We start from the raw sequence: 57,671 nt of genomic DNA on the forward strand, positions 1-57,671 counted from the left end.
TTTTCAAGCAGAAGACGGCATACGAGATCTAGTACGGTCTCGTGGGCTCGGAGATGTGTATAAGAGACAGCCCCCAACCCCTCCCGCCTGCGGGAGGGGAGTAAGAAGAGCATTTGTTGGCCACGCGCCGCGCAAAGCTCCCCTCCCGCAGGCGGGAGGGGCCGGGGGAGGGAAAGGCCCCAAGCGACGTCGCTCGTGGATGCCCCCCATCCCCCTCCCGCCTGTGGGAGGGGGCGTGCCTAGAACAACCTTCCCCCTACCCTCACACCCCGCTACGCATCACGCATGATACGGCTCGGCTGGCTTGCCCTGGGATTCCTGTTCGTCGCGCTCGGCGTGATCGGGGCGATCCTGCCGCTGATGCCGACGACGATCTTCCTGATCCTGGCGGCGGGCTGTTTCGCGCGGTCCTCGCCCCGGCTGGAGGCATGGCTGCTCGACCATCCGCGCTTCGGCCCGACCTTGCGGGCCTGGCGCCAGCATAGCGCGATCGGGCGGCGAGGCAAGGCGATGGCGTGTGGCGGCATGACGCTGGGCTATGGCCTGTTCCTGCTGGGCGCCAGGCCGCATTGGCCGCTCGCGATGCTCGTCGCGATCGTTATGGCGGGATGCGCGGCGTTCGTGCTGACCCGGCCGACCGCCTGATCCGGCTTGCGCCTTCGATATACGGACCATATACGCTTCATATATGGGTATAGTAAAAATCGACGACCAGCTGCACGAAGAGATCCGCCGCGCCAGCACGGTCATGTGCCGCTCGATCAACGCGCAGGCCGAATTCTGGATGAAGATGGGCATGTTGGCCGAGGCCAATCCGACCCTGACCTTTCACGACATCGTCAAGGCGCAGATGGCCGCCGCCGACCTGGCCACGCCGCAACCCTTGGTCGCCTGACATGATGAAGACCCCTGAGGAACTGGCGCTGATGCGCGTCTCCGGGCGCTTGCTGGCGCAGGTGTTCGAGATGCTCGACGGGGTGGCGCTGGCCGGCCTGTCGACGCTGGCAATCAACGACCTGGTCGAGCGCTATATCACCCACGACCTGTCGGCACGGCCCGCGAGCAAGGGGCAATATGGCTTTGCCTATGTGCTCAACAGCTCGATCAACCAGGTCGTTTGCCACGGCGTGCCGAGCGCCGACGACGTGATCCGCGACGGCGACATCGTCAATCTCGACATCACGCTGGAAAAGAACGGCTTCATCGCCGACTCCAGCAAGACCTATATGGTCGGCGAGGTATCGCCCGGTGCGCGGCGGCTGGTCCGCGTGACGCAGGAGGCGATGTGGAAGGGCATCCGCCAGGTCCGCCCCGGCGCAAGGCTGGGCGATGTGGGCGCGGCGATCGAGAAGCACGCCAAGGCCAATGGCTATTCGGTGGTGCGCGATTATTGCGGCCACGGCATCGGGCGCGAGATGCATGAGGCGCCCGACGTGCTGCATTTCGGACGGCCGGGAACCGGCGCTCCTTTACGCGAGGGCATGACCTTCACCATCGAGCCGATGATCAACCAGGGCACGCGCAAGGTGTCGACCTCGGACGATGGCTGGACGGTGGTGACGGATGACGGAAAGCTGTCTGCGCAGTTCGAGCACACGGTCGCGGTGACGCGGACCGGGGTGGAGGTGCTGACGCTGAGGACGGGCGAGAAGGCGGGCTTATGAGAATTCCTCCCCTGCAAGGGGAGGTGGCATCGCATAGCGATGACGGAGGGGTGTCGCGCTCTCGATAGCGGGACACCCCTCCACCAGCTTCGCTGGTCCCCCTCCCCTTGCAGGGGAGGAATGACAAAAGCCTAACCCTCCACCCGCAACCGATACCCCACGCCCAGTTCGTTCGCGATGATGCTGCCGACCGGCTGCGGCGCCTCCAGCTTCTGGCGCAAATTGCGTACCACGATGCGCAGATAGTCGATACGCGGGTCCTCGTCCCCGCCCCAGGCGGCGTCGATGATCTTGTCATGCGTCACCACCCGGCCGGGATGGCGGGCGAGCACCGCCAGCACGTCATACTCCTTGCGGGTCAGATGCTGCTCCTCGCCCCCGCGAGTCACGACGCGCCGGTCGAGGTCGATCGCCAGATCGCCGGTCCGCACCACGCTCGGCGCTGCCTCGGCCGCCCGACGATGTCGCAAAGCCACCCGCAATCGCGCCAGCAGTTCCTCGCTGTCGAACGGCTTGGTCACATAATCGTCCGCGCCCAGGTCGAGCGCGGCGACCTTTTCTTCGGTCGCGTCGCGTGCCGAGACGACGAGCACCACCCGCGCAGGCCCGCGCAGCAGCGGGATCAGGCTCAGCCCGTCGCGGTCGGGCAGGCCCAGGTCGAGCAGCACCGCATCGGGATGCTCCGCCGCCGCATGGGCCAGCGCGTCGCGCCCGTCGCGCGCCTCGATCACCCGGTGCCCCGCCTGTTCCAGCGTGTTGCGCAGCAGGCGGCGGATCGCGACTTCGTCATCCACCACCAAGATCGTCGCGGGCATCAGGCCATTCCCTCCGGCGCGCCGTCGCGCATGATCAGGTCGCGGGGAAAGCACAGGGCAAAGGCCGCCCCCTCGCCATCCTCGCGATTACCCGCCTCTACGCTGAGGCCCATGGCTTCCGCAAAGGCCTTGACGATGGCGAGGCCAAGGCCCGTACCGCCCGCCACACGGTCCGATCCCTCCAGCCGTCGAAAGGTCTCGAACACCTCCGCCTCGCGCCCTGGCGGCAGGCCGGGACCGTGATCGAGTACCGAAAGGCGCAAACTGCCATGGCGATGCCGCCCCTCGATCACGATCTCGGTCCCCGGATCGCCGTACCGCCCGGCATTGTCGAGCAGGTTGAGCAGACAGTGATGCAGCAATTGCGGATCGGCGCGGACCATCGGCAGATCGGGCGGCACGTCCAGCCGCACCGCATGGCCCTCCAGCGCGCGGCGCGCGTCATGTGCCGCGCCCGTCACCGCGTCGCTCAGGTCAATCGCCTCGATCTTGAGCTTCAGCGCGCCCGCCTCGACCCGCGCCATGTCGAGCAGATTGGCGACGAAGCGGTTGAGCCGCGCCGCCTCTCCCTCAATGGTCGCGATCAGGTCGGGCGTCGTGCCCTGCCGCAGTTGCGCGGCGGCGGCCATCACGGCGGTCAGCGGCGTGCGCAAATCGTGGCTGACCGAGGACAGAAGCGCCGCGCGCAACCGGTCGCGCGTGCGCACCGCATCGACATCGCGCACCTCCGCCTCCAGCCGCAATCGCTCCAACACCAGCGCCGCCTGGTCGATCAATCCGGTCAGCAGCGGCAGGCGATCGGCGCGCACCGGCTCGCCGCCCGCCTCCTTGGCGAGGCCCAGGACGGCGAGCGTGCGGTTTCCGGCCTTGAGCGGCTGGAACAACCATTCGGACGCCGCCAGCGTCGCCGATCCCTTGCCCGCCGGCGTGCCCGTGTCGAAAGCCCAATGGGCGGCGGCCATTTCCATCGTCTCCAGCCGATAATCGGCCTTGGTCGCGGCCTGCACCGCCAGGCCTGCGGGCGACGGGATGAGCAGCACCGCCTGTACCTCGAACAGAAGCGCGATATCCTCGCAGATCACCCGCGCCGCCTCGGCCGGATCGTTGAGGCCGCTCAACCGGTGCAGGAACCCGGCCAAAGTCGCATTGTCGCGCGCGCTCGCCGCCGCCAGATCGGCCTGCGCGCGGACCCGCGAGGTCAGCTGGCTGGTCGCGACGGCGACGCCCAGCAGAACGAAGATCGAGATGACATTCTCGGGGTTGCTAACGCTCAGCGTGCCGACCGGGGGCAGGAAGAAGAAGTTATAGGCCAGGCTCGAAGCAAGCCCGGCGAACAGGCCCGTGCGCAGGCCATAGAGGCTCGCCGCCGCCATGACCGGCAGCAGGTAGAGAAGCGCAACATTGCCGAGATTGAGGATATGGAACAGCGCACTCGCCAGCGCCGTCACCACCGCCACCCCGGCCAGCGTCAGCCCATAGCCGATGGGCGAGCCCCATTGCCCACGCCGCCGGGTTCGCTCGCGTTCGACCGGTGCTTCGCCGACCGGCAGGACATGGACGGTGACACCCGGCGTCTCGCGAACCAACTGGTCGACCACCGAACCATGCCGCAGCTCGAACCAGCGCGACCGCTTGGCCTTGCCTACGACCAACTGGGTGGCGCGCGCATCGGTAAGGAAGGCCTGAATCCCCTCGACCACGCTGGGTGCGGGGACCGTCGCCACCGCTGCGCCAAGCTGCGTCGCCAGCGTCATGGTGGCGGCCAGCCGCCGATGCTGCGCCTCTCCCAAGGTCGCGGTACGCGGCGTGTCGATAAACAGCGCCGTCCAGGGTGCGCGGAGCGCATCGGCGGCGCGCTTGGCGGCGCGGACCAGTTCGTCGGCACCGGGCAGTTCGCTGACCGCAACCACCAGCCGCTCGCCCGCCGCCCACTGCCCGCCGACGCCCAGCGATCGGACATGGTCGAGCATCTGCGCATCGACCGCCTGTGCCGCCCGCCGGAGCGCCAGTTCACGCAAGGCCGACAGGTTGGACTTGGAAAAGAAATGCGACAGCGCCCGCGTCGCTTCCTGCGGCAGATAAACCTTGCCCGCCTTCAATCGCTCGATCAGCTCGTCGGGGGGTATGTCGACCACCTCGATCTCGGCGGCCTCCAGGATGCGGTCGGGCACCGTCTCGCGCACCCGGACGCGGGTGAAGCTGGCGACGACATCGTTCAAGCTCTCGACGTGCTGGATGTTGACGGTGGAATAGACGTCGATCCCCGCCGCCAGCAGCTCCTCGACATCCTGATAGCGCTTGGGGTGGCGGCTGCCCGGCGCATTGGTGTGCGCCAGTTCGTCGACTAGGGCGAGGCGCGGCGCGCGGGCGAGAACCGCATCGATGTCCATCTCGTGCAGCGTCCGCCCCTCATAGGGCACGGCGCGGCGGGGCATGACCTCCTGGCCGCGCACCAGTGCCTCGGTCTCGACCCGGCCGTGCGTCTCGACCACCGCGACGACGACATCGACACCATCACGGCGGCGCGCGGCCCCTTCGGACAGCATCTCGAACGTCTTGCCGACGCCGGGTGCCGCTCCGAGGAAGATTTTCAGGCGGCCGCGCCCCTCGCGCTCGGCGGCGCGCAGCAGGGCGTCGGGGTCGGGGCGCGGCTCGCCTGCCGTCATCGCTTGGTCAGGGCGTCCAGCGCGCGGTTGAGGGCGAGGACGTTGACGTGCGGGTCACCCAGAACGGACTCCTCGGTCTTGGCGACGACCAGCGCGCGGACCTGCTTGACGGGCAGGTTACGGACGCGGGCGATGCGGGCGGCCTGCGCCAGTGCGGCTTCGGGCGACAGATCGGGGTCGAGGCCCGAACCGCTGGTGGTGACGAGGTCGGCGGGCATGTCGCCCATCACGCCCTCGGCACGGCGCTTGGCGACGTCCGCCTTCACCCGGTCGGCGAGCGCCTGCGAAGTCGGCCCCAGATTCGAGCCCGACGAGGCGAGCCCGTCATAGCCCTTGCCCGCCGCCGAGGGGCGCGTCTGGAAATAGCGGTCGCTGACGAACGCCTGGCCGACGACCTCGGAGCCGATCACCCGGCCACCGACTTCGACCAGGCTGCCATTCGCCTGATGCGGGAAGAGGGCCTGCCCGATCCCGGTCATCGCCAGCGGATAGGCGATGCCCAGAAGCGCGGCGAACAGGATCGTTATCACGATCGCGGGCCGCAAGGCGGAGGTGAAATCCTTACCCATGATAGAGCTTCCTTATGCGAGGCCGAGGCCACCGACCACAAGGTCGATGATCTTGATGCCGACGAACGGCGCGATCAGGCCGCCCAGACCATAGATGGCGAGATTGCGCGCGAGCAGCGGCCCTGCCCCCATCGGCTTGTATGTCACGCCCTTCAGCGCCAGCGGCACGAGCAGCGGGATGATGAGCGCGTTGAAGATGATCGCCGACAGGATCGCAGACTGCGGCGTCGCCAGGCCCATGACGTTGAGCACGCCGAGGCCGGGGTAGAGCGCCACGAACATCGCCGGGATGATCGCGAAATATTTCGCCACGTCATTGGCGACCGAAAAGGTCGTCAGCGCGCCGCGCGTCATCAGCAACTGCTTGCCGAGGCCGACGACCTCGATCAGCTTGGTCGGATCGCTGTCGAGATCGACCATGTTGCCCGCTTCGCGCGCGGCCTGGGTGCCGGTGTTCATCGCGACGCCGACATCCGCCTGCGCCAGCGCGGGCGCATCGTTGGTGCCGTCGCCGCACATCGCGACCAGCTTTCCGCCCTGCTGTTCCTGGCGGATCAACGCCAACTTGTCCTCCGGCGTCGCCTGGGCGAGGAAGTCGTCCACGCCCGCCTCGGCGGCGATGGCGGCGGCGGTCAGGGGATTGTCGCCGGTGATCATCACCGTGCGGATGCCCATGCGGCGCAGCTCGCCGAAACGCTCGCGGATGCCCGCCTTGACCACGTCCTTCAGAAAGATGGCTCCGAGCAGACGACCATTTTCCGCCACCGCCAGCGGCGTGCCACCGGCGCGGGCGATCTCGTCGGTGATCCGGCGCAACTGGGTCGCCGCCGCCGTCTCGCCCAAGCCGGGATGCGCGCGCAGGATCGAGTCCACCGCGCCCTTCTGGATCAGGCGATCGCCGATCCGCACGCCCGAGATACGGGTCTGCGCGGTAAAGGGGATGATCTCCGCGTTCGCAGGCAGGCCGGGGATCGCAACCCCGAACTGGTCGCGCGCCAGCACGACGATCGAACGGCCCTCGGGCGTCTCGTCCGCGAGGCTTGCCATCAGCGCGGCGTCGGCCAGCGTATCGGCGTCCGCCCCACCGACGGCGCGGAACTCGCTTGCCTGACGATCACCGATGGTGATGGTGCCGGTCTTGTCGAGCAGCAGGACATCGACGTCGCCCGCCGCCTCGACCGCGCGGCCCGACTTGGCGAGCACGTTGAAGCGGACCAGCCGGTCCATGCCCGCGATGCCGATCGCCGACAGCAAGGCCGCGATGGTCGTCGGGATCAGGGTGATGAGCAACGCCGCCAGGATCGCCACCGGGATGCTGCCGCCCGCGAAGGACGCGAAGCCCGGAATGGTGCCGACCGCGATCAGGAAGATGATGGTCAGCCCGACGAGCAATATGGTCAGCGCCACCTCGTTCGGGGTCTTCTGCCGCTCGGCGCCCTCGACCAGCGCGATCATGCGGTCGAGGAAGCCCTGGCCCGGATTGACCGTCACCTTGATGCGAATCTCATCCGAGATGACCCGCGTGCCCGCCGTCACCGCCGAACGGTCGCCGCCCGCCTCGCGGATGACCGGCGCGCTCTCGCCGGTGATCGCGGCTTCGTTGACGCTGGCCACGCCCGCGACGACTTCGCCGTCCGAGGGGATCAGGTCGCCGGTCTCGACCAGCACCACATCGCCGATCTTGAGCGCGCTGGCGGGGACATTCTCCCACTCCTGGCCAGCGCTCGTCAGCCGCTTGGCGGTCAGCTCGGCCTTGGCGGCGCGCAGGGACGCGGCCTGCGCCTTGCCGCGCCCTTCCGCCAAGGCTTCGGCAAAGGTGCCGAACAATACGGTCAGCCATAGCCAGACGACCAGTTGCAGCTTGAAACCGGTGGTCAGCCCGTCATGCCCGACGACGAGCAGGACGGTCAGGAGGGCGGCGACCACCGCGGTCACGAACATCACCGGGTTGCGGATAAGCTCGCGCGGATTGAGTTTGACGAACGACGCCTTGATCGCCGGGAGCACCAGCTCGGCGGTGAACAGGCTCTTGGTGGGGGAATGGGCCATGACAGGCGCTCCCGATCAGAAGAGTTGACCGCGGATCATCGCGAGATGATCAGCGATGGGACCAAGGGCGAGGCTCGGCAGGAAGGTCAGGCCGCCCAGCACCAGCACGATGCCGACCAGCAGACCGATCCAAAGCACACCCGTGGTCGGGAAGGAGCCCGCAGAGGCGGGGACATGCTTCTTCGCCGCCAAGCTGCCCGCAATGGCGAGCATCGGTACGATGATGAAGAAGCGGCCCACCCACATGGCGACGCCCAGCAGACCGTCATACCAGGGGGTCGCGGCGGTCAGGCCACCAAAGGCCGAACCGTTGTTCGCCACCGCGCTGGTGAAGGCATAGAGGATCTCGCCGAAACCATGCGGCCCCTTGTTGAGCGGCCCGGCCAGCCCAGCTTGCGTCACGCAGGACAAGGCGGTCATCCCCAGGATGAACAGCGGCAAGACGGCGATGGCGAGGACGGCGAGCTTGACCTCGCGGCTCTCGATCTTCTTGCCGACATATTCGGGCGTGCGACCGACCATCAGGCCAGCGACGAACACCGCCAGGATGGCGAAGAGCAGGAAGCCGTAAATGCCAGCCCCGACGCCGCCGATGACGACCTCGCCCAGCTGCATGTTGAACAGCGGGATCATGCCGCCGAGCGCGGTAAAGCTGTCATGCATCGCATTGACCGCGCCGCACGACGCTGCCGTGGTGACGGCCGCGAACAGGGCGGACGCGGCGACGCCGAAGCGGACCTCCTTGCCCTCCATATTGCCGCCCGCGACGCCCAGCTGATGCAGCACGGGGTTGCCCGCCGCTTCCGCCCAATAGGCCACGGTTGCGCCGCCCAGGAACAGCAGGATCATCGCGGCCAGGATCGCCCAGCCCTGCCGCGTGTTGCCGACCGCCTTGCCGAAGCACCAGGTCAAGCCAAAGCCGATGACGAAGATCGACAGCATCTGGACGAAGTTGACCAGCGCGGTCGGGTTCTCGAACGGATGCGCGCTATTGGCGTTGAAGAAGCCGCCACCATTGGTGCCGAGCATCTTGATCGCTTCCTGGCTGGCGACGGGTCCGAGCAGGATCGACTGGCGCACGCCCTCCAGCGTGTTGATATTGACGACGCCCGCCATGGTCTGCGGCACGCCGCTGGCGATCAGGAAGACCGCATAGACGATGCTGACCGGCAGCAGCAGATAGAGGGTGATGCGCGTGACATCGGCCCAGAAATTGCCGAGATTCTTCGTCTCGCGCCCCGCAAAGCCGCGGAACAGCGCAAAGGCCAGCGCGATGCCGGTCGCCGCCGACAGGAAATTGTGGATGGTCAGGCCGAGCATCTGGGACAGGTTCGACATGGTCGACTCGCCCGCATAGCTTTGCCAGTTGGTGTTGGTGGTGAAGCTGATCGCGGTGTTGAACGCCAGATGCGAGGTCAGCCCGGCCAGCCCCTGCGGATTGCCCGGCAAGTAGAATTGCAGGCGCAGCACCGCATAGGTGAAGACCATCAACGCGACGTTGAAGATCAGCATGTGCAGCGCATAGCGGCGCCAGCCCTGCTGCGCCTCCGGGTCGATGCCCGACAGCGCGTAGAAGCCGCGCTCGACGGGGCCGAGCACGGTGTGGAGCGGCGTGCGCCGCCCTTCATAGAGCGCGAACAGCCACGCGCCGACCGGCTTGGTCAGCGCGAGCAGGATCGCGACGAAGCCCAGGATCAGGGCCCATCCTTGAAGCGTCATGATGCCGCCTCCTTCAGAAGCGTTCGGGGCGGATCAGCACCGCCACCAGATAGACGAGAAGGCCAAGCGCGGTCAGCGCCGCCAGCCAGAGGTCGAGGGTCATGGCTCGGCCCTCCTCACGCGTGGTCGCACAGGCGGGCATAGGCGAGCGTCGCCGCCACCAGCCCGGCCATGACCAGCAACCAGATCAGATCGTCCATAGTGCGGCTCCTCAGAAGGCAGCGGTGAGGGTGGCGAGGAAGGTGCTGCCCGCGATATTGCCGGTGCCGTCCTGCCCCTTGCTGAAGCTCGGCCGCAGATAGGCGGCGTCGCGGTCGGAAATGCTGGTGTCGACCCAAGCCAACCCCAGAGTCAGGTTATGCCAGCTGGTGTCCGCGCCCAGCGCCCAGTCCCAATAGTCCCCGGTCGGCGTCGGGGCGGTGGCGTTGGGGCCGAGGCCGTTCATGCCCCAGCTATGGCCGATATGCGCCTTGGCGGTGATCGGCGTGCCATGGATCGCAGCGGCGCCATCGCCCCAGAGATACAGATTGTCGCTCTTGGCGCCGGGATGGTCATAGACACCCGCCGCCGCGCTGGCGCCGTTATCATACCATTTGCCGATCGCCTGCTGCTTGGGCGCATAGGCGACACCGGCGGTCAGCGAGACCGGGCCGGTCGTCCCCGACAGCTTGGCGAAGGGTTCGGCATAGTCGGTCTTGTTCGCGCCGCCCGGATACATGTACCAGGTCAGGCCGACGTCCAGCGTGCCGTTTGCAGTGATCCTGGTCTTGTACCCGCCGATCAGGTCCAGCTCCATGTTCGCGCCGCCGAACGTGCCCCACCCCGCGAGGTTCGACGCCCAGGTGCCGACATAGGCGCCGCTCTCATGGGTCAGCGTGATGCCGCCCTGCACCGCCATATGCTCGTCCGACTGCGAAATGCCGCGCAGCCGATAGTCGGAGACGATCGCGGCCGAGCCGCTGACCGTGACGGGCGGCGGCGGCGCGGTCTCGGCGGTCTGCGCCGATGCGGCGGCGGGAAGCACGAACAGCGCCGTGGCGGCGCAAATGGTGATGGTCTTCATATATGCCCCTATGGACAGGCCGCCGCGACGAAATGGGCGACCTCCAGGGCCGGGCAATTAGGCCCGTGCGCCGTAGCAATGCGAGGGCGATTGCCCGGTTTCGCATATAGACGGCGTATAGTCGGAACCGATCCTCCCCGACACGGGGAGGTGGCAGGGCGCAGCCCTGACGGAGGGGGGCTCGCCACACAGGACATGTTTTGCGGCACGCCCCCTCCACCATGCTCCGCATGGTCCCCCTCCCCGTGCCGGGGAGGATTTTAGGCGTCACGGAAACGTCAACGATCTCCGCCATGGCGGGACATGGTCACTATCTCCCGCCGCTCCCTATTGTCCGCCGGCGCCACGCTGGCGGGCGCCGCCGCCCTGCCCCCCGCCATCGCGCGCGCCGCCGCGATCGCGCCCGACCGGCGGACCGGCACCATCCGCGACATCGAGCATGTCGTCATCCTGATGCAGGAAAATCGCGGCTTCGATCATTATTTCGGCACGATGCGCGGTGTGCGCGGCTTTGGCGACCGCTTCCCCATCCCGCTCGCCCCCGCCACGCCCGGCAGAGAACCGCGCACCGTCTGGCAGCAGTTGGACCGCAAGGCGGAGGGCGGCCCGCGCCTGATCTCCCCCTTCCACCTCGACACCGACAGGCAGTTCGCGCTGATGCGGATGGAGGGCACGCCGCACACCTGGCCCGACGCCCAGGCCGCCTGGGACGAAGGCCGCATGGCGCATTGGCCCGAGGCCAAGCAGCAGCGCGCGATGGGCCATTATGCCCGTGCCGACCTGCCCTTCCAGTTCGCGCTGGCCGAGGCCTTCACGATCTGCGACGCCTATCACTGCGCGATCCAGACCGGGACCAACACCAACCGGCTGTTCCTGTGGACCGGGACCAACGACCCATCCGGCAAGGCGGGCGGCCCGGCGATCAGCAATTCGCATGACAGCTTTGCCGAAAATGGCGGCGCGGCCGATCCTTACCTCTGGACCACCACCCCGGAGCGGATGCAGGCGGCCGGGATCGACTGGCGCATTTACCAGGACATGGCGGACAATTTCACCGACAATCCGCTGGTCGGTTTCGCCGCCTATCGAGAGGCACATCACGGACGCGGCGACCCGGCGTTGAAGAACCGGGCGCTGACCACGCGCGGGCTGGACGTGCTGAAGGCCGATGTGCTCGCCGGGCGGCTGCCGCAAGTGTCCTACGTCATCGCCACCGCCGCCGGATCGGAACATCCCAATCCCTCCAGCCCGGCACAGGGCGCGGCCTATACCGCCGAGCTGCTCGACGCGCTGACCTCCGACCCGAAGGTCTGGGCGCGCACCGCGCTGTTCGTGATGTTCGACGAGAATGATGGCTTTTTCGACCATGCCCCGCCGCCCGCCCCGCCGTCGCGTGGCGAGGATGGCCAGCCGCTCGGCGGGTCGACCGTCGACCTGACGGGCGAATATCATGTCGTGCCCTCGACCGGCGACGCCGATGTCGACAAACCTGCCTATCGCGGCCGCCCCTATGGCCTGGGTCCGCGCGTGCCGATGTATGTCGTCTCGCCCTGGAGCCGGGGCGGCTGGGTCAACTCGCAGGTGTTCGACCACACCAGCGTCATCCGCTTCCTGGAGACGCGGTTCGGTTTTCACGAGCCCAATATCTCCCCCTGGCGGCGCGCGATCTGTGGCGACCTGACCGGCGCGTTCGACTTTGCTGCGACCGATGCGGCGACGCCCGCCCTGCCCGACCCGCGCGAGGATGCCGTCCGCGCCGCCGCGATCAAGGGACAGGTCAGCCCGCAGGCCCCTGCGACCTCCGGCGCACCGTGGCAGGAACCCGGCCTGCGCCGCGCCCGCCCCCTGCCCTATCGACTGGATGTGCGGCAGGTCGCCGATGACGACGGCATCCGGCTGCGCTTCCGGGCGGACGGTGCGGGGGCGGTGTTCCATGTCTATGATCGTCACGCGCTCGGCCAAGCGCCGCGCCGCTACACGCTGGCCGCCGGCACCGCGGTCGAGGATATCTGGTCCTCCGACGCCGCCACCAGTCACGACCTGTGGGTGCTGGGACCCAACGGCTTTCACCGGCATTTCGTCGGCAACGCGGCCAGCCCGCTGGTGGAGGCGCGGGTCGACGATAATGGCCTGACCCTCCGCGTGCCGCCGACGCTGGCCGACCTGTCGATCGTCCGGCTCGAGCCCGGCAAGACCGCCCCCTCGCCCGTCCCGCTCAAGCCCGGCCGCCATCGCTGGTCGCTGGACGACGCCATGGGCTGGTACGATGTGACGCTGACCCGCGCGAGCGACCCGCGCTATCGGCTGCGGCTGGCGGGACGGCACGACCGGCCCGGCCGCGCGACGGTCAGCGATCCGTTTCGCGCCTGATCGCATTCCCCCTTCCCCACGCGAAGACGCAGCGATAGGGTAGCGTTCACACAAATGAATTTGCTTATTGGGGGATGGATATGCGGGGCAGCGCGCGCGCCACGGCGTTGGGCATCGGGTGGCGCAGGGCCTTGATCGCCGCCGCCCTGCTGACCGGCACCGCCCCCATGGCCCTGTCCGCCGATCCGCTGGCGACCGTCGAGCGCAACGGCGCACTGGTCTCGGTCGAGCCCTATGGCCCCGGCATCGTCCGCGTCACCATCGCCACCGATCGTGCCGAGGCGGAGGCCAAGCCCGGCTATGGCCTGATCGCCAAGAGCGAGGCCAGCGGATGGTCGCACCGCAGCGACACGAGCGGCGACATTTTCGCGTCGCCCGGTCTGACCGTGACCGTCGCGGCCCAACCCTGGCCCAAACCGCCCAGCCAGATGGAGCGCTATTTCGCCCCCTCGCTGCCGCCGGTCTCGATCGGCTTCGCAGGGCCGGACGGCAAGGTGCTGACCCGGATGAACGGGTGGGAGATGGCACCGCACACCGTCTCGGGCGAAAAGACCTTCCGCGTCGGCGCCAGCTTCGCCGATACGCCCGACACCCATTATTACGGCCTGGGCCAGTATCAGGACGGCGTGCTCGACCTTCGCGGGCGGACCATCGACTGCCGCCACGATTACGACCGGCCGAGCGGCGAGTCCGTGTGCGTGCCCTTCATGGTGACCGACAAGGGCTATGCGATCCTGTGGGACAATCCGTCAGCCACGACCGTCTCGCCGGGGCTGCTGAACGCGACCAAATTCGCCTCCAATGTCGGCGAGCGCGTGTCCTTCTTCGTCATTGCGGGCAAGACGACCGACGAACTCTATGCCGGTTATGCGCGGCTGACCGGCGCGACGCCGCTGCCGCCCAAGGCCGCCTTCGGCCTGATCCAGAGCAAGGCGCGCTACGAGACGCAAGGCCAGCTGACCGAGATCGCGGATGGATACCGCAGCCGCGGCCTGCCGCTCGACATCATGGTGCTCGACTGGTTCTACTGGACCCGGATGGGGCAGCTCGACATCGACCGCACCGCCTTCCCCGACCCGGCGGGCATGAACGCGCATCTCAAGTCGATGGGGATGCAGAGCATCATCAGCATCTGGCCGCGTTTCGAGCGCGAGAGCCGCTGGTACGATACGCTGGCCGCCAAGGGCTGGCTGATGAAGGACAAGGACGGCAATCCGGTCGACGGCCTGCCGATCCGCTCCGACCGGGCGGGCGCGCTGATCGACAGCACCAACCCGGAGGCGCGGGCGTGGTTCTGGGGCAAGATCCGCGACAATATCTTCTCGAACGGCTTCGACTATGCCTGGCTGGACGAGACCGAGCCCGATCTGGTGCCGGAGGGGCATTTCTATGCCATCGGCTCGGGCGATCGCTATCGCAACGTCTATCCGCTGCTCCACACCGCCAGCGTCGCGGACGGCTCGGCGCGCGACCGGCCGGACAAGCGCAACATGATCCTGTGCCGCGCCGCCTATCTGGGCACGCAGGCCAATGGCTGCCTGTTCTGGTCGTCGGACGTGCAGTCCAACTGGGAGGCGCTGCGCCGGCAGGTGCCTGCGGGCCTCGGCATGACGGCCAGCGGCATCGCCTATTGGTCGAGCGACACGGGCGGCTGGCAATGGCCCAATGGCCCGGAGGCGCAAGCCCCGGTGCTGGTCGATCCGGCGGGCGCGACCGCCATGGCACCCTCCTATCGCGATTACCCGGAACTCTTCGTCCGCTGGTTCCAGTATAACGCCTTCACCCCCACGCTGCGCATCCATGGCCAGCGGCCGGGCACCGCACTGTGGGAATATGGCACCGCTGCCGAGCCGATCCTGGCGAAGACCCTGCGGCTGCGTTACGCGCTGATGCCCTATCTCTATGCGCTGGGGCGGCAGACGAACCAGACCGGCGCGCCCTTCATGCGCGCGCTGTTCATGGACTTCCCCGACGATCCGGCGGTGAAGGATCTGGGCGACGAATATATGTTCGGCCCCGCCTTCCTGGTCGCGCCCGTCACCGAACAGGGCCAGACCGCGCGCCGCGTCTACCTGCCGGGCGGCACCGACTGGTATGACTGGTGGACCGACAAGCGCTATACCGGCGGCCAGTGGATCGAGGCGGCGGCGCCCATCGACCATATCCCGCTGTTCGTCCGCGCGGGTTCGATCGTGCCGATGGGGGTCCAGGTGCCGAGCACCGCGACCGCGCAAAACCTGGAGAGCATCCGCGTCTATCCCGGCCGCGATGCCGTCTTCACGCTCTATGACGATGACGGCACGACCAACGCCTATCGCAAGACCGGCGGACGCAGCGCGACGCTGCACTGGGACGAGGCCGCACATCGCCTGACCGCCAGCGGCCGCCTGCCCACCGGCCAGGCGATCGCGCCGCTGGTCAGGATCGTCGGCCAATAAGATCGGCCCGGCCTCTGACGGGGCCGGGCTGTTCTCAACTCACTGAATATAATCGTTTTTGCGAACGGACCGGACAAACCGGCCGAAAGAGGAGGAGAAGGATCATGATCGGATTTGTGGCCCTGCTGATCGCCGCCCTGCCAGCGGGAGCGGCCGACCAGGCAGCCCCCAGCGCGGCGGCGCAACCCAGCATCTTCGACAAGGCGATCAACACGCCTGGCATCGGCTGGACCCCCTATGGCCCCAATCAGAGCGCCAGGCAGGTGCCCGCCGCCAATGTCCCGGGCGGCAACGCGGTGCAGGTCAAGGTCTCGGCGCCCGGCCAGAACCCATGGGACAGCGGCCTGACCTATCCCACCGTCAAGCCGATCGCGGCGGGCGACACGCTGATGACCATGGTTTTCCTCCGCGCACCGAACGCGCCCGAGGGCCAGACCCTGTCCATCCCCGTAGCCATGGGCGGGTCCGAGCCGCCTTACACCCCGATCGCGTCGGAGCCAGTGCAGGTCGGATCGACCTGGAAAAGCTATTATGTGACCGGCGTGGCGGGCCAGGCCTTTGCCGCGGGCAAGGCCAATATCTCGGTCCAGCTGGCAGGCGCCAAACAGGTGATCGAAGTCGGCCCCGCCTTCCTGCTCGACCTGGGGCCGAATTTCGACCGGTCGAAGCTGCCGCATAACTGATGCGCATCGCCGGGGCGGTGTAAACCGATCGCCCCGGCTCTGGCTGATCGCACCACAAACAAGAACCGCCCGCCTCCCTATCGGAAGCGGGCGGTTTTTTAGGTAAGTCAACCCGGCCGGCCCCCGCAGAGTCCGGCCGGGACGCCGGGTCAGAAGTTGCCGCGCAAGATGAACGAGAAACGGCGATCGTTGACGAAGTACGACCGCGGGGCAAGCTGGCTGGGATCACCAGTATAGGCCTGCAGGGTCTTCGTCACGGTGTTGGTCAGGTTCACGCCCTGAACGCCGATCTTGACGAACTTCGACACGTTGATGAATGCCGATGCGTCAAGCTGCCCCGCCGCGTCCTGGAAGATCGACGTATAGGGGAAGATCACGTCGGCCGCTGTCAGCAGATATTTCGACCGCCAGTTATAGGCCGCACGAAGCGAAATCGGTCCCTTTTCATAGAAGAGGGTGGCGTTGACGTTATGCTTCGACAGGCCTTCGAGCGGCAGGTTCCCGCCCACCGTCTGCGCCGCGACGTTCGTCACCGGCGCACCGCCGTTCAGGAACGAATTGGGCAGGCCCGAGCTTTCGATATACGAATAATTGCCCGTGAAACCGAAGCCGTTGAGGAAGCCCGGCAGGAAGCTGAAGGTCTGCTGATAGGCAATCTCGACACCCTTGATCTTGCCATGGCCGTTATAGTTCGCCGGCCCCCGCGTCAGCAACGGGAAGGTCACGCCATTGTTCTGCAGCGGCAGGCTCACGATCGACTGATAGAAGAAGTTGGACACGTCCTTGTAGAAGGCGTCGATGGTCAGCGATCCGACCTTCGAGAAATACCATTCCGCCGTCGCGTCGAACTGCCATGCCGTCGCGGGCTTCAGATACGGATTGCCGACCGTGCTGAGGAAGTTGCCGTTGCCGTCAATCGTGATCTGCTGGAAATTGCGGATCAGCGCGGAGTCCGGCCGCGTCAGCACCTTCGAACCCGCGAGACGCGCGATCAGATTCGGCGTGATACCGAACTTCAAATTCACGCTCGGCAGCCAATAGGTGTAGCTGTTCTTCGCTTGGTTGAACACGTTGACCGAGTTGGTCCCCGCAAACTGCTGCAGCAAGCCATAGCCCGTTTCGCCCAGGTTGCAGACACCACCCGGACGGCTGGGGTTGGTACCGGCAGGCGCTCCGGCGGGCGGAGGCGAAACGGCGCAACGCGAGCTGTACGGGTTGGAGATGTTCAGCGTCGCCTGGTTGGGGATCGTGCTGGTGCCGAACGAATCGAGGCCCGTACGGACGAAGCGGACACCCGCATTACCGCTGAAGCTGAATGAACCCAGCGACTTGAACGACACCATCGCATAGGCTGCGGTGTCGCGCTGGTGCACGCGCTGGATTTCGCTGGGCAGATACGAGGTGCCTGCTACCACGCCCGGACGCTCGGCCAGCGGCACCCATTGCTGCTGGGTGTTGCCATTCTGGGTCTGCGCGACGGATTCGACCTGCTTGATGAACTTCACCGCGTCGCCATAGCCGCCGATCAGGTCGCCACCGTAATAATAGCCACCCGGCGGCGCATTGGTGGCGCCACGGAAGAAGTTCGGGAAGCTATAATACTGCGCCTGGTTTCCGCCGAACTGGTCGACGGTCACGGGATAACCCGCCCAGATCTCGCTCATCATACCCCAATTATAGGTGGAGTATTTGACCGTCTGGTCGCGATCGGCATAGCGGGCGCCGAAACGTGCCTTGTTGAAGAAGCCGCCCTCGGGGAAGTCATAGCTGACGTCCGCCTTGAACTGATATTCCTGGCCGACGCTGTCTTCGGCGTGATCCATCGCGGCACGCCAGAATTGCGTGCGCTTGTCCGCAAAATACTGGGCATCGGTCTCCCCGGCGAGGACCGTGTTCGTCGGCTGAGCCCAGCTTGCCGACAGCGTGCTCGGCTTGTGCGAGATGACCGACGGCAGGTTGCCCGTCAGGTCGAGTTCCTGGTCGGCATAGGTCGCACCGAAAATGCTCAGGCTGCGATTGGTGCGTTCCGAACGGGTATAGTCCGCGTCGAGGTTGACCGACAGACGATCGGTCGGGTGGATTTCGGCGTTGAGGCCATAGTCGTTGATCAGATTGCGTTCATACGTCTGACCGCGCGCGAGCTGAAGCTGCGCGCCACCCGTCGGGATGAAGGTCGTGTCCGGCGCGCCGCTGCGGTTGGTGCGGTAGCCGGTGCCCGGCGACGTGATGTAACCGCTCTGGAACAGACCGTTCGAATCATAGGTGTAATTCTTGAACTGGCCGACCGGGCACTCCGCGCGGACCGTGCCGTTACCGTTATAGAGCGGCCCGTCGCTATTCTGTACGCAGCCGACCGGAAAGGTGCTGTACTCCGACAGGTCGGGGGCGGCTTCAAACGTGTACTCGTTGGTATTGTTCGTGGTGTGCGAGCGCAGATACTGCGCGGTCAGGATGAACGACTTGTCGAGCGTTTCATATTGCGCGGCGAGGGCGATACCGTCGCGCTTGCGGTCGAATTCCTGGGTCCGGTACTGGCCGCCAAGCGGCGCATAGACCTTGCCCAGCGGATCGGCAAAGCCATCCGCACCCGCCGTCGATGCCGTACCGCAGGGCGAACCGGCCGCCGGCAGGGTCGTCGTGTCGCTATTGCCGGGCAGAGGATTGCGGCAAACGAGCACGCCGCCGCCGTTCTGGAACGGCACCTGCGTGTTGTCGCGCGTCTGGAAATTGGTGATCTGCACGCCGTCGGCCCGGCTGCGGATGCGCGAATAGGAGAGGTCGCCCAGGATACCGAACGTACCGATCCCGGTTTCGAAGGTATCGCTTATGAGGATCGAACCGGTCGGCGTCCACTTCTTGCGGAAGTCGCCATAATTGGCTTCGGTGTCATAGCCGATATGAAAGCCGCGATTGTCGAAGGGCTTGCGCGTGTTGAGGTTGACGGTGCCGGCCAGACCGCCCTCGATGGCGGCGGCGGTCACATTCTTATAGACCTCGACCGAGCCCAGCAATTCCGCCGGAACGTCGGCGAAGTTCAGAGCCTGCCCGCCGATACCGGCCGCGAACGCATCGCGCCCGTTGAATTCGGAGCGGACGAAGTTCAGGCCACGGATGACCACGCCCGAACCCTCGACCGAGAAGTGGTCGGGATCGTTGGCGGCGGCGAAGCGGCTGATCGACACGCCGGGCACGCGCTGGAGCGCTTCGGTGACCGAGCGATCGGGCAGCGCGCCGATGTCGGTCGCGGTGATCGCGTCGACGACGGTGTCGGAGTTGCGCTTGATGTTCTGCGCATTCGCCAGGCTCTGGCGGATGCCAGTGACGACGACTTCCTTGGTGGTGTCATCTGCCGCGGGCGACTGCGTGCCGGCGGCCTGCGCGCTGGCGCTCTGGTCCGTGTCGGTCGTGGTCTGTGCCAGCACCGGCGTGCTCAGCGACGCGATGCACAATGCACCGGCGGACGCACCGAACAGGAGCCGAGAAAAACGAGTCGCACTGACGGTAAACGGCGCAACGCTGCGCATCATGGTCATCCCCCCCTTATTCGCGCGCCCCATTGGCGTCGCGGGCTATGGTGCAAACGTGCCTCGTGACACGCTCTACAAACAGATGATTGCGCTACCAGAAACATTTCGACAAGATGTTTAACTTAAAAAATGTCCGATCCGGGACAAGGTGCGACATTCCTGCCACGCTCCCCCTGTGGGTGGATTGCGGGACGGCGTAACGCACGGCATGAAACAGAAAAAAGGCCCCGGGAATCGGTGGCCACGGGGGTGGATGACGAAGGTGACAGAGGACGGTGTAAGGGTCGTCATCGTGGGCGGCGGTACGGCAGGCTGGATGGCCGGTGCCGCATTTACGCGCCTGCTTTCCGGGCAGTGCAGCGTCCGCTTGATCGAGTCCGAGGCGATCGGCGTCGTGGGTGTCGGTGAGGCCACCCTGCCCCATATCCGCGCCTTCAACGAACGGCTGGGCATCCCCGAGGCCGAGTTCATGGCGCGCACCCGTGCGACCTTCAAACTGGGTATCGAGTTTCGCGATTGGGGCCGAATCGGGGACAGCTACATCCACCCCTTCGGCACGTTCGGCCGGGGTAGCGGCGCGATCGACTTCCACCATTACTGGACCCGTCTGGCGCGTGAGGGGCATGACCTGCCGCCGCTCGACGCGCTGTCCTATGCCTGCGCGCTGGCGCGGGAGGCGCGGTTCGATCATCCGGAGCGGACGCCGGGACAGCTCGCCTCGACCTTCGGCTATGCGTACCAGTTCGATGCGCTGCTCTTCGCCCCCTATCTGCGCAGCCTGGCCGAGGATGCCGGCGCGGTGCGGACCGAGGGGATGGTCGTCGATGTCGAGCGCGACGGCGAGAGCGGGCTGATCCGTGCCGTCATCCTGGCGGATGGCGAGCGGGTCGAGGGCGACCTGTTCGTCGACTGCTCGGGCTTTCGCTCGTTACTGCTCGGCCAGACGCTGGAGGAGCCGTTCGAGGACTGGTCGCGCTGGCTGCCCACCGACCGGGCGGTGGCGATGCCGTGCCGCACCGAAACCGCCGTCACCCCCTATACCAGCGCGATCGCCATGCCCGCGGGCTGGCGCTGGCGCATCCCGCTCCAGCATCGCACGGGCAATGGCTATGTCTATGCCAGCGACTTCGTCAGCGACGCCGATGCCGCGCGGGCGCTGGAGGCGGCGGTGGAGGGCGAAAAACTGGCCGAGCCGCGCCTGCTGCGCTTCAAGGCGGGGCGGCGGCGGCGCAGCTGGGTCGGCAATTGCGTGGCCATCGGCCTGGCCAGCGGCTTTCTGGAACCGCTGGAATCGACCAGCATCTATCTGGTGCAACAGGCGATCACCGCGCTGATCGAGCTGTTCCCCGGCCGCGACATCGGCGCCTCCGACCGCGACGAGTTCAACCGGGTCATCGACCTGGAATATGACCGGATCAGGGATTTCTTGATCCTGCATTACCACGCCACGACGCGCGACGATTCCCCCTTCTGGAACTATGTCCGCACCATGCCCGTGCCGGACAGCCTGGCCGAAAAGATGGAGCTGTGGCGCCGGCGCGCACGGGTGGTAAAATATCGCGAAGGCGTGTTCCTGGATGCCAGCTGGATCGCGGTCTATCTGGGCCAAGGCATCGTACCCGAGGGCTGGGATCCGCGCGCCGATGTGGCGGGCAGTGCCGAGCTGCTGCGCGCCATAGAGGATCTGCGGCGGGACATTGCCGCCGATGTCGCCGCGCGCCCCGGGCACCGTGCCTTTCTGGATCGCTATTGCCCGATGGTCGAGGCGGCGTGAGCATGGCCCAGCCCATCGCCCATGTCCTGGTCGCAGGCGGCGGCCTGACCGCCTGGTGCGCCGCCGCCGCGCTGAAGCGGCGCGCGCCGTTCCTGACGGTGACGCTGCTCGCCACCCCCCCGGCGGCGGATGCGCTGGCCGATCGGATCGCCTGCACCCTGCCCTCGCTGCTCGGCTTCCAGGCCGATCTGGGCATTGGCGAGGCTGACAGCGTCACGCGGACGGGCGCGGGCTATCGGCTGGGCACGCGCTTCGTCGGCTGGGCGGAGGGGTTGCCCGATTATGTCCATGCCTATGGCGGCTATGGCCATGCGATCGGTACGGCGGCGTTCCACCTCCATTGGGTGGGGATGGCCTTGGCCGGCGAGGTCGCGCCGTTCGATGCCTTTTCCCCTGCTGCGCAACTGGTGCGGGCGGAGCGGTTCGTACCGCCGACGCCAGACACCCCGTTCGCCGACCATGACTATGGCCTGACGCTCAACCTGGACCGTCATCTCGCGATGATCCGCGCCTTTGCCCGGCATGTCGGCGTGGTCGAGGTGGCGGGCGAGATCGCCGACGTCGCGCTGGACGAACGCGGCTTCGTCGCCGGCGTGGCCCTGTCCGACGGACGAGACCTGACGGCCGACCTGTTCATCGACGCCACAGGCCCAGCGGCGCAGCTTCGCGGGGCGATGGATGCGGACTGGTCGGATTGGAGCGCATGGCTACCCTGCCAGCATGTGCTCCTCGGCACCGCGCCTTCTGGCGAAGCCGCGCCGGTGCTGACGACCGTCACGGCCCATGCCGCGGGCTGGCGCTGGTCGAGCGGCGCGCAGGTCGGCATCGCCTATAGCCCGGCGCATCTGTCGGACGCCGAGGCCGCCGCGATGCTGGGCGGGACGACCGACGCGCCCATCGCCATCCGCCCGGGCACACGCCCCCGTCCCTGGCGCGGCAACTGCGTCGCGATCGGCGATGCCGCCACCCAGGTCGAGCCGCTGGAATGGTGCAATCTCCATCTGGCGCTGAGCGCGATCGACCGGCTGATCGCGATGCTGCCCGACCGCGCCATGGCCGAGATCGAGGCCGCCGACTTCAACCGCCAGACGCTGGCGGAGGCGGAGCGGGTGCGGGACTTCCTGGCCGCCCATTATCGCACGGCGCAGCGTCCCGAGCCGATGTGGCAGGCCGTGCGACAGGCAACGCCGCCGCCGAGCCTTGCCCATACGCTTACTCAATTCGCCGAGCGTGGCCGCCTGCCCTTTTACGAGGAAGAGACCTTTATCCGCCATAGCTGGGCGGCCGTGTTGCTCGGCCAGGGTTTCCTGCCGCGCCGTGTCGATCCGCTGGTCCAGGCGACCCCGGCCAGCGAGGTCCGCGACCTGATGTCGCGGATGACCCAGGCGATCGCCGCCGCCCTCCCCCATGTTCCCTCCCATGCCGAATGGCGTGCGGCCCAGATGAGGCGCCTTGCCCGATGATCCCTCCCCATGACCAGATGATCCGCCGGGTCGTGATCGTCGGCGGCGGTACCGCCGGATGGATGGCGGCCGCCGCCTTCGCCCGGCTGCTCAACAACGGCTATACGCAGGTGACGCTGGTCGAATCCGAGGAGATCGGCACGGTCGGCGTCGGCGAGGCGACCATCCCGCCGATCATCACCTTCAACCAGATGCTCGGCCTGGACGAGAACGACTTCCTGGCCAAGACCGGCGGCACGTTCAAGCTTGGCATCGAGTTCGTCGACTGGGGGGCGAAGGCCGAACGCTATTTCCATCCCTTCGGGCGGCATGGCCAGGATCTGCAGGGCGTGCATTTCCACCAGCTTTACCTGCGCGAACGCAGCCGCCGGGCGCTTCCCGACATCACCGACTGGTCGATGAGCGCGATGGCCGCGCGGTCGGGCAAGTTCGGCCGCGCCAAGCCCGATGCACGCTCGCCCATCCGCGAGCTGTTCTACGCCTTCCACTTCGACGCCTCGCTCTATGCGCGTTACCTGCGCGGCTATGCCGAGCGCGGCGGAGTGACGCGGATCGAGGGGCGGATCGACGCGGTGAAGCTGCGCCCCGAGGACGGCTATGTCGAGGCGGTCACGCTGGCCGATGGACGCCGGATCGAGGGCGACCTGTTCATCGACTGCTCGGGCTTTCGCGGGTTGCTGATCGAGGAGGCGCTGGGCACGGGCTATGAGAGCTATGCCCAGTGGCTGCCCTGCGATCGTGCGGTCGCCGCGCCTTGCGCGCTGCCTGATCCGGCCGAACCCGATCCGTTCACCCGCGCCACCGCGCGCGAGGCCGGGTGGCAATGGCGCATCCCGCTGCAACACCGGATGGGCAACGGTCTGGTCTATTGCAGCGACTATCTCGGCACCGAGACGGCCGAGGCGCAGTTGCTCGGCGCCCTGGACGGCGAATTGCTGGGCGATCCCCGCCATATCCGCTTCACCGCCGGGCGGCGGCGCGAAAGCTGGAACCGCAACGTCGTGGCGCTGGGCCTGTCGAGCGGGTTCCTGGAGCCGCTGGAATCGACCAGCATCCATCTGGTCCAGGCAGCGATCCAGCGATTGATCGCGCTGTTCCCCGACAAGCGCTTCGATCCCGCAGAACGCAACGAGTTCAACCGCCAGATGCACGACCTGTATGAAGACGTCCGCGACTTCATCATCCTGCACTATAAGGCGACGCGGCGCAGCGACACGCCCTTCTGGGACCGGGTCCGCACCATGGACGTGCCTGACAGCCTGGCGCGCAAGATGGACTTGTGGGCGGGCAAGGGTCGGCTGTTCCGCGAAGGTTATGACCTGTTCAGCAACCCCAGCTGGGTGGCGGTGTGCCTGGGCCAGGGCATCGTGCCGCAAAGCTGGGAACCCGCCGCCGATGCGCTGGACGAGGATCTGGTCGCACAGGCGCTGGAACAGATGCGCGCCGGTTATGCCGACACCGCCGCGCGCCTGCCCAGCCATGGCGAGTTCCTGCGCAGGACCGCGCCTTCGCCGCTCGCGCCGGCTATGACGCCGGGCGCCGCCGCCGATGCCGGGTTCGACTTCACGCGCGCGCCGACCGGCGGCGGCGGTCCGCTGCTGTGAGGCGGATCATCCTGCCCCTGCTCGCGCTGACGGGCATCGGCGCGACGGACGCGCCGGGACCGCATCTCAATCAGGTCGGGTTCCGCCCGGATACCGCCAAGCGCGCCGTCTTCGCCGCCGCTGGATCGAAGTCCCTGGCCTGGGACCTGCTGGACGAAAACGGCCGGGTCGTCGCCAATGGACGGACCATATATTTCGGTCCGGATGCGGCATCGGGTGACACGGTCCATCAGATCGACTTCGGCGCGTTCCGGACACCGGGCACCTATCGCCTGCGCGTCGACGGGCGGACGAGCCATGCCTTCACCATAGCGGCGGACGTCTATCGCCCGCTCGCCCGCGCCTCGCTGAACTTCTTCTATCAGCAGCGGGCCGGGATCGCGATCGACGCGCGCTTTGCCGGGGGCTCCCAATGGGCACGCGCGGCGGGCCATGGCAGCGAGGTCGTGACCTGCTTCAAGGGCCGCGATCTGGCGGGCACCGACTGGCCGGGATGCCCCTATAGGCTGGACGTCACCGGCGGCTGGTATGATGCGGGCGACCAGGGCAAATATGTCGTCAATGGCGGTATCGCCCTATGGATACTGCAGAATCTCTATGAGATCGACACAGGCTCACCCCCCTTCCCCGACGGCGCGGCCGCGCTGCCCGAGGCAGGCAACGGGATTAACGACCTGCTGGACGAGACGCGTTGGGAAATGCGCTTCCTGCTGTCGATGCAAGTGCCCGAGGGCCAGACGCTCGCTTTGCCGCTGGGGCGCCAGGGGCGCGGGCCGTATCGGCTGACCCCGGTCGATGCCGGTGGCATGGCCCACCATAAGGTCGCCGACCGCAACTGGACGAAGCTGCCCACCGCCCCGGCCGATGACCGCGAGGAGCGGCTGCTCTATCCGCCCAGCACCGCCGCGACGCTGAACCTGGCGGCAACCGCCGCGCAGTGCGCGCGGATCTGGCGCGGCATCGACAACGCCTTTGCCAAACGCTGCCTGGTGGCGGCGGGCAAGGCCTATCAGGCGGCGCTGCGCAACCCGGATGTCTATGCCGCACAGGCCTTTACCGGCAGCGGCGGCTATGGCGATGGCGATCTGTCGGATGAACTCTATTGGGCGACCGCCGAGCTGTACGCCGCCACGGGCATGCCCGAACTGGCCGACGCGCTGCACCGGATGCCGCTCCACGCCGCCCCACTCTCGGGCGAGCCGGGCTGGGCCTCCACCGCCGCGCTGGGCACGATCACGCTGGCGACCGCGGCCGGGGTGAGCCCCGCCGAACGCGCGGCGGCGCGGGCCAAGCTGGTCGCGCTGGCCGACCGCTTCCTCGCCGAGGAGGCGCGGTCGGGCTATCACATTCCCTATGCCTCGACCGCCTATCAATGGGGATCGAACGGCGCGATCTTGGGGCGCGGCATGATCCTGGCGCTGGCGGCGCGCTTCACCGGCGAGGCGCGCTACCGCGACGGGGCGGTCGACACGATGGATTATGTGCTGGGCCGCAACCCGCTCGACCAGAGCTATGTCACCGGTTTCGGCTGGCAGCCGATGATGCACCCGCATCACCGTTTCTGGGCGCAGACGTTCGACGCCCGGATGCCCGGCCCGCCCCCCGGCGTGCTGAGCGGCGGCGCGAACAGCACCAGCTTTCCCGAGGCGTCGGCGTCGCTGCAAGGGCGTTGCGTCGGATCGCGGTGCTGGATCGACGATGCCCGCGCCTATGCGCACAACGAAGTCGCCATCAACTGGAACGCGCCGCTCGTCTGGCTGGCCAGCGATCTGGCCGCGACCGCACACTGAATGTCCACCAATCGCAATATTTTCGGAAAGGATACGAACCATGGATCGTCGTAATTTCATGAAGACCGGCATGGCGATGGGCGGTGCCGCGCTCGCCACCGGCGGCGGCACGCTGGCCGCCACCCGTGCAGCGGCGGCGACCGCCTCGGACCTCAGCTTTCCCAAGGATTTCCTGTGGGGATGCGCCACCGCGTCCTATCAGATCGAAGGCGCGGTGAAGGAGGACGGGCGCGGCCTGACCAACTGGGACGTGTTCTCGCACACGCCGGGCAAGGTCGCGAACAACGACACCGGCGACGTCGCCTGCGACAGCTATCACCGCTATAACGAGGACATCGCGCTCCTGAAGAACCTCGGCGTGAAGGCCTATCGCATGTCGATCGCCTGGTCGCGCATCTTCCCCGAGGGGCGCGGCAAGTTCAACCAGAAGGGCCTGGACTATTATAACCGCGTGATCGACGGCCTGCTGGCCGCCGGTATCCAGCCCAACGTCACCCTGTTCCATTGGGACCTGCCCCAGGCGCTGCCCGGTGGCTGGCAGAATCGCGATACCGCCAAGGCCTTCGCCGACTATGCAGGCTTCATGGCAGGCAAGCTGTCCGACCGCGTCCACCGCTTCATGACGGTCAACGAGCTGCGCTGCTTCACCGACCTCGGCCATATGGTCGGCATCCACGCGCCGGGCCTGAAGCTGCCCCAGGGTCAGGTCAACCAGGTCCGCCACCATGGCTGCCTGGCGCACGGCCTGGGCGTCCAGGCGATCCGCGCCAATGCCAAGGCGGGGACCGAGGTCGGCATCGCCGACAATGCCAGCATCTTCGTCCCCGTCATCGAGACGCCCGAGCATATCGCGGCGACCAAGACGGCGATGCGCGAAGAGAATGCCATGTTCCTGACCGCGATCATGGAGGGCAAATATACCGACGCCTATCTGAAGAGCGCCGGTGCCGACGCGCCCAAGGTGCAGGCAGGCGACATGGCGGCGATCGGCAGCCCGCTCGATTTCGTGGCGCTCAACATCTACACGCCGACCTTCGTCAAGGCCAACCCGGAGGATCCGCGCGGCTATACCCCGCTGCCCCACTTGCCCAACTCGCCGCGCATGGCCTCGCCCTGGCTCTATGTCGGGCCGGAGGCCGCCTATTGGGGTGTCCGCGCCGCCAGCGAGATGTGGAGCCCGAAGGCGATCTATATTTCCGAGAACGGCACCTCGGCCGACGACAAGCTGAACGACAAGGGCCTGGTCGATGACGGCGACCGGATCATGTACCTGCGCAACTATCTGGGCCAGTTCCGCCGCGCGGCGGCCGAGGGCTATCCGCTCAAGGGCTATTTCCTCTGGAGCCTGATGGACAATTTCGAATGGGCCGACGGCTATGGCCTGCGCTTCGGCCTGCATCATGTCGACTATGCGACCCAGAAGCGCACGCCCAAGCTCTCCGCCCAGTGGTATAAGGAACTGATCCGCCGCAACGCACTGGTCTGATCCCTCCGCCGCCGCATGGAAGAAACCCCGCCGGTCGCTGGACCGGCGGGGTTTTTCGTGGGCGAACGCCGATCAGAAGCGGAACCGCACGCCGAGTCCGTAATAGCGCCCCTCGTCGCGCACGTCGCGCGGATAGGACAGGCCGTTGCCATAGCTGCGATAGTTGTTGAACGGCTTGGCCAGCAGATTGGCCGCGTCGAAGGCGACCGTGATCTCCTTGGTCAGGTTGTAGTTGAACGAGAAATCCAGCCGCTGGATGCGGGTCGTACCCTCGCCATTGTAGAAGCCGTCGCCGTTGATGAAATTGCCGTTCAGGAACGCATCGCGATTGTTGAACGACAGTCGCGTCGACACATCGCCCTTTTCGTAGAAGAGTGCGACATTATAGGTCCAGCGCGACAGGCCGGTGATCGGCACGAAGGGCGGCTCGGTCGTCCCGCCGTTCGAGGCGAACAGATTGGCCGGATAACGCTGCTTGCCCTCCAGATAGGTCACGTTCGCCTGGACGCCGAAGCCGCTCCACAGGCCCGGCAGGAAGTCGAGAAAGGTCTGGCCGCCGACCTCGACGCCCTTGATCCGTCCCGCCCCGGCATTTTCCGGGCGGCTGATTTCGATCAGGCCGTAAAAGGGGTCGATCGTCCGGTTGACGTAATTGCTGATGAAGCCGTTCAGATCGCGGTAGAATACCGCCGCCGTCAGCGACGCGGTGGGCGAGAAATAATATTCGACCGTCGCATCGTAATTGGTCGAGGTCAGCGGCTTCAGATCGGGATTGCCGCCGCTGCCATAGGCATTGGGCCGCGTATTCAGCCCGGCCGGGAAGCGCGGGTCGAGCGGCTGGTCGGGGATCACCGCCTGGGTATTCTGGGTGATGTTCAGCGCCGGATTGAGCTGACCGAATTCGGGCTTGGTCCGCGTCTTGGTGATGCCGAAGCGGATTTGCAGCCTGTCGCTGGGCCGGACGCGCAGCGAGACATTGGGCAGCACGTCGACATAATTGGCGCGGGTCGTGCGCGGCTCGCTGCGCCGTACGCCGTCGAACTCGACCGTCGAAATGCCGCTATAGCGGCCGACGGTATTGACGACGCGCGTGCCGATCAGGCCGTCGAACCGGACCGATCCGATGTCGAACTCATATTTCACCTGGCCGTAAAAGGCATAGGTCTGCTCGGCCGCATAAAAGGCCGCCAGCGGATCGAGCTGCACCGTCGGCGAGGCGAAGCGGTTGAGCGCGTCGCGAAAACCCTGGTCCGACGGATTGCCCGCCACCAGCCGTTGCAGCGCGTCGAAGGCGAACTGGCGCAACTCGGGCGCGTTCCCCGCAATTCCCTCGCGCGACGGCATCAACCAGCTGGTGAAGCCCTGATTGCCGCGAAACGCGTTCTGGGTCAGCGCCAGGTCGCCGGTCGGCGTCTGGGCCAGCGGGATCGCCAACGCCTCGGTATAGGCATAGCGATTGCCCCGGCGCAGCGTGGCGTCGCGATCGGTCCAGCGGACGCCGAACTGGAACCTGGGCAGCAGCGCCAGATCGGTTTCCAGGTCCATGTCGGCACGCCACTGCCACCCCTTGCCCTGCACGCGGTAGGTCGACTCGTAATAGCCGCGCCAGATGTAATTGGCCGGGTCGCTGGCGTTGAACCCGGGCAGCGAGAAGGACACGCCGTCGTCGACGAAGAAATCGACCTTGGCGACCGGCGGCTGGGCAAAGGCGGTGTCGAAGCTCCATTCGTCTTCGCCATATTCCGAATTGGTATAGGCCAGATCGGTCGACAGATGGGCGCGGCCGACATCCCATTTCGCGCCGCCCGCCGCCTGATAGGTGTTGGTATAGCCCTTGCGCGTGCTGCGATACGCTTCGGGGCGATAGCCCCCGGTCTTGGTCAGGCTCTGCACCTGCAGCGGCTGGCCGGGACGCAGCACCACGTCGCTGAGCGTCGGATTATTGTCGAGCAGCGGCACCCGGAACCAGTCATTGGCGATCTCGCCGCGATAGCCCTGGTAGAGGAAGTCGTAATAGAGTTCGAGATTATGCGCCGGGCGCCACTGGACGCTGGCGTTGATCGCCGGGCGCCAGCGCTTGCCGCTGTCGTTATAGACGCCGACCGCCGTCGGAATCTCGAAATTGCGGCCCACCGAGCTGGGCAGCACGGTCGTGCCGGGCGTCGGCGTGTTGGTACCGCCCTCGCCCCAGCGGACCGCGTTGCGATATTGCGCTTGGGTATAAGCGGCGTTGATCAGCCAGCCGATCTCGCCGATCGCGGTGTCGGCGCGCTGGCTGATCAGCAGGTTGCCGAGCGGGTCGAACTTCTTCGACTGGTCGTTATAGGTGCCGCGTACGCCGCCCGCGATCGTGAAACCCTTGTCGAAGTCGAAGGGGCGGCGCGAGCGCACGTTGATGAGGCCCGCCAGCCCGGGCTCCAGCAGGTCGGCGGTGCCGGACTTGTACACTTCCAGCCCCGCCAGCGCGCCCGCCGGGAAATCCTGAAGCGCGGCGCGGCGATTCTCGGCGGTGAAGATGTCGCGCCCGTTAAAGGTCGTCGCCACGTCGGGCAGGCCGCGCACCAGCACCTGCGTCACTTCGTCGCTGTTGCGGCTGACCTGGATGCCGGTCACGCGCGCCAGCGACTCCGCCGCCGTATTGTCGGGCAACTTGCCGATATCCTGCGCGACGATCGCGTCCAGGATCGCATCGGAATTGCGCTTGATCGCCTGCGCGCTGCCCAGGCTGGCGCGATAGCCGGTGACGACGATGTCGCGGGGGTCGACCTCCGATTCGGGCAGGCCGGTGGTCGCGGCCTGGACCGGGCTGCGATCCGGAACTTCCTGCACATCCTGACGGATACCGACCGCCGTCTGCGCCTCGACCGGCGTCGTCCGATCGGTGGTCCGCGTCTTCTGGTCGGGCGCGGCGCTCTGCGCCATGGCGGGTGCGGCCAAGAGCGCCCATGGCGCGACCGACAGCAACAGGACGTGGTGCTTCATCATCTCTCCCCTGAACCGGCCCGACCTTTCGGTGCCTCTTGGGAAGATTTGTCTGACTATCTGCCGGGGGCGTCAAGAACATCATGACGGGCCCATGGCGCAAATTTCATATCGTGGATTTTGTGTCACACCAGGATTTGTGAGCGATTGCAGCAATATAGCCGTCAAAAACCGATATTATCCGGCAAATTCAACGAATAAGGCCATAGTCTCCGACCAAGAGGCTGATTTCCCTTGAAGGGATACTCCTGTCGCGACCAAAAAATATCGCTCTCCGCATCACGCCCCTCGCCGTCGCAGTGTCCGGACACTGGCCCTATTGGTCCGACTAAGAAGCCGTATCGTCCTCTGCGCCGACCACCGGCCAGCCCGCCGCATCCCATTGCAGCGGCGCAATACGTAGCGTCGGCGCGCCGCCAGCCCGCGCATCATAGGCGTGATGGATCAGATAATCCCGGCCGTCTCGATCGTGCATCACCCCGGCATGGCCCGGACCGCGAAACCGGTCTTGTCCTGCGGCATCGGCCTGCAGCAATACGGTCCCGCCGCCCCCGCGCATCGCATGGTCCTCGCGATCTCGATAAGGCCCCTGGATCGACCGGGATCGTCCGACGCGCAGGTGATAGCTGCTTGCCGTCCCGCGACAGCAATAGTCGAAGGACACGATCAGCCAATACCAGCCGCCATGATCGACGATGAAGGGCGCCTCGATCGCATCCGCCCGGTCGCTGGCCGCACGCCTGGCGATCATCACCGGCCGGGCCCCGGACGCAGGCTTGCCGGTGCGGGGATCGAGCCGGATCAAGTGGATCCCGCCCCAGAAACTCCCGAATGCCAGCCATTCGCCGCCGTGCCGATCGCGGACAAAGGCGGGGTCGATCGCGTTGAACGCATCCCCCTCTCGCGAGGCGATGACCGGTCCCTCGTCGCGCCAGCCATGATCGGGGCTGTCGGGATCGAGCGTCGCCGCCGTCGCCAGGCCAATGACCGACCGCTGCTTCCCGAAGCCGGATACCGAATAATAGAGCCGATACCGATCCCCGACGCGCGAAATGTCCGGCGCCCACATCTCGCGCGCGCCCGGCACTAGGCGAAGCGCCCATTCCGGAATGTCGGCCAAGGGCGAAGGCAACGGTGTCCAGTGATGCAGGTCGCGCGACATCCGCGCGACGAGCGGCCGCCGATCGCGCTGGCCGGTCGAAAAGGCGTAATAGCGATCGCCCTCGCGGATCAGCACGGGGTCATGCGCCGGCACGATATCGCCCGACAAGGCAAAGCCCTGTGGCGACGACAGCACTGCCTTTGCCCCGATCGTCATCGTCGCGGCGAGAAGAACGAGCCGCAGCCAAAGGAGACTGCGGGACCGGCCCAGATGGCGCATGATGGGTGATGTCCTTCGTGATCCGGCCAGACTTGTGGCCCAAGCCTTTGGCATGACGCGCCTATAGTCGGACATATCTCAGCGCAAGCGGTGGCGCGTGCCGATCCCGGCCCCGCACAGGCTTGTCGGGCGAGGAACGACGCGGCACTAAACCGCCATGCGGATCGCCATCATTGATACCAGCAGCACCCGGGCGGCGATCATTTCCGATGGCCTGCGCGAGGCCGGGCTGACCGATCTGGTGGTGATCGACCCGTCGGGTCCGCTGGCCGCGCAGGTGGAGCGCGCCGCGCCGGAAGTCGTCCTGATCAACCTGGAAAATCCCAGCCGCGACGTGCTGGAGGATTTCTTCGCCATGTCGCGCGCGCTGGACCGGCCGATCGCGATGTTCGTCGACCAGTCGGAGCCCGAGGCGACGATGGCGGCGGTCGATGCGGGCGTGTCGGCCTATGTCGTCGATGGCCTGGCCAAGCAGCGGATCAAGCCGATCCTCGACCTGGCCGTCCGCCGCTTCCAGGCATTCTCGCGCCTGCAGGCCGAACTGGCCGAGGCGAAGACCGCGCTGGCCGACCGGCAGGTGATCGACCGGGCCAAGGCGATCCTGATGCGCCGCCGCAGCATCGACGAGCCCGCCGCCTATGCGCTGCTGCGCAGCCACGCGATGACCAGCAACCGCCGCATCGCCGAAGTGGCCGAGGCGATCGTGACCAGCGCGCAGTTGATGGGAGACCTGCCATGAGTGCCGACCTGTTCCGCATCGGCTTCCTGCCGCTGGTCGACGCCGCACTGCCCATACTGGCGCAGGAACTGGGCTTCGCCGAGGCCGAGGGCGTCGAGATCGCGCTGGTCCGCGACGTCACCTGGGCGGCGGTGCGCGACCGGTTGCTCTATGGTCATACCGACGCCGCGCATCTGGTCGCACCGCTCGCCATCGCCACCGCGCTGGGCCGGGATCGCCCGGCGGTGCCGATGGCGGTCCCCTTCGTATTGGGGCTGAACGGCAATGCGATCACCTTCTCGATCGCGCTGGGCGAAGCGGTGGGACTGGGCGAGACGCTGGGCGATCCGGTGGCGATCGGCGCGGCGTTGAAGGCGGTGGCGGACCGGCGGCGCGACGCGGGCAGGCCGTTGCGGTTTGGCGTCGTCCACCGCCATTCCAGCCACAATTACATGCTCCGCTATTGGCTGGCCGGGGTCGGCATCCGACCCGACAGCGATGTCGAGATCGTCGTGACCAGCCCGCCCTTTGCCGCCGATGCGCTGGCCGCCGGGGAAGTGGACGGCATCTGCGTCGGCGAGCCGTGGAACTCGATCGCGGTCGACCGCGGCGTCGGCCGGATCGCGCTCGCCACCGCGCAGATCTGGCGGCGCGGCGTCGAGAAGGTGCTGGCGATGCGCGCCGACCGGGCCGAGGCGCGGCGCGACGGCGTGCTCCGCCTGATCCGCGCGGTCCATGCGGCGGCGGCGCATTTCGTCGATCCACAGACGGTGGAGCAAAGCGCCGCCATCCTCTCGCGCCCGCAATATCTGGACGCGCCGGTCGATGCGATCCTGCGCGCGATCACCGACCGCATCCGCGTGGTGCCCGGCGGCGAGCCGATCCATTATCCCGACTTCATGTTCCAGTATCGCGAGGCGGCGAACTTCCCGTGGCGAAGTCAGGCCGCCTGGCTCTATGCGCAGATGGTGCGGTGGGAGGGCCAATTCTCGCCCGCCGACGCCGCGATTGCACAAGGCGTATTCCGCCCCGACCTCTACCGCGCAGCGCTGGCGGGGTCGGGTGCCCCTTTGCCCGGTGCCAGTTCCAAGCTGGAGGGGGCGCTGGTCGAGCCGATCGGGGCGGGGTCCACACAAGGGCGGCTGGTGCTGGGCAGCGATCGCTTCTTCGACGGGCGGGCCTTCGATCCCGATGATATTGCGGGGTATTTGGCGGAACTACCCTGAAATTCCTCCCCTGTAAGGGGAGGTGGCAGGGCGTCAGCCCTGACGGAGGGGTGTCGCCCTCTCGATAGCGGGACACCCCTCCGACGCGCTGCGCGCGCCACCTCCCCTTGCAGGGGAGGAATGGGATGCATTTGCTGCAATAGCGAAAGACACTTGCGCAGTCGCACCATTTGAGGCAATTTCCGACTCGTTCGGCAATGGAGTCGGACACGAGATAACGGCGAACGCCGCTCCAATGACGGGGTGGTTCGCTGGCGGAAACGGGGACCGCCCCCGTGTTCTGCTTGGAGGCAACGAAGCCGCCAGGATGTGACCGACAGGTCCACGTCCTGGCGGCTTTTTCCGTTTGGGCTCGGAAACTGGGGGACAGCACGATGGCAACGGCAATCTGGGACGATAGCAAGAAGCGAAAGGCCGCCGATGACGGCGGTTTCTGGTCGAGCGGCCATACGCCGACCCTGATCGCGGCATTCCTGTATTTCGACCTCGCATTCATGGTCTGGGTGCTGCTCGGCCCCCTCGCCCCGCAGATTTCCGCCACGCTGGGCCTTACCCCGGCGCAAAAGGGCGTGATGGTCGCGGTGCCGACGCTGGCGGGCGCGGTGCTGCGCGTCGTCAACGGCCTGCTGGTCGACCGGATCGGCCCGAAGCGGTCGGGCGCGATCAGCCAGATCATCGTGATCGCCGGGCTGTTCTCCGCCTGGACATTGGGCGTGAATAGCTTTGGCGGCACGCTGGCGCTGGGCGTGATCCTGGGCTTTGCGGGCGCCAGCTTCGCCATCGCCCTGCCGCTCGCCAGCCGCTGGTATCCGCCGGCGCATCAGGGCAAGGCGATGGGCCTGGCCGGCATGGGCAATTCGGGCACGGTGCTCGCCGCGCTCTTCGCGCCCGCGCTCGCCAAGCTGTTCGGCTGGAACGCGGTGCTGGGCCTGGCCTGCCTGCCGCTCAGCCTCGTCTTCCTGGTCTATATGGTCATGGCCAAGGACGCGCCGGGTGCGCCGCCGCCGCGCCGCTTCGTCGAATATCTGGCGCCGCTCCGCCAAGCGGATGCCTGGTGGCTGATGGGCTTCTACGCCGTCACCTTTGGTGGGTTCGTAGGCCTGGCCGCCAGCCTGCCCATCTATTTCACCGACCGCTTCGGCCTGACCCCGGTGCAGGCGGGCTATGCCACGGCGGCCTGCGTCTTTGCCGGTTCGCTGGTGCGGCCGATGGGCGGGGCGCTGGCCGATGCGATCGGCGGGGTGAAGGCGCTGACGGCCGTGTTCCTGGCCGCCGCCGCGACGCTGGTCGGCGTGTCGATGGTCGACGGGTTCGCCGCCTCGCTGGCGCTGTTCGTCCTGTCGATGCTGGGGCTGGGCGTCGGCAACGGCTCGGTGTTCCAGCTGGTGCCGCAGCGTTTCGCCGCCGAGATCGGCGTGATGACCGGCCTGGTCGGCATGGCGGGCGGCATTGGCGGCTTCTACCTCGCCTCCTCGCTGGGCTTCGCCAAGCAGTGGACGGGCAGCTTCTCGGGCGGTTTCCTGATCTTCGCCGCGCTGGCTCTGGTGGCGCTGGCCGGGCTGACGCTGGTCAAGGGTCGCTGGCGCCGCAGCTGGGGCGCGGCCGAAGGCGTGCGGATCTGATGACGATGCGCCGCCGCGCCCTCCTCCTGCCCGCCCTCCTCCTGTCGGCCACGGCCGTCATCGCCACTCCCGCCGCCGCGCAGACGGTGACGCTGAAGCCGCTGGTCGACGCCCGGCTGCGCTGGGAACAGGTCGACCAAGACGGCCTGCCCCGGATCTCGGACGCGGTCACCGCCCGCATCCGCAGCGGCCTGACCGCCACGACCGGCCACTGGTCGGCCCTGGTGGAAGCGCAGGGCAATCTGGCCATCGTGCCCGATTACTTCGACGGCGTGCACCCCGATGCCAGCCGCCCGCTGATCGGCGATCCGCAGAGCATCGGGCTGTACCGGGCGCAGGTCCAGTACAAGACGCCGGGCCTGACCCTGACCGCCGGGCGGCAGCGGATCACGCTGGACGACGAGCGTTTCGTCGGCCAGGCCGCGATCCGCAACAACGGCCAGACCTTCGACGCGGTCCGCGCCGAGATCGCGCCGCTGAAGGGTGTGAAGGCCGATGTCAGCTATGTCTGGGGCGTCCGCACCGTCTGGGGCATCGACGGCACGGGCGTTCGGCCCCGCTCGGTCGGCGGCGATACGGTGCTGGCCAATCTGGGCTGGACCTCGCCGATTGGGACGCTGACCGGCTTTGCCTATCTGATCGATGAGGACGAGGCGGCGGTGCAGGGATACCGCCTGTCCAGCCAGACCTATGGCACGCGCCTGGCCGGCACGCGGCCGATCGGTAAGGCGAAGCTGTCCTATCAGGCCAGCTGGGCGCGCCAGTCGGACTATCACCGTAATCCCAACCGCTATTCGGCCGACTACTGGCTGGCCGATGTCGCGCTGGACCTGAACGGCCCGCGTCTGGGCGGCGGCTATGAAGTGCTGGGCGCCGATAAGGGCCAGGCGCTGACCAGCTTCCAGACGCCCTTGTCCTCGATCTTCAAGTTCCAGGGCTGGGCCGACAAGTTCACCACCACCCCGCCCGACGGCATTCGCGATCTCTATGCCAGCACCGGCTGGGGCTGGAAGCAGGTCGGCGCGGTCAAGGCGGTCAGCCTGTCCGCCGTCTGGCACCGTTTCGAGAGCGACCGGCTGATCCGCCATTACGGCAACGAGATCGACCTGCTGGCGCAAGGCAAGGTCGGCCGCACCACCGCCTCGCTGCGCTACGCCGATTACCAGGCAGATCGCTTCGGCGCGGATACCACGAAATTCTGGCTCCAACTGGACTGGACCATCTGATGGAACATACCCCCGTCGTCGCGGCGACCGATACCCGCGAGCATCTGCCAGCGGGCGAAGCCCGAGAACATTTGATCGTCATTGGCAACGGCATGGCCGGGTGCCGTGCGGTCGAGGAATTGCTGGCGCGCGATCCCAGCCGCTACCGCATCACCATCTTCGGCGCCGAGCCGCTGGTGAATTACAACCGGATCATGCTGTCGCCCGTGCTGGCGGGGGAAAAGACGTTCGACGAGATCGTCATCAACGGGCTCGACTGGTATGCCGACAACGGCATCACCCTGGTCAGCGGCGATCCCGTCACGGCGATCGACCGCGAGGCGCGGACCGTGACCGCGAAGAGCGGCATGGTGCTGGACTATGACCGGGTGCTGATCGCGACCGGCTCCGACCCGTTCATCATCCCCGTCCCCGGCCACGACCTGCCCGGCGTCATCAGCTTCCGCGACATGAAGGATGTCGAGCACATGCTCGCCGCCGCCGAGCGGGGCGGCAGCGCGGTGGTGATCGGCGGCGGCCTGCTGGGCCTGGAGGCCGCGCACGGCCTGTCGCTTCGCGGCATGACCGTCACCGTCCTGCACCTGATGCCGACGCTGATGGAGCGGCAATTGGACGAGGCGGCGGGCTGGCTATTGAAACAAGCGCTCGAAGCTCGTGGCCAGACTGTCTTGTGCGGTGCCGACACCGCCGAAATCGTAGGCGATGGCAAGGTCGAAGCGATCCGCCTGAAGGACGGACGTGAAATCCCCGCCGATCTGGTGGTGATGGCGGTCGGCATCCGCCCTTCCGTCGCACTCGCCCGCGCCGCCGGGCTGGAGGTCGGGCGCGGGATCAAGGTGGACGACCATATGGTCACCTCCGACCCGCGCATCCTGTCGGTCGGTGAGTGCGTCGAGCATGACGGACAGGTTTACGGCCTGGTCGCGCCGCTCTGGGATATGTGCCGCAGCCTCGCCGATGCGCTGACAGGCGTGCCCTCTGGCTATCGCCCCACCGCGACCGCGACCAAGCTGAAGGTCGCCGGGCTCGACGTCTTCTCGGCGGGCGATTTCGGCGGCGGCGACGGCGCGGAGGATATCGTGCTGCGTGATGCGGCGCGCGGCATCTACAAGCGCGTCGTGGTCAAGGACGACCGGATCGTCGGCGCGGTGCTGTACGGCGACACCGCCGACGGCAACTGGTATTTCGACCTGCTCAAAAAGGGCGAGAGCGTCGGCGATATCCGCGACGCGCTGATCTTCGGCCAGGCCTTCGCCTCGGGAGGGGGGCAGGCGGACCCTAAGGCGGCCGTTGCGGCGCTCTCCGACACGGCGGAGATTTGCGGCTGCAACGGCGTCACCAAGGGCCAGGTCGTCTCATGCATCGCCAAGGGGGCGCACAGCCTCGACGCCGTCCGCGCGACCTGCAAGGCGTCGGCGAGCTGCGGCTCGTGCACCGGGCTGGTCGAGACGTTGCTCGCACTGACCCTGGGCGATGAGGTGCAGGCGGGGCCGAAGACGATGTGCAAATGCACCAGCTTTGGCCATGACGATGTCCGCCGCGAAATCGTCGCACAGGACATGCGCTCGATCCCCGAGGTGATGCAGAAGCTGCACTGGTCGACCCCCGACGGTTGTTCCTCCTGCCGCCCCGCGCTCAATTACTATCTGCTCTGCGCGCTGCCCGGCGAATATCAGGACGACCAGCAGAGCCGCTTCGTCAACGAGCGGATGCACGCCAACATCCAGAAGGACGGCACCTATTCGGTCGTCCCGCGCATGTGGGGCGGCATCACCTCCCCTAAGGAACTGCGCGCGATCGCCGATGTGGTCGAGAAGTTCAACGCGCCGATGGTCAAGGTGACGGGCGGCCAGCGGCTCGACATCTTCGGGATCAAGAAGGAGGATCTGCCCGCCGTCTGGGCCGATCTGAACGCGGCGGGCATGGTCTCCGGCCATGCCTATGGCAAGTCGCTGCGCACCGTGAAGACGTGCGTCGGCTCTGAATGGTGCCGCTTCGGCACGCAGGATTCGACCGGGCTGGGCGTCAAGCTGGAGCGGGCGACCTGGGGGTCGTGGATGCCGCACAAGTTCAAGATCGCGGTGTCGGGCTGCCCGCGCAACTGCGCCGAGGCGACGATCAAGGACTTCGGCGTGGTCTGCGTCGATAGCGGTTACGAGCTGCATGTCGGCGGCAATGGCGGGATCAAGGTCCGCGCGACCGATCTGCTCTGCAAGGTCGCCACGGAACAGGAAGCGATGGAGATGTGCGCCGCCTTCATCCAGCTTTACCGCGAAGAGGCCCGTTACCTGGAGCGGACCGCGCCTTGGATCGAGCGGGTGGGCCTGGCCTATATCCAGTCGCGGCTGCTCCCCGATGCGGACGAGCGCGCCGAGCTGGCGCACCGCTTCTTCTACTCGCAGCAATTCATGCAGGACGACCCTTGGGCGGCGCGGGCCGCCGGGGCCGATCGCGAAATGCACGCCCCCATGGCGCGCTTCATCCCGCAGGAGGAAATGGCATGATTGGCGAATGGCTGGACATCGGCTGGGTGAGCGAGATCCCGGTGCGCGGCGCCCGCACGGTCCAGGTCGAGGGCGGTCACGACATCGCCGTCTTCCGCACCGGCGAGAACAAGGTCTTCGCGCTGCTCGACCGCTGCCCGCACAAACATGGCCGGTTGAGCCAGGGCATCGTCCATGGCGGCGCGGTGGCGTGTCCGCTGCACAATTGGCGGATCAGCCTGACGACCGGCGAGGCGCTGGGCGAGGACAAGGGCTGCACGCCGGTGGTGCCGGTGAAGATCAGCGGCGGGCGCGTGCTGATCTGCCGCGCCAGCACGCTGCAGGCGGCGGCGTGAGCAGCATCCACCTCCCTCTCCCCTCCGGGGAGAGGGTCGGGGTGAGGGGCGGGTGTCTCACCGAGAACGCCCTCTCTGCGAGCCCCCGGCCCCTCACCCAACCCTCTCCCCGAAGGGGAGAGGGCTGATGAATATCAAAACCACCTGCGCCTATTGCGGCGTCGGCTGCGGCATCACCGCGACCGTCACCGGCGACCGACAGGTCCTCATCAAGGGCGACCCCGACCACCCCGCCAATCGCGGCAGGCTCTGTTCCAAGGGCACGCATCTGGGCGAGACGGTCGGCCTCGAAGGCCGCCTGCTCCACCCCATGATCGGCAAGCGCCGCGCCAGCTGGGACAAGGCGCTCGACTTGGTCGCGAAACGCTTCCGCGACACCATCGCGCAGCATGGGCCGGATAGCGTCGCCTTCTATGTCTCCGGCCAGCTGCTGACCGAAGACTATTATGTCGCCAACAAGCTGATGAAGGGGTTCATCGGCTCGGCCAATATCGACACCAATTCGCGGCTGTGCATGTCGAGCGCGGTGGCGGGCCACAATCGCGCATTCGGTGAGGATATCGTACCCGCCAGCTATGACGACCTCGACGAAGCCGACCTGATCGTACTGGTCGGCAGCAACACCGCCTGGTGCCACCCCATCGTCTATCAGCGGATTCGCGCCCGGTGCGAAGCGGGCGCCAAACTGGTCGTCATCGACCCGCGCCGCACCGAGACGGCGGAAGAGGCCGATCTGCACCTCGCCATCCGGCCGGGCAGCGACGTCGCGCTGATGAACGGCGCGCTGGCCTGGGCGCGGACGGCCGGCGTGGTGGACGAGGATTTCGTCGCCGCCTCGCTCAGCGTGCCCGAGGATTTCTGGACCGCACTGGAGGATGGCAGCGATCTCTGGTCGGTCGCCAGGAGCTGCGACGTGGCGCCGGCCGATCTACGCCGCTTCTACGAACTTTTCGCCGCCACCCCGCGCACCGTCACCATGTTCAGCCAGGGCATCAACCAGTCGACCGCGGGCACCGATCAGGTCAACGCGATCCTGAACCTCCACCTCGCGACGGGGCGGATCGGCAAGCCGGGCGCGGCCCCCTTCTCGATCACCGGACAGCCCAACGCGATGGGAGGGCGCGAGGTCGGTGGCCTCGCCTCCACCCTGGCCGCGCATATGGACTTCGCGCCCGAGAACCGCGCACGGGTGCAGCGTTTCTGGGCCGCCCCCACCATCGCGCCCAAGCCGGGGCTGAAAGCCGTCGACCTGTTCCGCGAACTGGGCCAGGGCCGGATCAAGGCGCTGTGGATCATGGCGACCAACCCCGCCGTGTCGATGCCCGATGCCGGGTCGGTCCGCGAGGCGCTGGCCGCCTGCCCCTTCGTCGTGGTCAGCGACGTGATCGCGGAAACCGACAGTTCGGTGGACGCGCATGTCCGCCTGCCCGCCGCCGCCTGGGGCGAGAAGGACGGCACCGTCACCAATAGCGACCGCACGATCAGCCGCCAGCGCGCGCTGTTCCCGCTGCCCGGCGAGGCGAAACCCGACTGGTGGATCGTCAAGGAAGTCGGCCGCCGCATGGGCTGGAAGACCGCCTTCGCCTATGACCGCCCCGCCGAGATCTGGCGCGAGCATTGCCGTCTGTCCGATTATGAAAATGACGGTTCGCGGCTGTTCGCCCTCCCCGGCCGGTCGAGCGGCGGCAATGACGCCTATGACGCGATGGAGCCGTTCCGCTGGGGCGGCACGCCCTTTGCCGATGGCCGTTTCCCGACCCCGGATGGCCGCGCGCGCCTGATTGCCGTCGCGCAGAAGCCGCTGCCCGAGCCGCTGCGCGACTGGCCGATGACGCTCAACACCGGGCGTTACCGCGACCAATGGCATACGATGACCCGCACCGGCCTGGCCCCCAAGCTGGCGCGCCACCGCGAGGAGCCCCTGGTCGAGGTCCATCCCGACGATGCCGCTTGGCTGGACCTGACCGATGGCGGGCTGGCGCGGGTCGGCACGCCGCAGGGGAGCAGCCTCTACCGCGTGTCGATCAGTGCGGGGCAGCGGCCGGGCGAGTTGTTCGTGCCGATCCACTGGACCGACCGGACCGCGACCGGCGGTCGCACCGGCCTGCTCCCCCGCCCGCTGACCGATCCCTATTCGGGCCAGCCCGGCTTCAAGCGCACCCCCGCCAGCATCGCACCCGTCGCGGTCCGCTGGCGCGGCTTCGTCATCCTGACCGGTGAGGCGATGGCGCCCCCGGATTGCCTCTGGGCCACGCGGGTCGCGGTGCCGGGCGGCTGGTTGTGGGAGGTGGCGGGAGATGGCGACCCGGGCGTGCTCGACACGCTGCTGCCCAAGGGCCAGCGGATCGAGGCCACCGACCCCGCGCGCGGATCGCACCGCGTCGCGGTGATCGCCGAGGGGCGCCTCGCCGCCGTGCTGTTCCTGACCGAGCGCGGCGAACTGCCGTCCCGCGACTGGCTGATCGCCCAGCTCAGCGCGACGCAGGTCGCCCCGACCATCCTCGCCGGACGCGCGCCCGGTGCGGCGGTGGATCGCGGCGCGATCGTCTGTGCCTGTTTCGATGTCGGCGTCCGCACCATCGTCACCGCGATCCGCGACCAGCAGCTTGCCGACGTCGCCGCGATCGGCGCGGCGCTGGGCGCAGGCACCAATTGCGGATCGTGCCGCCCCGCCCTCGCGCGGCTGCTCGTCGAAACGGAAGAACGCTCCCATGCCCATGGATGATTTTCCCACCGGTTCGGTCTGGCTGGTAGGCGCAGGGCCCGGCGATCCCGACCTCCTGACCCGCAAGGCCGAGCGGCTGATCGCCGCCGCCGACATCGTCTTCTACGACGCGCTGGTCGGGCCGGAGATATTGGCGATGATCCCCGCACACACCGAGCGCGGCAGCGTCGGCAAGCGATCGGGCCGCCACTCGAAGGACCAAGGGACGATCGACAGCCTGATCGTCGCCGCCGCCTTGTCGGGCCAGCGCGTCGTCCGGCTGAAGGGCGGCGATCCGTCGATCTTCGGCCGCTCGACCGAGGAGATCGACGCCTGCCGCGCCGCCGGTATCCCCGTCCGCATCTGCCCCGGCATCACCGCGGCGAGCGCGGCGGCGGCATCGGGCATGATCTCGCTGACCTTGCGGGGGCTGTCGCGCCGCCTGACGCTGGTCACGGCCCATTTGCGCGAGGGCGAGCCCTTGTCGCTGGACTGGTCTGCCCTTGCCGCGCCCGATGCGACGCTGGCCGTCTATATGGGCCGCGCCGCCGCACCCGAGATCGCGCGCCAGCTGATCGCGGCCGGAATGCCCGCCGACACGCCGGTGATGATCGCGGTCCATGTCTCGCTGCCGACCGAGCGGCTGATCGCCGGACGGCTGGACGCGCTGGGCTTCCTGACCCGCACGATCGGGGACAGGGATCCGGCCCTGCTGCTGATCGGGGAAGCCATCGGCGCTCGGCGGCCGGTCGCAGCCCCCGCGCCGCCCGTCGGGACGACCGCCGCCTGCCCCTGACGGAACGCCTTTCCCGCCCTCTTTTGTCAGTATTACGGTTACGTCACAAACTCCCAGTCTCGGCGTAATATTCGCGTCGTTAGCGGTGCCAGCAAAAGCAAGGCTGGGACGCCGATATGACCGACCATGAGAGCATGACGACGGGGGATCATTCGGCGCCGGACGACGCGCAGCCGCAGCGTCCCAGGCGCAGCTGGCGCGCGGTCCTGATTATCGTCCTCCTGCTGCTGGCGGTCGCGTTCGGTGCGCGCTGGCTGACCAAGCGTTCGGCCGACCCGTCGCGCGGTCGTCCCCCCGCCGCCGTCGGCATCGCCAAGGCCGCGAAGGGCGACATGGCGGTCAATGTCTCGGCGCTGGGCACCGTCCAGCCGATCGTGACCGCGACGGTCCGGCCGCAACTGTCCGGCACCCTGTTCAAGCTGTTCTTCCGCGACGGCCAGCGGGTGCGGCAGGGCGAGATGCTGGCCCAGATCGACCCCCGCCCCTATCAATTGGCGCTGGCGCAGGCGCGCGCGAACCTGGCCCGCGACACCGCGCAGCTGACCGCCGCCGAAGTCGATCTCAACCGCTATGCGACCCTGTTGAAGCAGGACTCGATCGCCGCGCAGCAGGTCGATACCCAGCGCGCGACCGTCCGCCAGCTGACCGGCACCGTCGCCGCCGACCGCGCCGCGATCGGCACCGCGCAGCTGAACCTGGGCTATACCGCGATCAAGTCGCCGATCACCGGGCGCGCGGGCATCCGACAGGTCGATATCGGCAATTACCTGACCCCGTCCGACACCAATGGCATCGTCGTGGTGACGCAGGAGGACCCGATCGACGTAACCTTCTCGCTGCCGCAGGGACAGTTGTCGTCTATCGGCGACGTGGCGGGCAGCGGCGCGGGGCTGCCGGTCCAGGCGCTCGATCAGAATGACAATCATGTGATGGCGAATGGCCGTTTCCTGACCTTCGACAATCAGGTCGACAGCACCACCGGCACAGTGAAGGCCAAGGCGCGGTTCGACAATGGTGGCCATGCGCTGTTCCCCGGCCAGTTCGTCAACGTCTCGATGCTGGTGAAGACGCTGCACGATGTCGTCACCGTGCCCGTCGCGGCGGTGCGTCACGGCGCACCGGGCGATTTCGTGTTCGTCCTGCAGGGCGATCACACGGTCAAGCTGGTGAAGGTCAAGACCGGCCCCAGCGACACCCAGCGCATCGCGATCCTGTCGGGCGTCCAGCCCGGCCAGACCGTGGTGGTCGAGGGTGCCGACGGGCTGGAGGACGGCGCGACCGTCCGCCTGCCGGGTGAAAAGGGCGGCCCCGGCGCGGGCGGTCATGGCGGCGGTCGTCACCATAAGGGTCAGCAGGGATGAGCGCGCCCGGCGCGTCCCCCGACGCCGTCCCCGCCCCGACCCCGGGCGGTCCCTCCCGCGCGTTCATCCTGCGGCCGGTGGCGACGACCCTGTTCATGCTGGCGATCCTGCTGGCGGGGCTGGTCGCCTATCGCTCGCTGCCCCTCTCCGCCTTGCCCGAGGTCGATTATCCGACCATCCAGGTGACGACGCTCTATCCCGGCGCCAGCCCCGACGTGATGGCGCTGACCGTCACCTCGCCGCTGGAGCGGCAGTTCGGGCAGATGCCGGGCCTGGCCCGCATGACCTCGGCCTCGTCGGCGGGGGCGTCGGTCATCACGCTGCAATTCCGGCTCGACCTGTCGCTCGACGTCGCCGAGCAGGAGGTGCAGGCCGCGATCAACGCCGCGACCACGCTGCTGCCCACCGACCTGCCCGCACCGCCCATCTATGCCAAGGTCAATCCGGCCGACGCACCGATCCTGACGCTGGGCGTTACCTCCGACACACGCCCCTTGGGCGAGGTGGAGGGGATCGTCGAGCGGCAATTCTCCAACAAGATCGCGCAGGTTTCCGGTGTCGGCCTCGTCTCGCTGTCGGGCGGACAGCGCCCGGCGGTGCGTATCCAGGCCAATGTCGCCGCGCTGGCCGCGCGAGGGCTTTCGCTGGAGACGATCCGTACCGCAATCGGCAATGCCAATGCCAATGCGGCGAAGGGCAGCTTCGACGGCCCGACCAAGAGCTGGACGATCGACGCCAACGATCAGCTGGCCGACGCCGCCGCCTATCGCAACCTGGTGATCGCCTATGCCAATGGCGCGCCGGTCCGGCTGTCCGACGTCGCGCAGGTCGTGGCGGGGACCGAGAATGTCCGCCTGGGCTCTTGGATGAACGGCAAGCCCGCCGTCATCATCGACGTGCAGCGCCAGCCGGGCGCGAACGTCATCGGCACGGTCGATGCGATCAAGGCCGCACTGCCCGATCTGGAGGCGCAGCTTCCCGCCGACGTCCATGTCACGCTGCTGACCGACCGGACCGACGGCATCCGCGCCTCGGTCGAGGATGTGAAGGTCGAATTGCTGCTGGCGATCGCGCTGGTCACGCTGGTCATCTTCCTGTTCCTGGGGTCGGTTCGCGCGACGATCATCGCCAGCATCGCGGTGCCGCTGTCGCTGGTCGGCGCATTCGCGGCGATGTATTTCCTGAACTTCTCGATCAACAACCTGACGCTGATGGCGCTGACCATCGCCAGCGGCTTCGTGGTCGACGACGCGATCGTGGTGCTGGAGAATATCAGCCGCCATATCGAAGAGGGGATGCGTCCCTTCCCCGCCGCGCTGAAGGGCGCAAGCGAGATCGGCTTCACCATCATCTCGCTGACCGTCAGCCTGATCGGCGTGCTGATCCCGCTGCTGTTCATGGGCGATGTGGTCGGGCGGCTATTCCGCGAGTTCGCGGTCACGCTCGCCATGACTATCCTGCTGTCGGCGGTCGTCGCGCTGACGCTGGTGCCGATGCTGTCGGCGCGCTGGCTGAAGGCCGAGGGCGAGGAGAAGCCGCATCCCCTGTCGCAAAAGACGCAGGAAGGGTTCGCCTGGGTCGCCGATCATTATGCCCGCGCGCTCGACTGGGTGATGGCGCGCCGGGCGCTGACCCTGATCGTGTTCGCCGGGACCATGGTCGCGACCGCCGCGCTGTTCTGGGTCATCCCCAAGTCGCTGTTTCCCGAACAGGATACCGGCCAGATCGCGGTGATGACCAGCGCGGCGCAGGACGTCAGCTACACGCGAATGGCCGCGCTGCAACAGCAGGTGGCGCAGGCGATCCTGGCCGATCCGGCGGTCGCCAGCCTGAGCTCCGCGATCGGCGTCGACGGGCAGAATGCGACGCTGTCGCAGGGCCGCATGATCGTGAACCTGACCCCCGAAGGATCGCGCGGCAGCCTGTCGCAGGTCCTGACGGCGCTCCAGAACGACGTGGCGAACGTGCCCGGCATGACGGTCTATTTCCGCCCGGTCCAGGACCTGACCATCGACACCTCGACGGGGGCGAACGCCTATCGCTTCTCGATCCAGGGCGCGGACGAGGGGCTGGTCGACACATGGGGCGCCAAGCTGACCGAGGCGCTGGCGAAGGAACGCCACTTGCGCAACGTCACCTCGACCACGCTGGCGAACGGTCGGTCGGTGGTGGTCGACATCAATCGTGACACCGCCGGGCGACTGGGCCTGAGCGCGATCGCGGTCGACAATGCGCTGTACGATGCGTTCGGCCAGCGGATCGTCTCGACCATCTACACCCAGTCGAGCCAGAACCGGGTCATCCTGGAATCGACGCCGAACAGCGTCACCGATCCCAGGCAGCTCGGCGATTTGCGCATCCCGCTGTCGGGGGGCAAGAGCGTACCGCTTTCGGCGGTGGCGACGATCCGCACCGCCTCCGCGCCTTTGGTCGTGACGCGCGAGGCGCAATTCCCGGTGGCGACCATCGGCTTCGACCTGGCCCCCGGCGTCTCGCTGGGCAGCGCGGTGGCGACCATCGAACGGGTCGAGCAGCGGATCGGGATGCCGCCGGCGCTGACCACCAACTTCACGGGTGCGGCGAGCGCGTTCAAATCCTCGCTGTCCAATGAGGCGTGGCTGATCCTGGCGGCGATCGTCGTCGTCTATATCGTGCTGGGCGTGCTCTATGAGAGCTTCATCCACCCGATCACCATCCTGTCCACCCTGCCCTCCGCCGGGATCGGCGCGCTGCTCGGCCTGTGGCTGACCGGCGCCGGGCTGGGCGTGATCGGGATCATCGGCATCGTCCTTCTGATCGGTATCGTGAAGAAAAACGCGATCATGATGATCGACTTCGCGCTGGAGGCGATGCGCGAAGAGGGTGCGACGCCGTCCCAGGCGATCCGGCAGGCGGCGCTGCTGCGCTTCCGGCCGATCATGATGACGACCTTCGCCGCGCTGTTCGCCGCCCTGCCGCTGATCTTTGGCGGCGGCATGGGGCATGAACTGCGCCAGCCGCTGGGCATCGCGATCGCGGGCGGCTTGATCTTCAGCCAGGTGCTGACCCTGTTCACCACGCCGGTCATCTTCCTGGCGCTGGAGAATTGGCGCACCCGGCGAGCCCGCCCGGACGCGGGGGCCAGCGGCGCGGTCGTTCCGGCGTGACCATCTCGGGGCCATTCATCCGGCGGCCGGTCGGCACGATCCTGCTGACCATCGGACTGATGCTGGCGGGCGTGACGGCGTTCTTCCTGTTGCCCGTCGCGCCTTTGCCCGCGGTCGATTTCCCGACGATCATGGTGCAGGCGAACCTGCCCGGCGCCAGCCCCGCGACGATGGCGGCGAGCGTCGCGGCACCGCTGGAGCATCATCTCGGTACCATCGCCGGGGTCAGCGAGATGACGTCGCGATCGGGCGTGGGCTCTTCGCAGATCACGCTGCAATTCGACCTGTCGCGCAACATCGACGGCGCGGCGCGCGACGTGCAGGCGGCGATCAACGCCAGCCGCGCCGACCTGCCCGCCACGCTGAAATCCAACCCCAGCTATCGCAAGGCCAATCCGGCCGAGGCGCCGATCCTGATCCTGGCGCTGACCTCCAAGACGCGCAGCCCGTCCGAGATCTACGACACCGTCTCGACCATCGTGCAGCAAAGGCTGTTGCAGGTACAGGGCGTCGGCAATGTCGAGCTGGGCGGCGCGGCGCTGCCCTCGGTCCGGGTCGAGCTGAACCCGCTCGCTTTGTCGCGCTACGGCATCGCGCTGGAAGATGTCCGCACCGCGCTCCAGTCGCAAAGCGCCAACCGGCCGCGCGGGGTGGTCGATGCGCGGGGCATGAGCTGGCAGATCTATTCCAACCAGGCCGGGCGCCGTGCCAGCGATTACCGCAACACCATCATCGCCTGGCGCAACGGCGCGGGCGTGCGGCTGTCCGATATCGCGACGGTCAGCGACGGGCCGGAGGATATCCGCACCATCGGCCTGTTCAACGGCGAGCGCGCGGTCCCCATCCTGATCAGCCGCCAGCCGGGCGCGAACATCGTCCAGGTGGTCGACGCGCTGAGGGCGCAGCTTCCCGCCCTGCGCACCGCGATGCCGCCGGACATCCATCTGGAGGTCGCCTCGGACCGCACCCTGACCATCCGCGCGTCGCTGCGCGAGGTGGAGGTGACGCTGCTGATCGCGACCCTGCTGGTCGTACTGGTGGTCAGCCTGTTCCTGCGCAGCTGGCGGGCGACCCTGATCCCCGCCGCCGCCGTCATCGCCTCGCTGCTCGGCACGCTGGCCGTCATGTATCTGGTAGGGTTCAGCCTCGACAATCTGTCGCTGATGGCGCTGACCGTCGCGACCGGCTTCGTGGTCGACGATGCGATCGTGGTGGTCGAGAATATCAGCCGCCATGTCGAGGCCGGGATGAAGCCGCTACAGGCCGCCTTTACCGGTGCGCGCGAGGTCGGCTTCACCGTCCTGTCCATCTCCCTGAGCCTGATCGCGGTCTTCGTGCCTTTGATCTTCATGGGCGGGATCGTCGGGCGGCTGTTCCGCGAATTCGCGCTGACCATGTCGATCGCGGTGATGATCAGCCTGGTCGTCTCGCTGACGCTCACCCCGATGCTGGCGTCGCGCGTGCTGCGCAACCATGAAGAGGAAGGCCGCGTCATGCGGGCGGCGGCCCATAGCTTCGATGCGATGCAGCGGCGCTATGCCACCGCGCTCGACTGGGCGCTGCTCCATCGGGGGGCGGTGCTGATCCTGCTGGCGGGCACGGTCGCGCTCAACATCTTCCTCATCGGCATCGCGCCCAAGGGCTTTTTCCCGCAACAGGATACCGGCGGCCTGATGGGCGGCATCCGCGCCGACCAGAGCATCTCCTTCACCGACATGCAGGCCAAGCTGACCCAGATCACCCGCATCGTGAAGAAGGACCCGGCGGTGGCGACGGTCGTGTCCTTCGCGGGCGGATCGCGCGCGGGCGGCGGCTTCCTGTTCGCGACGCTCAAGGACCGGTCCGAACGGCCGCCCGCCACCGAGGTGATCGCGCGGCTCCGGCCCAAGCTGGCCCGGGTCAGCGGCGTCAGCCTGTTCCTCAACCCCGTCCAGGATCTTCAGGTCGGCGGGCGGCAGAGCAACAGCACCTATCAATATGTGCTGAAGGCCGACAGCCCGGACGTGCTGAAGGACGCGGGTGAGAAGCTGGTCGAGGCGCTGAAGAAGCGGCCCGATGTCCTGACCGATGTCGATATCGACCAGCAGGATGCGGGCGCCGACGCCTTTGTCGAGGTCAATCGCGATGCCGCCGCGCGGCTGGGCGTGACGATGCAGACGGTCGACGCGACGCTCTATGATGCGTTCGGCCAGCGCCAGGTCGCGAACATCTATTCGGGCCTCAACCAATATCATGTCGTGATGGAGGCGGCGCGCCAGTTCAACGGATCGCCCACCGCGCTCCAGAATGTCTATGTCCCGGCGAGTGGAACGACATCGTCGACCACGTCCTCGAACGCCCCGACCACCAACACCACCACCACCGCGACATCCGCCACCCCGACCACCGGTTCCACCTCGGGCACGGGTGCCGGGGGATCGGCGACGGCATCGGGCAGCGCGGTCAGCACCGCGGCCAGGACCATGGTGCCGCTGGGCGCCTTTGCCCGCTGGTCGACCGGATCGACCAATGCCGCCGTCAACCATTCGGATGCCGAGCCCTCGGCGACCATTTCGTTCAACCTACCCCAGGGGGTGTCGCTGGGCGCCGCCGCCGCGCTGATCGCACAGAGCCAGGCGAGCCTTGGTCTTCCGGCCACCGTGCACGGGGAGTTCGGCGGTACGGCCAAGGTGTTCAAACAGTCGAACGCCTCGATGCCGCTGCTGATCCTGGCGGCGCTGCTCGCCATCTATATCGTGCTGGGCATCCTCTATGAGAGCGCGATCCATCCGCTGACCGCCTTGTCCACCCTGCCCTCGGCAGGCGTCGGCGCGATGATCGCGCTGATCGCGACGGGGGGCGAGTTCGACATCATCGCGCTGATCGGCATCATCCTGCTGATCGGCATCGTGAAGAAGAACGCGATCATGATCATCGACTTCGCGCTGGAGGCCGAACGCGGCGAAGGCAAGTCGCCGGTCGCGGCGGTGCGCGAGGCGTGTCTGCTCCGCTTCCGCCCGATCATGATGACGACCATGGCGGCGGCGTTGGGTGCCCTGCCGCTGGCGATCGGGTTCGGCGACGGGGCCGAGCTGCGCCGTCCGCTGGGCATCGCGATCTTCGGCGGGCTGATCGCCAGCCAGGTGCTGACCCTGCTGACCACTCCGGTCGTCTATCTGGCGCTCGACCGCTTCCGCCGCCGCAAGGCGGACGAACATTATCTCGCCCGGCACGACCTGCCCCCGGCGAATGGAGTAACCGCATGACCCGCGCTGTCCGCTCTGTCCTGCCGCTACTGGCGCTGGCCGGTTGTTCGATGGCCCCCGATTATCGCCCGCCCACAACCGTCGCGATCCCGGCGAGCTTCAAGGAAGCGCCCGGCTGGGCACCCGCCACCCCCTCCGACGCGGTCGCACGCGGCGAATGGTGGTCGCTGTTCGGCGATCCCGTGCTGGACGGGCTGGAGCGCCGCGTCTCCGTCACCAACCAGAATGTCGCCGCCGCGCGCGCCGCCTATCAGGCGGCCCGCGCGCTGGTGATCGTGCAGCGCTCCTCGCTATTCCCGACGATCACAGGCTCTGCATCGGGCCAGCATTCGGGCAGCTTCTCGGGCGGTCAGGCGACCGGGATCGGTACGGGCACCGGCACGGGGGTCAACAGCGTGACCAACGCCGGCTCACGCTTCGCGCTCAGCATCGGCGAAAGCTGGGAACCCGATCTCTGGGGCCGCCTGGGCAATGCGGTCAGCCAGGCCAAGGCGAATGCGCAGGCGAGCGCAGGCGACCTCGCCAACGCCACCCTGTCGGCACAAGGCGAGCTGGCGACCGACTATATCGAGCTGCGCGGGATCGACGCGCAGCGGGTGCTGCTCGATACCGTCATCAAGGATTACAGCCGCGCCCTCACCATCACGACGAACCAGTATAAGGCGGGCACCGTCGCCCATTCCAACGTCTATCAGGCGCAGGCGACGCTCAGCAGCGCGGTGGCCCAGCGCCAGACGCTGGACCAGCAGCGCGCGACGCTGGAACACGCCATCGCGGTCCTGGTCGGCGAGAATCCGTCGAGCTTCGCGGTCGCGTCGACGAATTGGGCGCCGAGCGTCCCGACCGTCCCCGGCATCGTCCCCGCCACCCTGCTCCAGCGCCGCCCCGACATCGCTTCGGCCGAGCGCAAGGTCGCCGCCGCCAACGCCAATATCGGCATCCAGCGCGCCGCCTATTTTCCGCAGGTGACGCTATCGGGCAGCCAGAATACCAGCGGCACCGCCGTGCGTCAGCTCTTCTCGGCGGCGACCAGCCTGTGGTCCTTCGGACTGAGCGGCCTGATGACCCTGCTCGATTTCGGCGCCCGCCACGGCCAGCTGCTCCAGGCCCGCGCGCAATATGACGAGGCGGTCGCCAATTACCGCCAGACCGTGCTGACCGCCTTCCAGCAGGTCGAGGATGATCTGGCGGGCACCCGCGTGCTGGCCAACGTGACCCAGAGCCGCGCGACCGCCGCCACCGCCGCAACCGAGGCCGAGCGGATCATCAACAACCAGTATCTCAGTGGAACGGTCGACTATTCACAGGTGATCGTCGCCCAGACCAACTCGCTGACCGCACGACAGAACCAGATCCAGGCCGTGGTCAACCAGCAGACGGCCGCCATCGCCCTGATGCAGGCGATCGGCGGGGGATGGTCGCCGGGGCGTTGAGGGTGACAGGTCCATATGGTTGGACCGGAAGTGGTGCACCCAATCGGACAAAACTAACCACTCAGATTGTTGGGGAATTTTTGTCAGTCGCCGATGATGGAGATGGACGAAGCCAAGATCGCACCGCCTTTACATTCGGCCGGCGTTCAGTCCCTTGCGTCGCGCAGTGCCTCTAATTCAGCTAGCCTGACAGGATCTTCGGCTGCGAGCGCCTCCTCGAGGTAGAAGTTGTATGCGATATTGCGCACCACCTCCTGCGCCTCGCCGCTGTATCCCTCCGCTACAACAGGAAAGGTATCCACCAGCTCGCGGAGAAATCCCTTATCCATCTCTTCGAGATGGTCAGCGAGGGATTCTGTCATTTTCACGGCGGTGTCGAGATTGAGCTCATCCTCGTCAGTCAATGTGAGGAACACGACATACTCTGCGATGATATCCGCGACCTGCATAGCAATCATGGCTTCACGACCTTTACGTGGATGTTGGTGACACTCATCTTTTTGAACAGCTTGAGCGCTTTGTTTTTCTCGACAAGCGTAGGAACCTCCCATGTCCCGATCAGGCGGTGTTCTGCCAACACCTGCGACTGCCGCAAGAGCTGGGCTCGCGCATGTGGGGCATCGACCACTTTCCATTTCCGGTCGATCACGTAATCGCCTTGGATGCCGTCGAACTTTACAGGCCGCTTCGAGCCGTCCGCCATCGTTCGCATCAGCGTCGGTGCCTGACCGGCGCGCGCGCCGGGGGCAGCATCGTTATAGGTTTTCCAGGACTTTTTTGACCTAGTCGTCTCCCTTACCCAGCCGATCTGCGGCGGCTCATAGGTCGTTCGCGGCCTCGCCATGCGAAGTCGGCGCAATGCGGCTACCTTGGAGAGCGTCGCTCCCGGCGCTACCGCAAGTGCAACATTGCCGGCGACCGTTCCCGTGGCACGGCCGATATCCCGCGCCGATGCGTTGGCAACGGCGCTTGCAGCGCGCGAGACCTGGATACGAGCGGGCGTATCCTCGGCAGCGATCGCGGCATCGATCATGCCTGCGATTCCACGACCTGCGCTGCGAACGGTGGTCGCCGGGTTCGTCGTCCGCGCAGCGTGTAGGCCCGCCACCGTTACTTTCCCGACGTCGTAAAGTCCTTCGCCAACGCCACCGACGAATTCGGTGACAGGGTTTGGCTGCTTGCCGAGCTGTCCTTCTTCGGTACTTTTGGGTTGCACCGGGGGCGGCACGGGTCTCACCGGCCTGTGGGCGCCACTCGCCGGTGGTCCGGCACGCGATGTTTTCCGCTTCGACCGTGTCCCGGTTTGCGACTTGCTGCGGTCCCCTAAAGCGGGCGCGGCACCGGCACGGTCCGACGTGCGACTGCTCGCCCCGCCAGCCGCGTCGGCCTCGCTGGCGCCGTAATGGCGTCCAGCGCCGGCAAAGGTGAACCGACCGTCCGCCGGATCGTGCCACGGGTTAAATTTGAGTTCGAGACCGTCAGGACTGACCGCTAGCGGAAGCCTGCCTGTCCGCAGCCACCATGAAAAAGCGCTCGATTTCCTACCGCGTGATGCCTCGTTCATGCCGCCCCACCTACCATTGCGGCAAGAACATCAGAGCAACATTCTCCAACAAGTCAAGCGTGAAACGCAATCACCGTCGCATACGGGTGTCCAGCTTTGTCCTCTACGGCGTCCGCTTCACGAGTATGGTGCCCGGAAAGCTCCAAAGCTGGGCACTGTAAGGATTGGAAAATTTCTATTCCTCTGCCGCCGAGGGAGGGCAAGAGGGCTGCATGACAGGATTTTTCCCGCCGAACCGTTGGCAATTGAGCAGAAGCGGTCAATCGTATCGGCTTCAATGAAGCCGTGGCCCTAACAAAGGCCATTGATTGATCACGTCAAGCGTCCGGTCGGCCATGTGTTCATTGTAAAGACCTAGGAAAATCTGGATAGCCGAGCAGTTGGCGGCGACTGACGCGTCTGATCGTTGTATGGCTATCATCGTCGATCAGGCAGGGAAGAAAAACATGGGTTCCGAAGAACCGCGCCCCGAACAGGATATCTTCGACGATCTCGCGGCGCTCTGTGTCACCCCGGGCTTTGTCCATGCGCTTTCATGGATATCGCTACGAGACAATTATGTCATGTTCGACGGCGCGATGGACAGCGAGGCTGTCGCGGGCTCCTATGTGTCCGGCCGAACGATTCGAACGGAGTTTTCGACCCTCCTCGGCCTTCTGATTCGCCAGCCGATCGACCTGAGCGATCCCGCACCAGCCGAGATCCAAAAGCTCGTCAACCGGGCACAGACGTTGTTGCAGGAACTCCATGATCGACTGGGGCGGCCGATGTGGGAGTCGATCGGCGAAGCCGTGAGATTGTCGATGGAAGGAAAGACGCGCCCTCCGTCCCCATTCACGCGCGCGGATGTGCTGCGGGAACCCATCTTTTATGGCGGCGAGTCAGCGTATAACTTCCAGTATCGCGACATGGCATTGGAGCGTTACGCCGCAGACGAAACGCGGCTTCGTGCTACCAAGGGCTTTAGCATCGCTGAAGCGCTGGCAGTGGCTCGTGCGATTACGAATATCCATGGAGTGAAAATCCCCAAGGCGCTGCGCAATTTTAAGGGGTTAAAGTCTCCCGATTCGTCACTGTTGCCTGCATTTTGCGTAACGGTCGAAGAAGTCGCGCGGCAGTGTGGTCAGTCAGATGAGATTACTTGTGCTGTTTTCACTGCATTTAGTGCCACGGCGCCATCAAACCTTGATTTTGCTTCTCTCGGCGCATTCAATTTAGCGACCGCATGCCCAATCATCGCCCTTCCGGATGAACGCTTTTTGGCTCTCGATACATATGGAATGGTCGAGTCTATCTACGATTCGCCATTCTATTGGATGGTCGGCGACAAGACTTACAGAGCCAACGCATCGGCTCATCGTGGCGCTTTCACCGAACAGTTCGTAGCCAAGCGGCTCCGCTCCGTATTCGGTGAACAAAACGTCCACTGCAATGTCAACATCGAGGGGAAAGGTGGTCGCGTTTCGGAAATGGATGTGCTGGTCCTTTTCGGCGACCGTGCCATAATCGTTCAGTGCAAATCAAAAAAGATGACCCTCGAGTCACGAAAGGGGAACGATAAAACGCTCCGGGACGATTTCCAAAAGGCCGTCCAGGATGCCTACGATCAAGGTTTGATATGCGCTCGCGCACTCGGCGAGCCGGATCTCGCGTTTGTGGAGGAGGGCGGATCCAGTCTGAGCATTTCTAAGCCACGTCACGTCTATATCATGTGCGCGGTGTCCGACCACTATCCTGTGCTGGCCGTCCAGGCGCGGCAATTCCTCAAATATGAGGCGGACGCAGTTATACACGCGCCGCTAGCCGCCGACTTGTTCCTGATAGACGTCATGGCTGAAATGCTTGCCACCCCCCTACGTTTTCTGAGCTACATCGACCGGCGCGTGGGATATTCTGAGCGTATTCAAGGCACTAACGAACTTGCGATCCTCGGCTATCACCTGAGCCAGAACCTCTGGTTTGAGGATGAAACCGGTGTTGCGATCGTGGCGGACGACTGCTCCCTCGACCTCGATACTGCGATGACTGTCCGGCGTGAAGGCATTCCTGGCACCGCGACTCCCAAGGGCATTCTGACAAAATTTTCTGGTACACATGTTGCTCGGATGATCGAGAAGATCGAACACGAGGCGCACCCGGATTTAGTAGACCTTGGATTCCTCCTGCTCGACATCAACGGCGACACGGTCAAGCAGCTTGACCAAGGAATGAAGGATATCGCCCGTCGAACCAGGGTTGATGGTCTGCGACATGACTTCAGCCTGGGGTTCGGTGAAGGGGATGCCGGACTGACAATTCATTGCAATCCCGCACACGAATCAAAAGCCGTCGAGGCATTGCTCGACCATTGCCGTCGACGCAAATATGTTCATCGTGCCGCGAACTGGTTCGGCATTCTGGTCAGCGAAGCTGACGGCCTCCCTAAGCTCAGCCTCGCAGTACGCTTCCCCTGGAAGCACGACCGGAAAATGGATGTCGAAACGCAGGGAATGGTTGTCAGCGGGCACTCAGCCGCCCGCCTGCAACCGGCGAACAACCGAGCGCGGGATGGCACGAAGGTCGGCAGGAATGACCCGTGCCATTGCGGGAGCCGCAAAAAATTTAAGAAATGCTGTTGGGTCTGACTCGCCAAGCGAGGGCAACAGCAAACTATCCCATTTCTTGTGTCGATCGAGCGGCTGTTGCGCGAGCAACGACAGACGCAGGCGCTTTCACGGCATCATGGCCATCGGCACGAGTTATCGCATTCTTCACGGCGTTCACCATCATCGCTCGTGCGCGCGGGTTGAGGGCATAGTCGTGCAGCGCCGTTCGAAGGCGTGCTGGGAGAGCGTTGCCGGGGAACATTTGCCCCTCGTGAATCGTGAGCAGATCCGGCTGTTTTTGGAGGAGCAACAGCAGTTCCTCGAATTCCGGGTGAGGCCGGGATTCCGGTATGCCACCGAACGGATCGAGCGCGACCTCCTGGCGTCGGACGGTTTCGCGCTCGACCGCTGCCCGCAGATCCTTTTCGATCGCGTCGTCATCAGCATCGTTGGCGAGGTCAGGCCCAATATCCCATAGCTCGAACCGGGGGCTCGGCATGTTCGGGACGGCCGTGCCGATGCGGTAGACCGGCGGAACAGCGGGGATCGCGGGTGCATTCTTGCCGAGCTTCGTAAGGCTGGGCGGCGCGTCGAACGTCGGCGCAGACGATCCGATGTCGTGCAACCGGCCCATTCGTCGCAGGATCGGCGGCGCCTTTCCGATACTCGTCAGCGCTGGCGGCTTTGGTGCATCAGGCACAGCATCCCCGATGCTCGACAGAGTCGGCACGGATGTGCTTCGCGAGACTGTGGCTGGGACAGCCGTTAGCAATGGTGCCGGCGGGATCGACGGCCGCGACATCGGGCTTGCAGTGAGGAAGGTCGGCGGCACCACCGGAATGTGCGGGGCTTGTGCCGGCAGCGGGAACATCGGCACGTCGTCCGACACCGCGGTGCGCGACACCGGATCGACATTCATCGCGACCGCAAGATCAGGTATTGTGGCGCCGATTGCCGGCAGCGTCGCGTCCGTCACCACGATGTCGGGCAACGCCGGCAATAGTGGAACCCGCGCAGCCTCCCCCTCGATCGCCCGTTTCAGCTGCTCCAGCGCGGCGATCCGCTCGCGTGCGGCTCGTGCCCGTTCGCGCGCATCGTCTCGCCGGCGTCGGGCTTCGTTGCGGGCGACCGTGGCGACATGGTGGCCTTGGCGTTGCGCGGCG

General features: G+C 66.7%; 37 protein-coding genes (1 of these 37 running past the window's edge). 24 read left to right on the forward strand and 13 right to left on the reverse strand.

Going from position 1 to position 57,671, the window contains the following annotated elements; translation table 11 throughout:
• Nucleotides 1-285 precede the first annotated feature (285 nt).
• The 3 genes from QZ546_RS15150 to map are packed head-to-tail and all read left to right on the forward strand — an operon-like array spanning nt 286 to nt 1,664.
• Entirely contained in the window at nt 286-645 is a 360-nt protein-coding gene (locus QZ546_RS15150; protein ID WP_294239327.1) for a YbaN family protein, read from the forward strand.
• A 43-nt stretch (nt 646-688) separates the two neighbouring features.
• The gene (locus tag QZ546_RS15155) at nt 689-895 is read left to right on the forward strand and encodes a ParD-like family protein (RefSeq protein ID WP_294239329.1); all 207 of its coding nucleotides are present in this window, start codon (nt 689-691) and stop codon (nt 893-895) included.
• A gap of 1 nt (nt 896) precedes the next feature.
• Nucleotides 897-1,664: a type I methionyl aminopeptidase gene (gene map / locus QZ546_RS15160; RefSeq protein ID WP_294239331.1), complete on the forward strand. Its 768-nt coding sequence runs from the start codon at nt 897-899 to the stop codon at nt 1,662-1,664.
• A 131-nt stretch (nt 1,665-1,795) separates the two neighbouring features.
• On the opposite strand, the gene QZ546_RS15165 is transcribed toward map, so the two are convergent.
• The 7 genes from QZ546_RS15165 to QZ546_RS15195 form a co-directional block, all read right to left on the reverse strand.
• Nucleotides 1,796-2,479: a response regulator transcription factor gene (locus QZ546_RS15165; protein WP_294239332.1), complete on the reverse strand. Its 684-nt coding sequence runs from the start codon at nt 2,477-2,479 to the stop codon at nt 1,796-1,798.
• On the reverse strand, nt 2,479-5,145 hold the full coding sequence (locus QZ546_RS15170; protein WP_294239335.1) for a sensor histidine kinase KdpD: 2,667 nt from the start codon (nt 5,143-5,145) through the stop codon (nt 2,479-2,481). The genes QZ546_RS15165 and QZ546_RS15170 overlap by 1 nt, the downstream gene beginning before the upstream one ends.
• On the reverse strand, nt 5,142-5,714 hold the full coding sequence (gene kdpC / locus QZ546_RS15175; protein ID WP_294239337.1) for a potassium-transporting ATPase subunit KdpC: 573 nt from the start codon (nt 5,712-5,714) through the stop codon (nt 5,142-5,144). Before kdpC ends, QZ546_RS15170 begins: the two co-directional genes overlap by 4 nt.
• A 12-nt stretch (nt 5,715-5,726) precedes the next feature.
• Nucleotides 5,727-7,763 (reverse strand): potassium-transporting ATPase subunit KdpB, encoded by a 2,037-nt coding sequence (kdpB, locus tag QZ546_RS15180; RefSeq protein ID WP_294239339.1) that lies wholly within the window; start codon nt 7,761-7,763, stop codon nt 5,727-5,729.
• A 15-nt stretch (nt 7,764-7,778) separates the two neighbouring features.
• Nucleotides 7,779-9,482 carry a potassium-transporting ATPase subunit KdpA gene (gene kdpA, locus QZ546_RS15185; RefSeq protein ID WP_294239342.1) on the reverse strand — a complete coding sequence of 568 codons (1,704 nt, stop codon included), beginning with the start codon at nt 9,480-9,482 and terminating at the stop codon, nt 7,779-7,781.
• A gap of 13 nt (nt 9,483-9,495) precedes the next feature.
• Nucleotides 9,496-9,585 (reverse strand): K(+)-transporting ATPase subunit F, encoded by a 90-nt coding sequence (kdpF, locus tag QZ546_RS15190; protein WP_037531783.1) that lies wholly within the window; start codon nt 9,583-9,585, stop codon nt 9,496-9,498.
• Nucleotides 9,586-9,693: 108 nt separating this feature from the next.
• On the reverse strand, nt 9,694-10,545 hold the full coding sequence (locus QZ546_RS15195) for a TorF family putative porin (protein WP_294239359.1): 852 nt from the start codon (nt 10,543-10,545) through the stop codon (nt 9,694-9,696).
• A 303-nt stretch (nt 10,546-10,848) separates the two neighbouring features.
• On the opposite strand from QZ546_RS15195, the gene QZ546_RS15200 reads away from it, so the two are divergent.
• The 3 genes from QZ546_RS15200 (at nt 10,849) to QZ546_RS15210 (ending at nt 16,036) form a co-directional block, all read left to right on the forward strand.
• Nucleotides 10,849-12,915 carry a phosphocholine-specific phospholipase C gene (locus QZ546_RS15200; protein ID WP_294239362.1) on the forward strand — a complete coding sequence of 689 codons (2,067 nt, stop codon included), beginning with the start codon at nt 10,849-10,851 and terminating at the stop codon, nt 12,913-12,915.
• A 167-nt stretch (nt 12,916-13,082) separates the two neighbouring features.
• Nucleotides 13,083-15,353, forward strand: coding sequence for a TIM-barrel domain-containing protein (locus QZ546_RS15205; RefSeq protein ID WP_294239432.1), 2,271 nt, complete (start codon nt 13,083-13,085; stop codon nt 15,351-15,353).
• Nucleotides 15,354-15,457: 104 nt separating this feature from the next.
• Nucleotides 15,458-16,036 carry a hypothetical protein gene (locus QZ546_RS15210; RefSeq protein WP_294239367.1) on the forward strand — a complete coding sequence of 193 codons (579 nt, stop codon included), beginning with the start codon at nt 15,458-15,460 and terminating at the stop codon, nt 16,034-16,036.
• A gap of 149 nt (nt 16,037-16,185) precedes the next feature.
• Here QZ546_RS15210 and QZ546_RS15215 read toward each other — a convergent pair whose 3' ends face one another.
• Nucleotides 16,186-19,560, reverse strand: a complete 3,375-nt coding sequence (locus QZ546_RS15215) for a TonB-dependent receptor (RefSeq protein WP_294239434.1) — start codon at nt 19,558-19,560, stop codon at nt 16,186-16,188.
• A 256-nt stretch (nt 19,561-19,816) separates the two neighbouring features.
• Between QZ546_RS15215 and QZ546_RS15220 the strand changes: the two genes are divergently transcribed.
• The 5 genes from QZ546_RS15220 to QZ546_RS15240 are packed head-to-tail and all read left to right on the forward strand — an operon-like array spanning nt 19,817 to nt 27,680.
• Nucleotides 19,817-21,337: a tryptophan halogenase family protein gene (locus QZ546_RS15220; protein ID WP_294239370.1), complete on the forward strand. Its 1,521-nt coding sequence runs from the start codon at nt 19,817-19,819 to the stop codon at nt 21,335-21,337.
• A gap of 2 nt (nt 21,338-21,339) precedes the next feature.
• Nucleotides 21,340-22,800 carry a tryptophan halogenase family protein gene (locus QZ546_RS15225; RefSeq protein WP_294239373.1) on the forward strand — a complete coding sequence of 487 codons (1,461 nt, stop codon included), beginning with the start codon at nt 21,340-21,342 and terminating at the stop codon, nt 22,798-22,800.
• On the forward strand, nt 22,797-24,404 hold the full coding sequence (locus QZ546_RS15230) for a tryptophan halogenase family protein (RefSeq protein ID WP_294239376.1): 1,608 nt from the start codon (nt 22,797-22,799) through the stop codon (nt 24,402-24,404). The genes QZ546_RS15225 and QZ546_RS15230 overlap by 4 nt, the downstream gene beginning before the upstream one ends.
• Nucleotides 24,401-26,194: a glycoside hydrolase family 9 protein gene (locus tag QZ546_RS15235; protein WP_294239378.1), complete on the forward strand. Its 1,794-nt coding sequence runs from the start codon at nt 24,401-24,403 to the stop codon at nt 26,192-26,194. Before QZ546_RS15230 ends, QZ546_RS15235 begins: the two co-directional genes overlap by 4 nt.
• A gap of 40 nt (nt 26,195-26,234) precedes the next feature.
• Nucleotides 26,235-27,680, forward strand: coding sequence for a GH1 family beta-glucosidase (locus tag QZ546_RS15240; RefSeq protein WP_294239382.1), 1,446 nt, complete (start codon nt 26,235-26,237; stop codon nt 27,678-27,680).
• Nucleotides 27,681-27,752: 72 nt separating this feature from the next.
• On the opposite strand, the gene QZ546_RS15245 is transcribed toward QZ546_RS15240, so the two are convergent.
• Nucleotides 27,753-30,662, reverse strand: coding sequence for a TonB-dependent receptor (locus QZ546_RS15245; protein WP_294239385.1), 2,910 nt, complete (start codon nt 30,660-30,662; stop codon nt 27,753-27,755).
• A gap of 328 nt (nt 30,663-30,990) precedes the next feature.
• Nucleotides 30,991-32,043, reverse strand: a complete 1,053-nt coding sequence (locus QZ546_RS15250) for an arabinan endo-1,5-alpha-L-arabinosidase (RefSeq protein ID WP_294239387.1) — start codon at nt 32,041-32,043, stop codon at nt 30,991-30,993.
• A gap of 157 nt (nt 32,044-32,200) precedes the next feature.
• Between QZ546_RS15250 and QZ546_RS15255 the strand changes: the two genes are divergently transcribed.
• From QZ546_RS15255 to QZ546_RS15310, 12 genes are all read left to right on the forward strand, one after another.
• Nucleotides 32,201-32,782 carry an ANTAR domain-containing response regulator gene (locus QZ546_RS15255; RefSeq protein WP_294239390.1) on the forward strand — a complete coding sequence of 194 codons (582 nt, stop codon included), beginning with the start codon at nt 32,201-32,203 and terminating at the stop codon, nt 32,780-32,782.
• A complete protein-coding gene (locus QZ546_RS15260) occupies nt 32,779-33,987 on the forward strand; it encodes an ABC transporter substrate-binding protein (protein ID WP_294239393.1) in 1,209 nt (402 codons plus the stop codon). Before QZ546_RS15255 ends, QZ546_RS15260 begins: the two co-directional genes overlap by 4 nt.
• A gap of 374 nt (nt 33,988-34,361) precedes the next feature.
• A complete protein-coding gene (locus QZ546_RS15265; RefSeq protein WP_294239396.1) occupies nt 34,362-35,609 on the forward strand; it encodes a NarK/NasA family nitrate transporter in 1,248 nt (415 codons plus the stop codon).
• A 5-nt stretch (nt 35,610-35,614) separates the two neighbouring features.
• A complete protein-coding gene (locus QZ546_RS15270; protein WP_294239435.1) occupies nt 35,615-36,835 on the forward strand; it encodes an alginate export family protein in 1,221 nt (406 codons plus the stop codon).
• Nucleotides 36,835-39,339 (forward strand): nitrite reductase large subunit NirB, encoded by a 2,505-nt coding sequence (gene nirB, locus QZ546_RS15275; protein WP_294239400.1) that lies wholly within the window; start codon nt 36,835-36,837, stop codon nt 39,337-39,339. Before QZ546_RS15270 ends, nirB begins: the two co-directional genes overlap by 1 nt.
• On the forward strand, nt 39,336-39,674 hold the full coding sequence (nirD, locus tag QZ546_RS15280; protein ID WP_294239403.1) for a nitrite reductase small subunit NirD: 339 nt from the start codon (nt 39,336-39,338) through the stop codon (nt 39,672-39,674). The genes nirB and nirD overlap by 4 nt, the downstream gene beginning before the upstream one ends.
• Before the next feature lie 127 nt (nt 39,675-39,801).
• Complete coding sequence (locus tag QZ546_RS15285; protein WP_294239406.1) at nt 39,802-42,399, forward strand: nitrate reductase; 2,598 nt, start codon at nt 39,802-39,804, stop codon at nt 42,397-42,399.
• Nucleotides 42,386-43,174, forward strand: coding sequence for a uroporphyrinogen-III C-methyltransferase (cobA, locus tag QZ546_RS15290; protein ID WP_294239408.1), 789 nt, complete (start codon nt 42,386-42,388; stop codon nt 43,172-43,174). The genes QZ546_RS15285 and cobA overlap by 14 nt, the downstream gene beginning before the upstream one ends.
• A gap of 116 nt (nt 43,175-43,290) precedes the next feature.
• Nucleotides 43,291-44,535 (forward strand): efflux RND transporter periplasmic adaptor subunit, encoded by a 1,245-nt coding sequence (locus tag QZ546_RS15295; RefSeq protein ID WP_294239411.1) that lies wholly within the window; start codon nt 43,291-43,293, stop codon nt 44,533-44,535.
• The gene (locus QZ546_RS15300) at nt 44,532-47,681 is read left to right on the forward strand and encodes an efflux RND transporter permease subunit (protein ID WP_294239413.1); all 3,150 of its coding nucleotides are present in this window, start codon (nt 44,532-44,534) and stop codon (nt 47,679-47,681) included. The genes QZ546_RS15295 and QZ546_RS15300 overlap by 4 nt, the downstream gene beginning before the upstream one ends.
• Nucleotides 47,678-50,926 carry an efflux RND transporter permease subunit gene (locus tag QZ546_RS15305; protein ID WP_294239417.1) on the forward strand — a complete coding sequence of 1,083 codons (3,249 nt, stop codon included), beginning with the start codon at nt 47,678-47,680 and terminating at the stop codon, nt 50,924-50,926. The genes QZ546_RS15300 and QZ546_RS15305 overlap by 4 nt, the downstream gene beginning before the upstream one ends.
• Entirely contained in the window at nt 50,923-52,359 is a 1,437-nt protein-coding gene (locus tag QZ546_RS15310) for an efflux transporter outer membrane subunit (RefSeq protein WP_294239420.1), read from the forward strand. The genes QZ546_RS15305 and QZ546_RS15310 overlap by 4 nt, the downstream gene beginning before the upstream one ends.
• 146 nt (nt 52,360-52,505) lie before the next feature.
• On the opposite strand, the gene QZ546_RS15315 is transcribed toward QZ546_RS15310, so the two are convergent.
• Nucleotides 52,506-52,817, reverse strand: coding sequence for a hypothetical protein (locus QZ546_RS15315; protein ID WP_294239423.1), 312 nt, complete (start codon nt 52,815-52,817; stop codon nt 52,506-52,508).
• A complete protein-coding gene (locus QZ546_RS15320) occupies nt 52,814-53,392 on the reverse strand; it encodes a hypothetical protein (protein WP_294239425.1) in 579 nt (192 codons plus the stop codon). The genes QZ546_RS15315 and QZ546_RS15320 overlap by 4 nt, the downstream gene beginning before the upstream one ends.
• Nucleotides 53,393-54,333: 941 nt before the next feature.
• Between QZ546_RS15320 and QZ546_RS15325 the strand changes: the two genes are divergently transcribed.
• On the forward strand, nt 54,334-56,547 hold the full coding sequence (locus QZ546_RS15325) for an SEC-C metal-binding domain-containing protein (protein WP_294239427.1): 2,214 nt from the start codon (nt 54,334-54,336) through the stop codon (nt 56,545-56,547).
• A 25-nt stretch (nt 56,548-56,572) separates the two neighbouring features.
• Here the strand turns inward: QZ546_RS15325 and QZ546_RS15330 are convergent, their stop codons facing one another.
• Nucleotides 56,573-57,671 carry the 3' portion of a hypothetical protein gene (locus QZ546_RS15330; protein ID WP_294239430.1) on the reverse strand. It continues 1,079 nt past the right edge of the window, so 1,099 of the gene's 2,178 nt are visible here — the last part of the coding sequence; its start codon lies beyond the right edge, outside the window; the stop codon is at nt 56,573-56,575.

It is taken from the genome of uncultured Sphingomonas sp., from assembly GCF_913062585.1.
GTDB lineage: Bacteria > Pseudomonadota > Alphaproteobacteria > Sphingomonadales > Sphingomonadaceae > Sphingomonas.

Coding starts and splice junctions, on each gene's coding strand:
- QZ546_RS15270 (WP_294239435.1), top strand. CDS start 35,615: ATGCGCCGCCGCGCCCTCCTCCTGCCCGCCCTCCTCCTGTCGGCCACG.
- nirB (WP_294239400.1), top strand. CDS start 36,835: ATGGAACATACCCCCGTCGTCGCGGCGACCGATACCCGCGAGCATCTG.
- QZ546_RS15210 (WP_294239367.1), top strand. CDS start 15,458: ATGATCGGATTTGTGGCCCTGCTGATCGCCGCCCTGCCAGCGGGAGCG.
- map (WP_294239331.1), top strand. CDS start 897: ATGATGAAGACCCCTGAGGAACTGGCGCTGATGCGCGTCTCCGGGCGC.
- QZ546_RS15300 (WP_294239413.1), top strand. CDS start 44,532: ATGAGCGCGCCCGGCGCGTCCCCCGACGCCGTCCCCGCCCCGACCCCG.
- QZ546_RS15255 (WP_294239390.1), top strand. CDS start 32,201: ATGCGGATCGCCATCATTGATACCAGCAGCACCCGGGCGGCGATCATT.
- kdpB (WP_294239339.1), bottom strand. CDS start 7,763: ATGGCCCATTCCCCCACCAAGAGCCTGTTCACCGCCGAGCTGGTGCTC.
- QZ546_RS15155 (WP_294239329.1), top strand. CDS start 689: ATGGGTATAGTAAAAATCGACGACCAGCTGCACGAAGAGATCCGCCGC.
- kdpC (WP_294239337.1), bottom strand. CDS start 5,714: ATGGGTAAGGATTTCACCTCCGCCTTGCGGCCCGCGATCGTGATAACG.
- QZ546_RS15265 (WP_294239396.1), top strand. CDS start 34,362: ATGGCAACGGCAATCTGGGACGATAGCAAGAAGCGAAAGGCCGCCGAT.
- QZ546_RS15295 (WP_294239411.1), top strand. CDS start 43,291: ATGACCGACCATGAGAGCATGACGACGGGGGATCATTCGGCGCCGGAC.
- QZ546_RS15150 (WP_294239327.1), top strand. CDS start 286: ATGATACGGCTCGGCTGGCTTGCCCTGGGATTCCTGTTCGTCGCGCTC.
- cobA (WP_294239408.1), top strand. CDS start 42,386: ATGCCCATGGATGATTTTCCCACCGGTTCGGTCTGGCTGGTAGGCGCA.
- QZ546_RS15325 (WP_294239427.1), top strand. CDS start 54,334: ATGGCTATCATCGTCGATCAGGCAGGGAAGAAAAACATGGGTTCCGAA.
- QZ546_RS15200 (WP_294239362.1), top strand. CDS start 10,849: ATGGTCACTATCTCCCGCCGCTCCCTATTGTCCGCCGGCGCCACGCTG.
- QZ546_RS15250 (WP_294239387.1), bottom strand. CDS start 32,043: ATGCGCCATCTGGGCCGGTCCCGCAGTCTCCTTTGGCTGCGGCTCGTT.
- kdpA (WP_294239342.1), bottom strand. CDS start 9,482: ATGACGCTTCAAGGATGGGCCCTGATCCTGGGCTTCGTCGCGATCCTG.
- QZ546_RS15230 (WP_294239376.1), top strand. CDS start 22,797: ATGATCCCTCCCCATGACCAGATGATCCGCCGGGTCGTGATCGTCGGC.
- QZ546_RS15220 (WP_294239370.1), top strand. CDS start 19,817: ATGACGAAGGTGACAGAGGACGGTGTAAGGGTCGTCATCGTGGGCGGC.
- QZ546_RS15260 (WP_294239393.1), top strand. CDS start 32,779: ATGAGTGCCGACCTGTTCCGCATCGGCTTCCTGCCGCTGGTCGACGCC.
- QZ546_RS15245 (WP_294239385.1), bottom strand. CDS start 30,662: ATGAAGCACCACGTCCTGTTGCTGTCGGTCGCGCCATGGGCGCTCTTG.
- QZ546_RS15225 (WP_294239373.1), top strand. CDS start 21,340: ATGGCCCAGCCCATCGCCCATGTCCTGGTCGCAGGCGGCGGCCTGACC.
- kdpF (WP_037531783.1), bottom strand. CDS start 9,585: ATGACCCTCGACCTCTGGCTGGCGGCGCTGACCGCGCTTGGCCTTCTC.
- QZ546_RS15205 (WP_294239432.1), top strand. CDS start 13,083: ATGGCCCTGTCCGCCGATCCGCTGGCGACCGTCGAGCGCAACGGCGCA.
- QZ546_RS15310 (WP_294239420.1), top strand. CDS start 50,923: ATGACCCGCGCTGTCCGCTCTGTCCTGCCGCTACTGGCGCTGGCCGGT.
- QZ546_RS15195 (WP_294239359.1), bottom strand. CDS start 10,545: ATGAAGACCATCACCATTTGCGCCGCCACGGCGCTGTTCGTGCTTCCC.
- QZ546_RS15165 (WP_294239332.1), bottom strand. CDS start 2,479: ATGCCCGCGACGATCTTGGTGGTGGATGACGAAGTCGCGATCCGCCGC.
- QZ546_RS15215 (WP_294239434.1), bottom strand. CDS start 19,560: ATGCGCAGCGTTGCGCCGTTTACCGTCAGTGCGACTCGTTTTTCTCGG.
- nirD (WP_294239403.1), top strand. CDS start 39,336: ATGATTGGCGAATGGCTGGACATCGGCTGGGTGAGCGAGATCCCGGTG.
- QZ546_RS15315 (WP_294239423.1), bottom strand. CDS start 52,817: ATGATTGCTATGCAGGTCGCGGATATCATCGCAGAGTATGTCGTGTTC.
- QZ546_RS15285 (WP_294239406.1), top strand. CDS start 39,802: ATGAATATCAAAACCACCTGCGCCTATTGCGGCGTCGGCTGCGGCATC.
- QZ546_RS15320 (WP_294239425.1), bottom strand. CDS start 53,392: ATGATCGATGCCGCGATCGCTGCCGAGGATACGCCCGCTCGTATCCAG.
- QZ546_RS15240 (WP_294239382.1), top strand. CDS start 26,235: ATGGATCGTCGTAATTTCATGAAGACCGGCATGGCGATGGGCGGTGCC.
- QZ546_RS15170 (WP_294239335.1), bottom strand. CDS start 5,145: ATGACGGCAGGCGAGCCGCGCCCCGACCCCGACGCCCTGCTGCGCGCC.